The organism is Weeksella sp. HMSC059D05, assembly GCF_001809725.1.
In the GTDB taxonomy this organism is placed as follows: Bacteria; Bacteroidota; Bacteroidia; order Flavobacteriales; family Weeksellaceae; genus Weeksella; species Weeksella virosa.
The window spans coordinates 133,028-190,698 of the sequence record NZ_KV798524.1 but is presented as its reverse complement, the minus strand read 5'-3'; the positions used below and the strand labels follow the sequence as shown (position 1 = coordinate 190,698).

57 protein-coding genes and 1 tRNA gene (2 of these 58 running past the window's edge) are annotated in these 57,671 nt (G+C 35.2%); 21 read left to right on the top strand and 37 right to left on the bottom strand.

The window, feature by feature from the left end; genetic code table 11:
• On the bottom strand, positions 1-789 hold the 5' portion of the coding sequence (gene aspA / locus HMPREF2660_RS03520; protein WP_070485632.1) for an aspartate ammonia-lyase. The gene continues 609 nt to the left of window position 1, outside the view; only the first 789 of its 1,398 coding nucleotides appear in the window; its start codon is at positions 787-789; its stop codon lies beyond the left edge, outside the window.
• A 232-nt stretch (positions 790-1,021) separates the two neighbouring features.
• On the opposite strand from aspA, the gene HMPREF2660_RS03515 reads away from it, so the two are divergent.
• On the top strand, positions 1,022-2,230 hold the full coding sequence (locus HMPREF2660_RS03515; protein WP_013598149.1) for an acyltransferase family protein: 1,209 nt from the start codon (positions 1,022-1,024) through the stop codon (positions 2,228-2,230).
• 19 nt (positions 2,231-2,249) lie between these two features.
• On the opposite strand, the gene HMPREF2660_RS03510 is transcribed toward HMPREF2660_RS03515, so the two are convergent.
• Complete coding sequence (locus HMPREF2660_RS03510) at positions 2,250-2,645, bottom strand: group III truncated hemoglobin (RefSeq protein WP_041942097.1); 396 nt, start codon at positions 2,643-2,645, stop codon at positions 2,250-2,252.
• 22 nt (positions 2,646-2,667) lie between these two features.
• Positions 2,668-3,228, bottom strand: a complete 561-nt coding sequence (locus HMPREF2660_RS03505; RefSeq protein ID WP_013598147.1) for a hypothetical protein — start codon at positions 3,226-3,228, stop codon at positions 2,668-2,670.
• Between the two features lie 217 nt (positions 3,229-3,445).
• On the opposite strand from HMPREF2660_RS03505, the gene HMPREF2660_RS03495 reads away from it, so the two are divergent.
• The gene (locus HMPREF2660_RS03495) at positions 3,446-4,213 is read left to right on the top strand and encodes an alpha/beta fold hydrolase (protein ID WP_070485631.1); all 768 of its coding nucleotides are present in this window, start codon (positions 3,446-3,448) and stop codon (positions 4,211-4,213) included.
• Here HMPREF2660_RS03495 and HMPREF2660_RS03490 read toward each other — a convergent pair whose 3' ends face one another.
• Positions 4,214-5,344: a DNA polymerase III subunit gene (locus tag HMPREF2660_RS03490; RefSeq protein ID WP_013598145.1), complete on the bottom strand. Its 1,131-nt coding sequence runs from the start codon at positions 5,342-5,344 to the stop codon at positions 4,214-4,216.
• A 112-nt stretch (positions 5,345-5,456) separates the two neighbouring features.
• Between HMPREF2660_RS03490 and HMPREF2660_RS03485 the strand changes: the two genes are divergently transcribed.
• Genes HMPREF2660_RS03485 through HMPREF2660_RS03465 form a run of 5 tightly spaced genes read left to right on the top strand, consistent with a single transcriptional unit; the run spans position 5,457 to position 9,880 of the window.
• Positions 5,457-6,401, top strand: coding sequence for an ABC transporter permease (locus HMPREF2660_RS03485; RefSeq protein WP_013598144.1), 945 nt, complete (start codon positions 5,457-5,459; stop codon positions 6,399-6,401).
• The gene (locus HMPREF2660_RS03480; protein ID WP_013598143.1) at positions 6,401-7,357 is read left to right on the top strand and encodes an iron chelate uptake ABC transporter family permease subunit; all 957 of its coding nucleotides are present in this window, start codon (positions 6,401-6,403) and stop codon (positions 7,355-7,357) included. Before HMPREF2660_RS03485 ends, HMPREF2660_RS03480 begins: the two co-directional genes overlap by 1 nt.
• A complete protein-coding gene (locus HMPREF2660_RS03475) occupies positions 7,354-8,115 on the top strand; it encodes an iron ABC transporter ATP-binding protein (protein ID WP_013598142.1) in 762 nt (253 codons plus the stop codon). Before HMPREF2660_RS03480 ends, HMPREF2660_RS03475 begins: the two co-directional genes overlap by 4 nt.
• Before the next feature lie 10 nt (positions 8,116-8,125).
• On the top strand, positions 8,126-9,055 hold the full coding sequence (locus HMPREF2660_RS03470) for a siderophore ABC transporter substrate-binding protein (protein WP_070485630.1): 930 nt from the start codon (positions 8,126-8,128) through the stop codon (positions 9,053-9,055).
• A 6-nt stretch (positions 9,056-9,061) separates the two neighbouring features.
• Positions 9,062-9,880 (top strand): siderophore-interacting protein, encoded by an 819-nt coding sequence (locus HMPREF2660_RS03465; RefSeq protein ID WP_013598140.1) that lies wholly within the window; start codon positions 9,062-9,064, stop codon positions 9,878-9,880.
• Positions 9,881-9,911: 31 nt separating this feature from the next.
• On the opposite strand, the gene HMPREF2660_RS03460 is transcribed toward HMPREF2660_RS03465, so the two are convergent.
• On the bottom strand, positions 9,912-10,421 hold the full coding sequence (locus HMPREF2660_RS03460; RefSeq protein WP_141743539.1) for a hypothetical protein: 510 nt from the start codon (positions 10,419-10,421) through the stop codon (positions 9,912-9,914).
• A gap of 11 nt (positions 10,422-10,432) precedes the next feature.
• Positions 10,433-10,903, bottom strand: a complete 471-nt coding sequence (locus HMPREF2660_RS03455) for a pyrophosphohydrolase domain-containing protein (RefSeq protein ID WP_013598138.1) — start codon at positions 10,901-10,903, stop codon at positions 10,433-10,435.
• Positions 10,904-11,168: 265 nt separating this feature from the next.
• Between HMPREF2660_RS03455 and lepA the strand changes: the two genes are divergently transcribed.
• Complete coding sequence (lepA, locus tag HMPREF2660_RS03450; protein ID WP_070485628.1) at positions 11,169-12,965, top strand: translation elongation factor 4; 1,797 nt, start codon at positions 11,169-11,171, stop codon at positions 12,963-12,965.
• Between the two features lie 131 nt (positions 12,966-13,096).
• Positions 13,097-13,387 (top strand): thioredoxin, encoded by a 291-nt coding sequence (gene trxA / locus HMPREF2660_RS03445; protein WP_013598136.1) that lies wholly within the window; start codon positions 13,097-13,099, stop codon positions 13,385-13,387.
• On the opposite strand, the gene HMPREF2660_RS03440 is transcribed toward trxA, so the two are convergent.
• Entirely contained in the window at positions 13,384-14,808 is a 1,425-nt protein-coding gene (locus HMPREF2660_RS03440) for an amino acid permease (protein ID WP_013598135.1), read from the bottom strand. The genes trxA and HMPREF2660_RS03440 overlap by 4 nt on opposite strands.
• A 232-nt stretch (positions 14,809-15,040) precedes the next feature.
• Here HMPREF2660_RS03440 and HMPREF2660_RS03435 point away from each other — a divergent pair.
• Positions 15,041-15,115 (top strand) — tRNA-Pro (locus HMPREF2660_RS03435).
• Positions 15,116-15,437: 322 nt separating this feature from the next.
• Here the strand turns inward: HMPREF2660_RS03435 and HMPREF2660_RS03430 are convergent.
• The 7 genes from HMPREF2660_RS03430 to HMPREF2660_RS03405 form a co-directional block, all read right to left on the bottom strand.
• Entirely contained in the window at positions 15,438-17,048 is a 1,611-nt protein-coding gene (locus HMPREF2660_RS03430) for a S8 family serine peptidase (protein ID WP_070485627.1), read from the bottom strand.
• Positions 17,049-17,080: 32 nt separating this feature from the next.
• Positions 17,081-17,986 (bottom strand): hypothetical protein, encoded by a 906-nt coding sequence (locus tag HMPREF2660_RS03425; RefSeq protein WP_141743538.1) that lies wholly within the window; start codon positions 17,984-17,986, stop codon positions 17,081-17,083.
• A gap of 7 nt (positions 17,987-17,993) precedes the next feature.
• Positions 17,994-18,518 carry an RNA polymerase sigma factor gene (locus HMPREF2660_RS03420; protein ID WP_013598132.1) on the bottom strand — a complete coding sequence of 175 codons (525 nt, stop codon included), beginning with the start codon at positions 18,516-18,518 and terminating at the stop codon, positions 17,994-17,996.
• Between the two features lie 261 nt (positions 18,519-18,779).
• Positions 18,780-19,772, bottom strand: coding sequence for an aspartate-semialdehyde dehydrogenase (locus HMPREF2660_RS03415; RefSeq protein ID WP_070485624.1), 993 nt, complete (start codon positions 19,770-19,772; stop codon positions 18,780-18,782).
• Positions 19,773-19,866: 94 nt separating this feature from the next.
• Positions 19,867-20,049, bottom strand: a complete 183-nt coding sequence (locus HMPREF2660_RS11190) for a T9SS type A sorting domain-containing protein (RefSeq protein ID WP_369021503.1) — start codon at positions 20,047-20,049, stop codon at positions 19,867-19,869.
• Between the two features lie 248 nt (positions 20,050-20,297).
• Positions 20,298-20,783 carry a hypothetical protein gene (locus tag HMPREF2660_RS03410; RefSeq protein ID WP_070485623.1) on the bottom strand — a complete coding sequence of 162 codons (486 nt, stop codon included), beginning with the start codon at positions 20,781-20,783 and terminating at the stop codon, positions 20,298-20,300.
• 160 nt (positions 20,784-20,943) lie between these two features.
• Positions 20,944-21,354 carry a BrxA/BrxB family bacilliredoxin gene (locus tag HMPREF2660_RS03405; protein WP_070485622.1) on the bottom strand — a complete coding sequence of 137 codons (411 nt, stop codon included), beginning with the start codon at positions 21,352-21,354 and terminating at the stop codon, positions 20,944-20,946.
• Positions 21,355-21,475: 121 nt separating this feature from the next.
• On the opposite strand from HMPREF2660_RS03405, the gene rnpA reads away from it, so the two are divergent.
• Positions 21,476-21,841, top strand: a complete 366-nt coding sequence (gene rnpA / locus HMPREF2660_RS03400; RefSeq protein WP_070485621.1) for a ribonuclease P protein component — start codon at positions 21,476-21,478, stop codon at positions 21,839-21,841.
• Here rnpA and HMPREF2660_RS03395 read toward each other — a convergent pair.
• The 9 genes from HMPREF2660_RS03395 to HMPREF2660_RS03355 form a co-directional block, all read right to left on the bottom strand.
• Positions 21,801-22,022, bottom strand: a complete 222-nt coding sequence (locus tag HMPREF2660_RS03395) for a hypothetical protein (RefSeq protein ID WP_013598127.1) — start codon at positions 22,020-22,022, stop codon at positions 21,801-21,803. The genes rnpA and HMPREF2660_RS03395 overlap by 41 nt on opposite strands.
• On the bottom strand, positions 22,019-22,621 hold the full coding sequence (locus HMPREF2660_RS03390) for a MarC family protein (protein WP_013598126.1): 603 nt from the start codon (positions 22,619-22,621) through the stop codon (positions 22,019-22,021). Before HMPREF2660_RS03390 ends, HMPREF2660_RS03395 begins: the two co-directional genes overlap by 4 nt.
• 572 nt (positions 22,622-23,193) lie before the next feature.
• Positions 23,194-24,924, bottom strand: a complete 1,731-nt coding sequence (locus HMPREF2660_RS03385; RefSeq protein WP_070485620.1) for a BatD family protein — start codon at positions 24,922-24,924, stop codon at positions 23,194-23,196.
• 38 nt (positions 24,925-24,962) lie between these two features.
• Complete coding sequence (locus tag HMPREF2660_RS03380; protein WP_013598124.1) at positions 24,963-25,823, bottom strand: tetratricopeptide repeat protein; 861 nt, start codon at positions 25,821-25,823, stop codon at positions 24,963-24,965.
• Positions 25,824-25,837: 14 nt separating this feature from the next.
• A complete protein-coding gene (locus tag HMPREF2660_RS03375; protein WP_070485619.1) occupies positions 25,838-26,848 on the bottom strand; it encodes a VWA domain-containing protein in 1,011 nt (336 codons plus the stop codon).
• A complete protein-coding gene (locus tag HMPREF2660_RS03370; RefSeq protein ID WP_070485618.1) occupies positions 26,848-27,864 on the bottom strand; it encodes a vWA domain-containing protein in 1,017 nt (338 codons plus the stop codon). The genes HMPREF2660_RS03375 and HMPREF2660_RS03370 overlap by 1 nt, the downstream gene beginning before the upstream one ends.
• Complete coding sequence (locus tag HMPREF2660_RS03365; RefSeq protein ID WP_070485617.1) at positions 27,864-28,826, bottom strand: hypothetical protein; 963 nt, start codon at positions 28,824-28,826, stop codon at positions 27,864-27,866. The genes HMPREF2660_RS03370 and HMPREF2660_RS03365 overlap by 1 nt, the downstream gene beginning before the upstream one ends.
• The gene (locus HMPREF2660_RS03360; RefSeq protein ID WP_013598120.1) at positions 28,826-29,698 is read right to left on the bottom strand and encodes a DUF58 domain-containing protein; all 873 of its coding nucleotides are present in this window, start codon (positions 29,696-29,698) and stop codon (positions 28,826-28,828) included. The genes HMPREF2660_RS03365 and HMPREF2660_RS03360 overlap by 1 nt, the downstream gene beginning before the upstream one ends.
• 15 nt (positions 29,699-29,713) lie before the next feature.
• The gene (locus HMPREF2660_RS03355) at positions 29,714-30,697 is read right to left on the bottom strand and encodes an AAA family ATPase (protein WP_013598119.1); all 984 of its coding nucleotides are present in this window, start codon (positions 30,695-30,697) and stop codon (positions 29,714-29,716) included.
• A 267-nt stretch (positions 30,698-30,964) separates the two neighbouring features.
• Between HMPREF2660_RS03355 and HMPREF2660_RS03350 the strand changes: the two genes are divergently transcribed.
• Complete coding sequence (locus tag HMPREF2660_RS03350) at positions 30,965-31,333, top strand: hypothetical protein (protein ID WP_013598118.1); 369 nt, start codon at positions 30,965-30,967, stop codon at positions 31,331-31,333.
• Positions 31,334-31,418: 85 nt separating this feature from the next.
• Here HMPREF2660_RS03350 and pgk read toward each other — a convergent pair whose 3' ends face one another.
• A complete protein-coding gene (gene pgk / locus HMPREF2660_RS03345) occupies positions 31,419-32,609 on the bottom strand; it encodes a phosphoglycerate kinase (protein WP_070485616.1) in 1,191 nt (396 codons plus the stop codon).
• 556 nt (positions 32,610-33,165) lie between these two features.
• On the opposite strand from pgk, the gene rpiB reads away from it, so the two are divergent.
• The 3 genes from rpiB (at position 33,166) to HMPREF2660_RS03325 (ending at position 36,830) form a co-directional block, all read left to right on the top strand.
• Positions 33,166-33,597 (top strand): ribose 5-phosphate isomerase B, encoded by a 432-nt coding sequence (gene rpiB, locus HMPREF2660_RS03335; RefSeq protein WP_013598116.1) that lies wholly within the window; start codon positions 33,166-33,168, stop codon positions 33,595-33,597.
• Positions 33,598-33,958: 361 nt separating this feature from the next.
• Complete coding sequence (gene rnr, locus HMPREF2660_RS03330; protein ID WP_041942088.1) at positions 33,959-36,115, top strand: ribonuclease R; 2,157 nt, start codon at positions 33,959-33,961, stop codon at positions 36,113-36,115.
• Between the two features lie 34 nt (positions 36,116-36,149).
• Entirely contained in the window at positions 36,150-36,830 is a 681-nt protein-coding gene (locus tag HMPREF2660_RS03325) for a LysE family translocator (protein ID WP_013598113.1), read from the top strand.
• Positions 36,831-36,931: 101 nt separating this feature from the next.
• Here the strand turns inward: HMPREF2660_RS03325 and HMPREF2660_RS03320 are convergent, their stop codons facing one another.
• Together HMPREF2660_RS03320 and HMPREF2660_RS03315 are read right to left on the bottom strand one after the other, a co-directional pair.
• Complete coding sequence (locus HMPREF2660_RS03320; RefSeq protein WP_070485615.1) at positions 36,932-37,927, bottom strand: glycosyltransferase family 9 protein; 996 nt, start codon at positions 37,925-37,927, stop codon at positions 36,932-36,934.
• Between the two features lie 7 nt (positions 37,928-37,934).
• On the bottom strand, positions 37,935-38,354 hold the full coding sequence (locus tag HMPREF2660_RS03315; protein ID WP_013598111.1) for a SufE family protein: 420 nt from the start codon (positions 38,352-38,354) through the stop codon (positions 37,935-37,937).
• A gap of 95 nt (positions 38,355-38,449) precedes the next feature.
• Here HMPREF2660_RS03315 and HMPREF2660_RS03310 point away from each other — a divergent pair, with 95 nt between their 5' ends.
• The 4 genes from HMPREF2660_RS03310 (at position 38,450) to HMPREF2660_RS03295 (ending at position 42,659) form a co-directional block, all read left to right on the top strand.
• Positions 38,450-39,400 carry a 2-hydroxyacid dehydrogenase gene (locus tag HMPREF2660_RS03310; protein ID WP_070485614.1) on the top strand — a complete coding sequence of 317 codons (951 nt, stop codon included), beginning with the start codon at positions 38,450-38,452 and terminating at the stop codon, positions 39,398-39,400.
• Between the two features lie 62 nt (positions 39,401-39,462).
• A complete protein-coding gene (locus HMPREF2660_RS03305) occupies positions 39,463-40,176 on the top strand; it encodes a pirin family protein (protein WP_070485613.1) in 714 nt (237 codons plus the stop codon).
• 28 nt (positions 40,177-40,204) lie between these two features.
• Positions 40,205-41,587: a chloride channel protein gene (locus HMPREF2660_RS03300; RefSeq protein ID WP_070485612.1), complete on the top strand. Its 1,383-nt coding sequence runs from the start codon at positions 40,205-40,207 to the stop codon at positions 41,585-41,587.
• Positions 41,588-41,591: 4 nt separating this feature from the next.
• Positions 41,592-42,659: a hypothetical protein gene (locus HMPREF2660_RS03295; RefSeq protein ID WP_070485611.1), complete on the top strand. Its 1,068-nt coding sequence runs from the start codon at positions 41,592-41,594 to the stop codon at positions 42,657-42,659.
• 99 nt (positions 42,660-42,758) lie between these two features.
• On the opposite strand, the gene HMPREF2660_RS03290 is transcribed toward HMPREF2660_RS03295, so the two are convergent.
• From HMPREF2660_RS03290 to HMPREF2660_RS03255, 8 genes are all read right to left on the bottom strand, one after another.
• Positions 42,759-43,463, bottom strand: coding sequence for a YiaD family glycine zipper/OmpA-like lipoprotein (locus HMPREF2660_RS03290; protein ID WP_013598106.1), 705 nt, complete (start codon positions 43,461-43,463; stop codon positions 42,759-42,761).
• A gap of 13 nt (positions 43,464-43,476) precedes the next feature.
• On the bottom strand, positions 43,477-43,950 hold the full coding sequence (locus tag HMPREF2660_RS03285; RefSeq protein ID WP_013598105.1) for a hypothetical protein: 474 nt from the start codon (positions 43,948-43,950) through the stop codon (positions 43,477-43,479).
• 2 nt (positions 43,951-43,952) lie between these two features.
• The gene (locus tag HMPREF2660_RS03280) at positions 43,953-44,789 is read right to left on the bottom strand and encodes a class I SAM-dependent methyltransferase (RefSeq protein WP_013598104.1); all 837 of its coding nucleotides are present in this window, start codon (positions 44,787-44,789) and stop codon (positions 43,953-43,955) included.
• An 11-nt stretch (positions 44,790-44,800) separates the two neighbouring features.
• The gene (gene mnmG / locus HMPREF2660_RS03275) at positions 44,801-46,672 is read right to left on the bottom strand and encodes a tRNA uridine-5-carboxymethylaminomethyl(34) synthesis enzyme MnmG (protein ID WP_185097012.1); all 1,872 of its coding nucleotides are present in this window, start codon (positions 46,670-46,672) and stop codon (positions 44,801-44,803) included.
• A 69-nt stretch (positions 46,673-46,741) separates the two neighbouring features.
• Complete coding sequence (ybeY, locus tag HMPREF2660_RS03270; protein ID WP_013598102.1) at positions 46,742-47,161, bottom strand: rRNA maturation RNase YbeY; 420 nt, start codon at positions 47,159-47,161, stop codon at positions 46,742-46,744.
• Between the two features lie 4 nt (positions 47,162-47,165).
• Positions 47,166-49,361 carry a patatin-like phospholipase family protein gene (locus tag HMPREF2660_RS03265; RefSeq protein WP_070485610.1) on the bottom strand — a complete coding sequence of 732 codons (2,196 nt, stop codon included), beginning with the start codon at positions 49,359-49,361 and terminating at the stop codon, positions 47,166-47,168.
• 131 nt (positions 49,362-49,492) lie between these two features.
• A complete protein-coding gene (locus tag HMPREF2660_RS03260) occupies positions 49,493-51,967 on the bottom strand; it encodes a bifunctional UDP-N-acetylmuramoyl-tripeptide:D-alanyl-D-alanine ligase/alanine racemase (protein ID WP_070485609.1) in 2,475 nt (824 codons plus the stop codon).
• Positions 51,945-52,541 (bottom strand): thymidine kinase, encoded by a 597-nt coding sequence (locus tag HMPREF2660_RS03255; RefSeq protein WP_013598099.1) that lies wholly within the window; start codon positions 52,539-52,541, stop codon positions 51,945-51,947. The genes HMPREF2660_RS03260 and HMPREF2660_RS03255 overlap by 23 nt, the downstream gene beginning before the upstream one ends.
• Positions 52,542-52,746: 205 nt before the next feature.
• Here HMPREF2660_RS03255 and HMPREF2660_RS03250 point away from each other — a divergent pair, with 205 nt between their 5' ends.
• Both HMPREF2660_RS03250 and HMPREF2660_RS03245 read left to right on the top strand, forming a co-directional pair.
• Positions 52,747-54,177, top strand: a complete 1,431-nt coding sequence (locus HMPREF2660_RS03250) for an exopolysaccharide biosynthesis polyprenyl glycosylphosphotransferase (protein ID WP_070485608.1) — start codon at positions 52,747-52,749, stop codon at positions 54,175-54,177.
• Positions 54,177-55,265: a glycosyltransferase gene (locus HMPREF2660_RS03245; RefSeq protein ID WP_041942284.1), complete on the top strand. Its 1,089-nt coding sequence runs from the start codon at positions 54,177-54,179 to the stop codon at positions 55,263-55,265. Before HMPREF2660_RS03250 ends, HMPREF2660_RS03245 begins: the two co-directional genes overlap by 1 nt.
• Here the strand turns inward: HMPREF2660_RS03245 and HMPREF2660_RS03240 are convergent.
• From HMPREF2660_RS03240 to HMPREF2660_RS03230, 3 genes are all read right to left on the bottom strand, one after another.
• A complete protein-coding gene (locus HMPREF2660_RS03240) occupies positions 55,232-56,122 on the bottom strand; it encodes an O-antigen ligase family protein (protein ID WP_168160784.1) in 891 nt (296 codons plus the stop codon). The two genes, HMPREF2660_RS03245 and HMPREF2660_RS03240, sit on opposite strands and share 34 nt — an antisense overlap.
• 320 nt (positions 56,123-56,442) lie before the next feature.
• The gene (locus HMPREF2660_RS03235) at positions 56,443-57,246 is read right to left on the bottom strand and encodes a glycosyltransferase family 2 protein (RefSeq protein WP_070485606.1); all 804 of its coding nucleotides are present in this window, start codon (positions 57,244-57,246) and stop codon (positions 56,443-56,445) included.
• Positions 57,233-57,671, bottom strand: the 3' portion of a protein-coding gene (locus HMPREF2660_RS03230) for an O-antigen ligase family protein (protein WP_013598094.1). Its footprint extends 968 nt past the window's final position; the window shows 439 of its 1,407 coding nt (coding positions 969-1,407); the start codon falls outside the window, past its right edge; its stop codon occupies positions 57,233-57,235. The genes HMPREF2660_RS03235 and HMPREF2660_RS03230 overlap by 14 nt, the downstream gene beginning before the upstream one ends.

Here is a 57,671-nt window from a genome sequence, read left to right as displayed (position 1 = left end):
ATCGGCCAACTGTACAGGTTCTTTCAATAAGTCGGCTATTTTTTGAGTACAAAGAGTAGCATAACCTGGCACAGCATTTAGTCCTGTACCGATTGCTGTTGCCCCCATATTAATCTCTAAGAATTGTTGAGCAACACGATGCAAATGATCAACTTCTTTTTTTAGGGTGAAGGAGAACCCTTCGAATTCTTGGCCCAACGTCATCGGGACAGCATCTTGCAGTTGAGTCCTTCCCATTTTGATAACCGTGCTGAATTCTTTTGCTTTTTTATCCAATGCTAAAGAAAGTTGTTCCAAAGCTTCGGTCAAAGGTTTATTCATTTCGAATAGAGCAATTTTTAGGGCTGTAGGATACGCATCATTGGTTGATTGAGATAGATTCACCTGATCGTTGGGCGAACAGTACTGGTAATCTCCTTTTTTCTTTCCTAAGAATTCTAAGGCTATATTGGCAATAACTTCGTTGGCATTCATGTTTACTGACGTTCCTGCTCCACCCTGAATCATATCAACCGGAAACTGATCAGCATAATTCCCTTTCAGCAATTCTCGACAAGCATATTCTATTGCTTGGTAGTGTGTATCCGACAATACACCCAATTCGTTATTGGCTTGTGCAGCACCCAATTTTACGATAGCCAGAGCTTTGATAAATTCTGGGTAATGATTGAGTTTATGGTTAGAAATCTGAAAGTTATTAATCGCCCTTTGTGTCTGAATTCCGTAATATGCCATTTCGGGAACAGAGAGTTCTCCTAATAAATCCGATTCGATTCTCATTTTTTGCATGTCTTTTGTATTGCTTCATTATTTGGATAAAATTACAAAAATCACTTCTCACAACAATCAGAAAATCTCCAAAATATTAATCAATCGGTTTTTCTACTTTCTATTCTTTTTATCCTTCTCTTTTGGTAAAAGAACTCCCTAGTCTTATCATTTATTCTACCGAAATCTATACCCAAAAAAATAATCAATAATATTTCGGTAGAATAAGTATATTTAGCTTTTCCTTGATGACATGAAAACTACTCGATATTATTCCTTAGACGTGTTTCGTGGTGCAACCATCGCATTGATGATTTTGGTTAATAATCCAGGTTCTTGGTCGTATATGTTTTCGCCACTACAACATGCGTCATGGCACGGATGTACACCGACCGATTTGGTTTTTCCTTTCTTTCTTTTTGCAGTTGGGAATGCCATGTCTTTTGGGATGTCTCACCTGAAACTGCAAGCTAGCAATGTTTTTTGGAAAAAAATTATCAAACGAACGATTCTCATTTTTGCTATCGGATTATTTATCAACTGGTGGCCATTTCTCAAATGGGAAAACAATGAATTAGTATTCAGAGCATGGCGAGAATCAGAGGAAAACGGCGTTCGGATTATGGGTGTTTTACAACGAATTGCCATCGCTAATTTCTTTGCCTCTACCTTGGCTTATTATTATAGAGATAGAGTAGTTCTAAAAATTTCTATTTTAATTCTTTTATTCTATTGGGCTTTAACCTTTTTCTTAGGAGGTGTTGATCCTTACAGTTTAGAGGGATTTATCGGCACAAAAATCGATGTCCATCTAATTGGTTTGGCTCATATGTATAAAGGTGAAGGTGTTCCTTTTGATCCAGAGGGCTTGTATAGCACAATTCCTGCGATTTCTCAGATTCTATTAGGATATTTGGTTGGAGTATACATCCAGAAACAAGGCGATATCCGATGGTTTTCTCGTTCTTTACCTGCAAGTAATCTGCCTATATATCGTATGCTTAGCGGTTTATTTGTTCTAGGAGCTTTTGCTTTGATTATGGGGTATATTTGGCAGTTAGACTTTCCGTACAACAAAAAAATATGGAGTAGCTCATACGTTATTCATACCACAGCTTTGGCAATTTTCACCATTGGCTGTATGGTATGGTTCGCTGAAGTTTTGCAAATGCATCCTGCTTGGATGAGGTTTTTCGATGTTTTTGGGAAGAATCCTCTTTTCATTTTTGTCCTTAGTGGACTTTTACCAAGACTGTTACAACTCATTCGAATAAAAGACGGATTTACCGAAACTGGGGAAATTCGGTATCTTTCTCCTTTGAGCTGGTTCTATGAAAACATTTGTGCACAAATTCCAGGAACTCCAAAAATTGGCTCTTTTTTCTATTCGCTAGTTTTCTTAGCACTTTTTTGGGGTCTAGCCTTTCTTCTTGATCGAAAAAAAATCTATATCAAGGTTTAATAAATACCGGTAAGAGGTTTCACTGAATTGGTTTGCTTCCTTGCTCTCTGAAATAAGCTAATTTACTTTGAAATAAAGTTGCCATTGTATGGGCTTGTTTTAGAGCTTTTTCGGTGGTTTCGTCTGCTTCGAAGTTCTCTTTCAGTGTTTCTGTAAACAACGATAACCAACGTTCGAAATGTTCTTCGCTCAGACCCAAGGAAATATGTGGTGGGAAAGGACGACCTCTATACGTATATTGATCCTCGAACAAAATCGTTTCCCAAAATTGATACATTTTGTGCAAATGATGCGGCCAACGATCTTGGATTACACGATCGAAAATAGGACCAATCAAATCATCCTTCTGTACTTTTCCATAAAAAGTATCAACCAACAATTCAATTTCTTCTCGGCTCGTAATTTTCTTTTTCATCGTCATTCGTATTAAAAATTTATTACCACTTCAGCTTCATTTTCAAAACATATTCTCCCTCAAAACTTGGCTGATTGCTTGTTCTATCTCCTACTGTAATCTTGTAATTTCCGTTGCGAATTGGCAACGAAAATAATACCGATTTTCCTAATTGATTTCCTTGCGTTCCGTCTGGATTTAAAATTTGTATAATACCAATATTTGCAGTAGAATCAGCCGTCAATAGACTTATTTCTAATTTATTGGCTGTATCTGTATTGACCCAGAAAACATTGCGTTGATTTGCTTTTTTCGAAACTTTTTGTTCCGCTTTAGCATAGCTAAATTTCAGTGTATCTACCTCATCAGGCAACTGCGGTTTTATCGTAAGCTTACGAGTCGAAACTGGTTTTTGCTTTTTCACCGCTAATTTTTCAGGTTTTTCTTGCAAAACTTCTTCCTCTTCTTCTTTCGGTTGATTCCGTTGTAACAAATCGGCATATTCCTCCTTTACACCTATTGGACTAGGTTTGATTTCTGGAGTTCTTGGTCGATCACATCCTACAAAAAGGAGGAGAAAAAAGACGAATAAAAAAGTTCTCAAAACGGGAAAAATATTTGTACTAAATTACAAAAATATTTCGATTGACTGTCTTTCTGTTTGGATTGGAATATTCTTTTTTGGCTGATTTTCATCAGGAAATTTAGTAATTAATTTGATTGATAAAAGAAACATTTTTCGATGTTTTCGACAATTTCTGGTTAGATAAAAACCATTAAAATCTACGAATGTTGTAAATTGAACCAAAACTCTGCCAAAAATGTTAGCGTACACAAAATTGGGTAAGGGCATAAATACCCTTATTTTTTTACATGGTTTCTTAGAAAACAGAAAAATTTGGTTTGATTTAGCAGAAGATTTGGCCTCTGATTTTTCTATCCTTTTAATTGATTTTCCGGGTCATGGTTTATCAAAAAACATTGATGGAAATCCTTCCGTTGATCAAATAGCAAGAGAAGTTATTCGGTTAGCCGACCATGAAAATATAGAATCTTTCACGGTTTGGGGACACTCGATGGGTGGCTATGTAGCTTTGGCTATTGCAGATCTTTTCCCCCAGAGATTAGATGCTTTAGTCTTGATGAATTCGACTACGTTTGCCGATAATGTTGAAAAGAAGTTACAACGAATAAAAGCTAAGAAAACAGTAGAAAAAAACCTTAAAACCTTGATAAATCTTAGCATTCCTAATTTATTTTATCAACAAAAGAATGAAGAAAAACAAGCAGCTATCGAAGTTCTAAAAGAGATTGCGTACGAAACAAGTGTAGAAGGTGCACAGTATGCATTAGATGCAATGCGTTTGCGCCCTGATCGACATAAAACTTTGCTTCAATTCCCTAAACCTTCTTTGGTTATTGTCGGAAAGTATGACCAAACAGTAAATCCTAGAGAATTACTTGCATGCCTAGAGAATCATCCTACCGTAACCACAAAAACGCTCTCGACCGGGCATGTTTCTCATTACGAGAACTATAATGAAGTACTGAAAATCGCTTGGCAATTTCTGAGAGCTGTCTATTATTAATTATCGCTCGACTCGATGAATGAAACGAGTGAGTTTTACCGCCATATCAAAAAATATAATTTTTGCATTACCGTTTCTCTCGATATGATAAGCCGCTTCGTTGAGCTCGGTGAGAATATCTTCTATATTTCGGCTATTGATATAAGGAAAAAAACCTGCCCACTTGAAAGAGTCGGATTTTACTTGTAGGTAACTTATCTCATCGGCTTGATAATTTTTGAGCAATGCTTGACGATAAATTTCCGACGAATGAATTAGGAAATTTTTCTGCTCGTCCCTCGACCATAGAGATATTTCATTGGCCCAGAGAATTATCTCTCGCAAGGCAGATAGTTTCTTTTTGGCCAAAAATGCCAAACGTACCATCGATACAAAATAAGTATCATAGAGTGAATGATCTTCTGTTGCAAGTTGCTTAGCCACACGTAAATTTCCCTGAGCCATGAAAGCAAATTGTTTGGCAAGTTCTCTAGGGATATTTTCTTGTTCTACGAGATATTTTTCAACTGCAGCATCAGTCAGATGTGGAATATTTACAACCTGACAGCGCGACAAAATGGTGGGTAAAATCGCATCTTGTTTTTCGGCAATCAGAATAAAAATTGTTCTTTGGGGTGGCTCTTCTATAACTTTCAGGAGTTTATTCGCTGCATCTTCGTTCATCAAATCTGCATGCCAAATAATCATTACCTTGTATCCACCCTCGTAACTGTTCAGGGTTAAACGTTTGATGATATCATTGGCTTCGTGAACATTGATTATGCCTTGTTTTTTTTCTATGCCTAGGAATTTCATCCAATCAGAATAATTTCCGTACGGATTTTCTAAGACAAAATTTCTCCACAAACCGATGTATTTTGTAGCTACAGGGTGTTGGCCGTCGCTTGCCGAAACTTTGTTATAAGGATAAGAGAAATGTAAATCTGGATGTTGTAAATGAACAACTTTCTGTGTACAGCTCGCTGTAGAATCTGGACATAAAATATGCTGAGCATACGCAATAGCCAAGGGTAAAGCGCCTACACCTTCGGGTGCAATAAATAATTGTGCATGACTTATTCTGCCGTCTTTTATGGTAGCTTTTAATTGATCAATTAGTTCGGTTTGCCCGACAATATTATCCCATAACATACTCCAAAATTACAACATTTTCATTGAGTTTTTAGAAGTGATTTAACTCAGTTGGATTGATTAAATAGATAATAAAGTTTATTTTTGCTCTTATTAAGTCTAAATAAGAGAAATGAAATACTTTTATTTACTTGTTCTATTGGTCGTTCTCTGTTTACTTTCTCTTTTTATAGGAGTAAAGGAGATACCACTACGCTCTATTTTCTCCTTGTCTGATGATGAAATAATGATATTGGCAATTAGCCGAATTCCGAGAACGATTGCCTTGATTTTGACAGGGGTCGGGCTTAGCATTTCGGGATTTATCATGCAACAAATTGCCCAAAACAAATTTGTAGCACCTTCTACAGCTGGTACGCTTGATGCTGCAAAAATGGGAATACTGCTCAGTATCATTTCTTTTCAGCACATTTCGGTTTTCGGTAAAACCCTTATTGCATTGTCTTTTACTCTTTTAGCCACTTGTATTTTTATAATAATGATCAGAAGAATTCGTACAAAAAATACCATATTCATTCCGCTCATCGGTATTATGTACGGGAATATTCTCAATGCAATTTCTACTTTTTATGCCTACAAAAACAATATAGTACAGAGTGTCCAGGGATGGATGATGGGCGACTTTTCTTCGGTTTTACAAGGCAATTACGAGTCGATCTATTTCATCCTACCAGCCGTAGTCATTACTTATTTATATGCCAATGAATTTGTTGTAGTCGGGATGGGCGAAAACTTCTCTAAAAATCTTGGTCTCAATTACCATAGCGTCGTCTATATCGGATTGTTTTGTGTTGCGCTCACCGTAAGTATTACGGTGGTTACGATAGGAGCTATTCCTTTTTTGGGCCTAATAATCCCGAATGTTGTGAGCATGATTCATGGTGATAACCTAAAAAGAACTTTACCCTATACAGCAATTTATGGTGCTATTTTCTTGATAATTTGTGATTTAATCAGCCGAATAATTATTTTCCCGTATGAAGTGCCAATAGGTTTGACAATTGGTATCGTAGGCGGAATATTTTTCTCTTTTCTCATCCTAAAACGTAAAGCCTAATGACCAAAACTTTACGAAATAGAACCATTATCCTGAGCAGTGTCTTCGTTTTTGTTACTGCGATTTTTATGTTTTATAACATAGGAAACAATCTCGATTATGTTTTACCAAGAAGACTTATTCGTCTTTGTACAATTATTTTGGTAGGCATTTGTGTGGGGTATTCTTCTTTGATTTTCCAGACGATAACCAACAATAAAATTCTCACACCATCGATCATGGGATATGAAGCGGTCTTCATTCTCTTCCAAACATTTTTAGTGTTTTTGTATGGCGACAAAAGTTTTAAAGTAATCAATCAGAACGATAACTTTTTTATTTCGATTGCTTTTATGATGCTATTTTCCTTTATCATGTATTTTGTGTTATTTAAAAAAGGAAAAAACAATATCTATCATTTATTATTGATAGGATTAGTACTTGGTACTTTATTTAGCACGCTGAGTCAATTTTTACAAATCATCATCGATCCTAATGAGTTCTCTATGATAGAAGCTTTTATGTTTGTATCCTTTACCAAAATGAATACGACACTACTCTACACTGCTACAGGCATCATACTCGTTACTTTAGTTCTGGCACAACCTTATCTCAAATATCTAGATGTGATCGCACTTGGTCGAGAACATGCTATAAATCTTGGTTTGAACTATAATCGTCTTATCCAGCTTTACATGTTCATCATATCCATTTTTGTTTCCGTATCAACCGCTTTGGTTGGCCCGATAGCCTTTCTAGGCATTATGGTAACCAATTTATGTTACGAGCTTTTTATCACTAGACAGCACCGATACATGGTATGGCTTTGTAGTATTATTGCTTGTGTTTTTTTATTGATTGGCCAAACATTGGTCGAACATTTTTTCAATTTTTCAACCACAACAAGCATTGTCATCAACTTTATTGGTGGCGTTTATTTTATTTATCTCGTCCTTAAATCAACCCAAAAAAAATGATTAAAGTAGAAAATATATACAAACAATTTGGTAAGCGAGAGGTGCTTAAAGGCGTAGGATTTGACATACCGAAAAACCAAATCACCTCGCTAATTGGCCCTAATGGTGCCGGAAAAAGCACGTTATTATCAATCATTAGCCGTCTGATAGAAAAAGACAAAGGATCGGTTAGTTTAGATGGAGAAAATCTTTTCAAAATAAAAAATAAAGAGTTAGCCAAACATTTATCTTTCTTGAAACAAGCCAATCATCTCGATCTTAGATTAACGGTAGAAGAACTTGTAGCTTTTGGTCGATTCCCATACTCTAAAGGCAAATTAACACAGATTGATCACGAAAAAATACAAGAAGCAATTACCTTTTGCTCACTAGAAGATTTCAAAGATTGTTATTTGGATGAATTGAGTGGTGGACAGCGTCAACGTGCATTTCTTGCAATGGTGATTGCCCAAGATACCGAATACATTTTGCTCGATGAGCCGCTGAATAATCTAGATATGAAGCTTTCGGTACAAGTAATGAAAACCCTAAAACGCTTGGTCGAAGAGAAAGGAAAAACAGTGATAATTGTGATTCATGAAATCAATTTTGCTTCGAATTATTCAGACTATATCATTGCTTTGAAAAACGGTAAAGTGCTGAAAAAAGGCCCTACAGAAGAAGTTATTTCTGCCGAAAATCTAAAAGAAATTTTCGATCTCAATTTTGAAGTAATCGAACGAAACGGACAACGAATTTGTAACTATTTTAATTTATAAAACATTCAATATGAAAAAGTTAATACATTTATCTATTCTTACGACACTCTTATTGGTTGGTGCTTGTAAAGAAAATGAACAACACCACAATGCCAATATCGATACCATCGAAGTTGTACACGAATTAGGGACAACACAAGTAAAAGAAAATCCAGAGCGGGTAGTTGTTTTTGATATTGGATCGCTCGAAACTTTGGATCAATTGGGTGTGAAAATTGTCGGTATACCAAAAGATTTCTTACCCGAACATTTACAGCAATATGCACAAGACTCGAGCATAGAAAATGTAGGCTCTGTGAAAGAAGCAAACTACGAAAAAGTAAATGCTTTGAATCCTGATTTGATCATCATTTCTGATCGATTACAAGACGCTTATAAAGAACTTTCTTCTATTGCACCTACAATTTACATGCAAGTTGATTACAAAGATTACCTCAACTCTTTCGAAAAAAATACCCTTACTTTAGGAAAAATATTCGGGAAAGAAAAAGAAGCTGAAGAGAAGGTAAAACAGATAAAAGACAAAATCCAAACAGAAAAAGATATTCTTTCGAAAGATGATAAAAAAGCCCTAATTGTATTGTACAATAATGGGAAATTTAGTGCCTATGGAAAAGGTTCTCGGTTTGGCTTTATTCATGATGTTTTGGGAGTGCAACAAGCCACCGAAAACTTGGAGGTATCTACACACGGGCAACCAATCTCTAATGAATTTATCGAACACAAAAATCCAGATTACTTATTTATTGTCGATCGTTCTGCCATGATTAATCGTGTAGAAACCAATAAAAAAGAAATAGAAAACGCATTAATTCAGCGTACAAATGCTTATAAAAATGGTAAAATTATTTACCTAAATCCGCAGGTTTGGTACGTATCGGGAGGAGGATTAACTTCTACACAAATGATGGTGGATGAGGTGAAAAATGCCTTAAAATAATATATTATGAACAAGCCAAAAATTGCAAGAAAAGAATTCGAATTGGTTGGGAAAGAATATATTACACCGCACTATATCCGGGTTACTTTACAATGTGATGATATTTCCCCATATGCTAATTGCACCTTAGGAGTCAATAACAAAATAATGATTCCGCCCACAGGAGTTGATCGCGTTTATTTTCCTACACTTACTAAGAAGGGGTTCGATCATACTTCTGTAGAAGAACATTTACGCCCTATCATCCGGACATATACGCATCGATACATCGATCTAGAAAAAAATCAATTGCAGATAGATTTTGTACATCATGGCGAAAACGGACCTGCTTCGGCTTGGGCTATTCATGCCGAAAAAGGAGATAAAATCGGTGTGGTGATGAAAGCGCAAAAAACAGAATTATGCCCACCAGCAGATTGGTATTTCTTGATTGGCGATGCCACAGCCATTCCGGTAATTGCCTCTATATTAGAATCTTTACCACAAGATGCAAAAGGTATTGTACTGCTCGAAACTCCTACCAAAGAAGATGAGCAAAATTTACAAAAACCAGATGGTATAACTATAAAATGGTTGCACAATCTACATCCAGAAAAAGGAAGTGAATTAGCAAAAATCGCTCAACAACACACAATACCGAGCATCGAAAACAAATTTGCATATGTTGCTGCCGAATTCTCTACGGTAAAAGTACTGAGAAATTATTTTAGAAAAGAGTTAGGTTGGACCAGAGACGAACTCTATGCCTATTCGTATTGGAAAGCCGGATTCGCCGAAGACAAATCGGTTACTTCTCGAGAAGAAGAAAAAAATTCTTTCGAATAAAAACTTATATTCTAGTAAAAAAACAAAACCACTAACAAAGCAAATCCTCTTGGGTTTGCTTTTTCTTTTTTGCCCATCTTCTATACCCCAAAACGCTCGCAGCAATCACACCCATCGCATAAAAAACAACTAAAAAAATATCGCTGCTTTTATGATGATATCGACGAAAAATTTTTTCATTATTTTGGATTATTTGTACAATATCCACCACCGATTGTTTGTCATCCATCCCTTTATGATAAACCGTTAGAGGTTTATTTTCATCAATTGGTTGGAGCAGAAAACTATTATTTTTATAAGCATAAATTGTGTCGTTGTGCCAAAACTTTATGTACTTCACTGGATAACTCAACGATCTATTTTTATTGATTTTCTCTGCACGATATTCCCCTTGTTTCTCTATCATCCCACTGCTATGATAAAAGGATGAATACGGCGTTAGCAAGACGATGGATTGCTGAATAAACAACCCAGAAAAAACCACAAAAAGTACAAGGTAGACAACTTGTGGCAACCACGATTTTATCTCATTTATTTTCAATAGTATCTTTATTATTTATCTAATATTTCTTGTAGATTGGCAGGAGAATAGTTCACCGATTTCAACGTTTTATGATCATCTTTCCGATAGACCAAAAACAAACCATCTTTCTCTTTATAATAACTTTCTGTCTTGTCTTTATCGTAATAATATTGCTGAGTTTCTTTCGCTTCTTCTTCAGTTTTACAAGCTTTACTCATATTCGATCGTTGCACTTCTTCAAACAATTCATAAAACTTTCCTTGCAATCCAAACTCTAAAATAGCCCCAGAAAGTACATATTGCAAATCGCAAAAAGCATCAGCAATTTCCACTAAATCTTTTTTATCAATCGCTTGTTGCAACTCTGCCAACTCTTCAGTTAACAAAGCCAAACGCAATTGACAACGATCCGCTGACGGTATTTGAGGTTTCTCTAGAATTGGATGCTGAAAAGTAGTATGAAATGCTTTTACTGCCTGCAAAGGTTTTGGTTCGATCATCTTATAAATTATTTTGATTGGATAATGTGCTAAAAATACGGAACTATTCTTCGAGTTAGAAAATATCCAGAACAAAAACTTAGTCAACAGAGCAAAAAATCATAGATTATGGATAAAAAATTTTCTATTTCTAAGAATTATATCCTACCAAAAGCCAACAAATTAACTTATTTGATAAAATAAAAAATAAGTTTGTACGGAATTATCTTAAAAATCTTGTAGTCTGCTGAGAAAAGATTATTTTTGCCTATTCGAGAAATAGAACATGAAGAATATCCGTAATTTTTGTATTATCGCTCACATCGACCATGGAAAAAGTACCCTGGCCGACCGTTTATTACAAGTAACAAAAACCGTTACCGATCGTGAGTTGCAAAGTCAGACCCTAGACGATATGGATTTGGAACGAGAACGTGGGATTACCATCAAATCTCATGCGATCCAGATGGAGTATGAAAAAGATGGTGAAACCTATATTCTAAACCTTATTGATACGCCAGGACACGTGGACTTCTCATACGAAGTTTCTCGTTCTATTGCAGCTTGTGAAGGTGCTCTACTTATCGTAGATGCGGCACAAAGCATACAGGCACAAACCATTTCTAACCTATATTTGGCGTTGGAAAATGATCTAGAAATCATCCCGGTACTAAATAAAATAGATTTACCTTCTGCTAATCCAGAAGAAGTAACCGATGATATTGTCGATTTAATTGGTTGCGATCCTAGCGATGTTTTACGCGTAAGTGGAAAAACTGGTGAAGGAGTAGAAGAACTTCTACACACAATTATAGAACGCATTCCTGCTCCGCAAGGGGATCCAAACGCACCCTTACAAGCGTTGATTTTCGATTCTGTGTATAATCCTTTCCGTGGAATAGAAGCTTTCTACAAAGTAGTAAATGGAGAAATAAGAAAAGGTGATGAAGTAAAGTTTATGGCAACCGGCAGAAAATACCATGCCGATGAGATTGGAACTTTAAAGCTCACCCAGGTTGAGAAAAAAATCATCAAAACAGGAGATGTTGGATATATCATTTCGGGTATAAAAACGGCTTCTGAGGTAAAAGTTGGTGATACAATTACTTTGACAGAAAATCCTGCTGCCGAGCCAATTGATGGTTTCGAAGAGGTGAAGCCAATGGTTTTCGCAGGGATTTATCCTGTAGATACGGAGGATTACGAAGAACTACGTGCTTCTATCGAGAAACTCCGACTAAACGACGCTTCTCTTACTTATGAGGCAGAGTCTTCCGCAGCCTTGGGATTTGGTTTCCGCTGTGGATTCTTAGGAATGTTGCACCTAGAAATCATTCAAGAGCGCTTGGAACGAGAATTCAATATGACCGTAATTACTACCGTACCAAACGTATCGTATGAAGCATATTTAGAGAAAAATCCTACCGTAATGATACCGGTACATAACCCTTCTGAACTTCCAGATCCGGCAGGTCTCAATCGTGTAGAAGAACCATATATCAAAGCTTCGATTATTACAAAATCTGAGTTTGTTGGTCCAGTAATGAGTTTATGTATCGAGAAAAGAGGCGAATTAACTTCGCAAAATTACTTGACTCAGCATCGGGTAGAATTGGTTTTTGATATGCCTTTGGCAGAAGTTGTTTTTGATTTTTACGATCGTCTAAAATCGATTTCGAAAGGTTATGCATCATTCGATTATACTCCATCGGGTATGAAAGCCTCTAAATTGGTAAAAGTAGACGTGATGATTAACGGAGAAATTGTAGACGCACTTTCTGCACTCATTCACATAGACAATGCCTATACTATTGGTAAGAAGATGTGTGAAAAATTGAAAGAATTAATCCCTCGTCAGCAGTTTGATATTCCGATTCAGGCAGCAATTGGTGCGAAAATCATTGCTCGAGAAACGATCAAGGCCCTCCGAAAAGATGTTACTGCAAAGTGTTATGGTGGTGATATCTCTCGTAAGCGTAAGTTATTAGAAAAACAAAAAGCAGGAAAGAAAAGAATGCGTCAGATTGGACGAGTAGAAGTTCCACAATCAGCATTCTTGGCCGTATTGAAGTTAAACGACTAAAAAAGTTTTTCCCCCAATATATCAACCACTTTAATAATCAATTAGAGTGGTTTTTTGTACCTTATTATTATCAAAATCGGAATAAAAATTGTAATTTATCTAAAAAATAATCATTTAAAAAATACAAAATCATGACTTTTAATGAAATCATTAATAGTAATGAAAAAGTTTTGGTTGACTTTTTTGCTACTTGGTGTGGCCCTTGCCAAATGATGCACCCCATTCTAGAACAACTAAAAGAAGAAGTAAAAGACGGGGTAAAAATTATAAAAATAGACATTGATAAAAACCAGGCACTTGCCGCAAGATATCGTGTACAAGGCGTTCCCACGTTTATTCTTTTTAGAAATGGACAACAAGTCTGGAAAGAGAGTGGTGCACGAAACAAAGAAAGCTTACTCCAAGTAATTCAACAACATTAAGATTTTTTACCCTTATAAAATTTATAGAATACAAATAAAATTCCTATCCAAATTGGAATTAAAATTACTGGAACATGCATCCCAGTCAGGGTCATCAGTACTAAAATCGTTAGTAGAAATACAATAGAAATATAATTAGAGATTGGATAAAATATTGATGGAAATTTTGTTTCTATGTGATTGTTTACTTTATTTTTCCTAAATTTTAGATGGGTATAACTTATCATCAACCAATTGATAATCAACGCAGATACAACCAGAGACATAAGATATTCTAATGCTTTTTCTGGTATAACTTTATTGATGATAATGCAAATTGCCGCAAAACAAGATGAAACCAAAATTGCATTTATTGGCACATGATTCTTGTTTAGTTTTAGTAAAGCTTTAGGGGCATTTCCTTGTTCGGCCAACCCAAAAAGCATTCGACTATTACTATAAACACTACTGTTATAGACCGAAAGAGCTGCCGTTAAAACAATGATATTTAGTGCATTTGCGATCAGTTTGGTAAAACTAATAGTGTGCCCAAAAAGATCCAACTCGAAACCATCTAAATTCTTAAAAACCATCACAAATGGACTTGAATCTTTATCTATTTCTGCCCAAGGACTCAACGAAAATAATATAATTAGAGCTCCTACATAGAAAATTAATATCCTATAAATCACTTGGTTAGTTGCTTTTGGGATTGTTTTTTCTGGATTTTTTGCTTCAGCAGCAGTAATACCGATTAATTCGAGTCCTCCGAAAGAAAACATAATAAGTGCCATAGCAGCAAACAATCCTGTATAGTGATTTTCTGAATGATTAAAAAGACCTTTCGGGAAGAAACCTCCATTGTTCCATAAGTTTTCTATCGTTGCATTTTCTCCTCCAGTACCACTTAATAATAAATATGTGCCAAAAATTATCATCGCAATAATTGCAATGACTTTGATGATAGAAAACCAGAATTCAGTTTCACCATAGACTTTTACAGAAGCCAAATTGAGTACTGTAATGACCAAAAAGAAAAATAAGCTCGATACCCAAAGCGGAATTTCTGGCCACCAAAAATGTACATAATGACCGATAGCTGTAAGTTCTGCCATACTTACCAGAATGTAGAGAATCCAATAATTCCAACCAGATGCAAAGCCTGGGAAATTTCCCCAATATTTATAAGCGAAATAACTAAAGCTACCAGAGACAGGTTCTTGTACGACCATTTCGCCCAACTGACGCATAATAAAAAAAGCAATAACCCCAGCCATTGCATACCCCAAAATTACAGAAGGACCAGCTAAAACTGCAGCTTGCCCGATTCCCAAAAATAATCCTGTGCCAATTGCACCGCCCAAGGCAATGAGCTGAATATGCCGATTGGTCAGTCCACGAACTAAGCTTGATGTTTGATTGGATTCTTCTTTTCGACTCATGTGCTATAATTATAATTGCTAAAGGTAAGAAAACTTGTTTTTAGTATTTGAATTTGATGAATGATTTATCTAGACAAAAGGATACTGATAAAATACTGATTTGGTCACTATTTTTTTCGATAACAGTTTGTTTATCAGTTACATAAAAAAATAAATGTAATTTTATCTAAAATTTTCTTGATTTTATAAAAAACAGTCTTATATTTGCAAACTCAAACGCACTACAATCAATCGGGGTGTAGCGTAGCCCGGTCATCGCGCCTGGTTTGGGACCAGGAGGTCGCAGGTTCGAATCCTGCCACCCCGACAATTAAAACTCGTATTTCTTATAAAGATGTACGAGTTTTTGTTTTTTTCTAAGATCCCTTGTATTCTACTCTTTAAGAATAAATTAACTTCATCTATTACTATATATTTCTAGGATGAAATTAAGATTCTTTTGTTGAGGTTTATCCATCATCAAAACATTTTGTGTATTTTATTATTAGTCTCGGTATAATCCCCTTAGCAATGCTAACATTATTCTGATCTTTTAGTATAGTTTGATTAATCGATGAATAAAAAATCTTTGTTTCTTAGTAAAAAAAAACAGTACAAAAGTACTGTTTCATTTTCTGTGAGTATAAAATTTATTGTTTTATAATTTTTTGAGTAACTGCCTTACCATCTGAAAAATAAATCTTCACGAAATAAACTCCTTTCAAAAGACTTTTCAGAGAAATAGTATTCTTCTTAGAATATGCTCGTACAACGCGTCCATTCGTATCCAAAATCTCTAAACGATTGATCGATGTAGCCGACTTTACAGTTAACCAATCTTTGGTCGGATTTGGGTAAATTTCTAGATTTTGATTTGCAAAAACGCTTGTCGAAAGATTTTCATCTAAATAGTGCATTGCTTTTGCAAAATCTGGTATTCCATGTCCGTAATCGTTGTTCGGATTTTGAAAACGATTTCCTGCTTGGTGAACAGCTTCTATGATTTGTGCTACTGTAAATTTTTCATATTTCTGAATCAATGATGCTACTGCACCTGCCGTTATCGGAGAAGAAAAGGATGTCCCGTTATTCCGTACTATTTCCTCGCCCCACCATCCATAATTATAGACCGGCACCGAAACACCTAGAGCGACCACATCAGGTTTTATGCGATTATCGGCCGTGGGCCCATAGGATGAGAAATACGCAATATTCCCTTGCAAATCGACAGCACCAATTGATAAAACATTATGTGCATCTGCTGGAGCAGAAATTTTCCCCCAAGGAGAAGAGCGTTCATTCCCGGCAGAAATCACCAAAATCATACCTTTCTCTGCTGCGATATTTGCGCCTCGAGTGATGTAGGTTGTTTTGCCATCCAAATCGTCTTTAGAATAATTATAGCGGGCATCGTCGAACTCATAGTAACCCAAGGAAGTGTTGATGATATCTACTCCTAAACTATCGGCTTTTTCTGCTGCCATTACCCAATAAACCATTTCTAAGGGTGTTTCTGTTGCAGCATCGTCTGTGCGAAATAGATACAAATCGGCATCGTAACCTGTGCCCGTATATTCTGGAGTTTTTGCAGCAATATTACTCAAAACCATTGTTCCATGGTCATTAGAGTTTACATTATAAACATCGGTGCTTTTGGTAACAAAATCATACGTAAATTTTATTCTACCATTATTTCTACTATTTGCAAAAGCTTGCATGGTATTTACATAAGGAAAGCCCGCATCAATCACAGCTAGTTTTACATTTTTACCTGTAAATCCTTGATTATGCAATACTTGTAGATTCAATTGTTGAATAAACTCATCCGAAACATGCGCTTTGGTTCTGTCTAGATTTCTTGTAGAAACCGTAAATTTTGAAACTTTATTTTCGGTTCGTACTGCTTTGGGATTTTGAACAAAGGTCTCTACTTTATTCACAAAAGGTAATTGAGAAAGAGTAAGAATATCCTGCTCAGATTTCGCATTTACTACTACTCCATTGAGCCATTTAGAGTGACCTAAAATCGGAAAATTTTTTTTCACTTGTTGTACATAGGTAACCTCCAACGGTACATCTCGCTCATCGAGATTCACTCCTCTTTTGTTTCGTCTGTCCAACGCGTCTTGAGAAAGAATGCTTAGTGGTTGAGCAAGTGAAACAGTTGCTTGTGGTTTATCCTTGAACTCGACAAAAACCAATTCTTGTGCAGTTAAAAACGTACAAAAAAGCCCTAATCCTACTGTAAATATTTTTTGCATTGCGTTAATTTATAGCTAGAAAGGTAATTATTTTATTTTTCATATGTCTGGAAAATTTCTTTTTTTCGTCTTTCGATTTTTTCTTTTATTGTAGGATTGATTTGATCGGTTGATTCGATTGTTATCGAATCTTTTTCATCTTTACGAAAACGTAACTCCACTTCTTTGTTCTGAAATAACAGTTGATTAGGCTTTTTTTCTTTGATTCTGAAGTTGACTTTGAATATCGAATCTAAAACTAAAAACTGATCGGGTAGTAAAACAACTTCTTCTTTAGCTTGCTCTATTTTTTTTGTCTTATGCTCAATTTCTGTTTTTTCTGATTGATTATCATCTTTTGGTGCAACCATTTTCGTAATTTTTGTGTCTTTTAGTTGAGTAGCAGATGACATGGTTTTTAGTTGAGACTCATCTCCCTGATGGGATGTTTTGTTTTCGCCCAAATTAGTCGCCAAAATAAGTTGGCTTTTCTCGGAAATAGCTATTGCATCTTTCTCTATTTCTGTTCTTTCATCAAATGTTTGTTTTGTTGTTTTACCAAAAGCATTGTCTAGCGTATTTTTCGTCAGAGTTTCTTTTGATGGTTTTTTTATACGTTCTTCTTTCTTGGAGTTGGAAGAAATATTACTTCCTACGGGATCTTGCTCGATTGTTTGTAGTGATTTTTCTGGTTTAGATTCTACATTCGAGATCACTATAGGTTCTTTTTCTGATGAAGGATTGGCTTTCTTCATATAATACAATACAAAAACAGGAACAGCAATTAATGCATATACAGCTGCAGAAAACCATACTTTATCCTTGAAGCTTGTCCTAGGTACTTCTTTTTTCGGATACATGTGTTTTTCTATTCTTTGCCAAACTCGTTCTTCGGGTTTTTCTTCTAAATTTTTGGCTTGCTCCCTAAAAAGTTCTTCTAAATTAACCTTTTCCATCATTTTACATTTACTTAGTTTGTTTGCTCAATAGCTCTTTTAGCTTTGTTTTGGCTAGATTGAGCTGCGATTTAGAAGTTCCTTCTGATATTTCCAAGATTTGAGCAATTTCTTTGTGTTTATACCCTTCTAATACAAAAAGAGTAAAAACCAATCGGCAGCCTTCTGGCAAGAGAAACAAAGTTTGCATGATATCCTGTTCTTCGAGTGATGTATTTTCGGTTGCTATTAGTGTTTTGGCTTCGATAGATTGATCATAATCTACCATAATTGCCTTGTTTTTACGCAATTCCATCAGGCATTCATTTACAAAAATACGATGCATCCAACCTTCAAAACTTCCCTGAAATCGATAAGATTCTAAATTCTGAAAAACTCTTAAGAATCCTTTTACCAAAGCATCTTCGGCTTGATGAATATTAGAAAAATATCGTTTACAAACTCCAAAAAATCGTGCATCATATTTTTCATAAAGCATTTTTTGTGCTTTAGAATCATGATTGATGCAAGCCTTTATCATTTGTTTCTCGTTCAAAATATATTTCTTACTTATCATTTAGATGCGAAAAATACGCTCTTGGTTGTTTTAATTGCCTCAATTATTTGTTAAAGTTCTGAATACTTATTCAGTTATAATAAAAAAAATCGTTCTATTGGCAACTTTCTCGGGTTATTTATTGAGTTTTTTTGCTTTCGATAGTGTTGATTTTGAAAATTACTAGATACTGATCGACTGTTTAGCCAGTTGATTTATTTTCAATGGGTAGAAAGAAGAAAAGTTCTTTTTGTGTAGATTCTAGACTAAATTATTTTTCAATAAATATTCGGCTATCTGGACAGTGTTGGTCGCGGCTCCTTTGCGCAAGTTATCAGCAACAATCCAACAATTAAGAGTATTGGGCTGAGAGTAATCTCTACGAATTCTACCGACAAAAACCTCATCTTTCCCTTCAGAAAACAGTGCCATAGGATAGATATTAGTTTCTGGATTATCTTGTACCACTACTCCATCTTCTTGTGATAAAATTCGCCGTACATCGGCCAAATCAAAATCATTTTCAAACTCGATGTTCACCGACTCAGAATGTCCGCCTTGCACGGGAACTCGCACAGCAGTTGCAGTAATTTTGAGCTCTGGTATACGCATAATTTTCTTAGGTTCTCGAGTGAGTTTTAATTCTTCTTTGGTATAAGCTGTTTCTTCATCAAAAACATCGCAATGCGGTAATGCATTTTTGAAGATTTGGTAAGGATAAACCATGGCTGTTTTTTCTCCTTTTATTTCTCCTTCTAATTGATCTACTGCCTCTTTACCGGTTCCGGTAACCGATTGATAGGTGGAAACTATAACTCGCTTTATTCCGTATTTTTTATGAAGTGGATTGAGTACCATTACTAGTTGAATGGTAGAACAATTAGGGTTGGCGATGATTTTATCGTTCTTGGTCAGAATATCTGCATTGATTTCTGGTACAATCAAGGGAACTTTTTTATCCATTCGGAAAGCTGATGAGTTGTCTATTACGGTAGTTCCTTTTTCTGCGAAGAAAGGTGCCCATTTTAAAGAAACATCGCCTCCTGCAGAGAACAAAGCAATAGCAGCTCTTTTTTCTATAGCCTCTTCAATCGACACGATCGGAATTTCTTCTCCTTTGAAGTTTACAGTATTTCCTACCGAACGAGCAGAAGCAACAGGAATCAATTCGGTTATTGGGAAATTTCTTTCTTCTAGGACTGCTAACATTATTTGTCCGACCATTCCGGTAACACCGACAACCACTATTTTCATACAGCTTTATATTTTAACAAAAATAAGAATAAATGATATAAAATAAAAAAGGCCGATGTGAAACATCAGCCTTTCTTATGGTTATGTATAAAAATTATTTTACGAATTTAGAAATACGAGTTACACCGTTGTTGTCTTGTACACGTACAAAGTAAACTCCTTTTGATAAGTTAGAGATATTTACTTTTCCGTCTAAAGCAACTTTTACAGGGATAACACGACCTGAAACATCAGCAATTTCTACTTTAGCAATTTTTAAATTATTCTCTAATTCAATTTTTAATTCATTACCAGATACTCCTACTCGTAATTTAGAGCTTCCTAATTCTACAGTTCCTAAACTAGTTTCACCAGTTACGTGTAATAACCAAGAAACATCTGGGAAACCTAAAGAAGCAAGGCTTATTGCACCCTCGTCGGTAACACACTCAGACCCTGGCCATCCGATATAAGAATGTGCTGTTTGTGGTTTATCGTTGTTACCAAACCAAGCTCTTGAGTCACCACCATTAACGAATGAATACCCTACTGCAGCACCAAATTTAGAACCTGCTGGGATATGGTATATGGTTCAAAAAACTCAATCGTATGCCATGCTGTTTGTCCAGCTGGAACAGTAATACTACCGTATGCATCCTCTACAAGGTCATCCATTGACATCGGAATTTCATCAGCAGTTACATCAACACCTGAAGGTAATACAGCAACTGTAGCATCAAATGTTACTCCGTTATAAACAGAAGTAGCAAACTCTACTTTAGTAATTTTGAAGTCACCATCTATACCGGCAGTAGTTAAATCAAAGAAACGGCTATCGTGGTTTTTTACTGGCTCTCCTGGTGTGCTAGATTGACATAAAGGTGTAGAGTCTGAGAAAACCTGAGGATCAGAATACTGGATGATAGATTGCTCAGCTTTCGAACCATTGTCGCTATATACAGCATCTGGAGTTCCTGCCTCGTTATAAGAAGATTGCAATTGATCTTTGTTTACATTGATTTTTTTGTGCAAAAGCTACTGAAACAGCTGCAACTGATAAAAGAGTAAAGATTTTTTTCATAACTGTTATTTTTTATTTGTTATAGGCTAATGTAGAAAAAGATTATGAAATAAAAAAACCTTAGCGTATTTTTTCTAAGGTTTCTTTAAATTTTAACATTTTTGGTACGAATTAGACAAAATCGTTATAAGCAGATTTTAGATTTTCTGCGATAACTTCTGCTGAGTGTCCTTCTATATGGTGACGCTCTAACATATGTACCAATTCACCATCTTTGAAAAGTGCAATTGCCGGTGAACTTGGCGGGAATGGAGCAAAGTGCTCGCGTGCTTTGGCCACAGCATCTATATCATAACCAGCAAAAACAGTTGTAAGGTTAGTAGGCACTTTTTCGTTATCTAAGGATAATATAACTCCTGGTCTTGCTGCCCCTGCTGCACACCCACAAACGCTATTGACCATTACCAGAGTAGTTCCTGGTTGTTGTAATGCTTCTTCTACCGCTTGCGCAGATGTTAAATCTTTAAACCCATGAGAAATCAATTGCTCTTTCATGGGTAATACTATTTCTGATGGATACATCTTATCTTGTTTTTATATATTAATACCTAACAAATATACAATTTTCTTCATTAATAAGCTATTTTCTCATTTGATTAAAATTTCGCTTTGCTTACATTTGAAAAAAAAATTATCTCTTACCATGTCTGCAACTTTTGGCAAAGATGAAAAACTGAAAAGTCGTAAAGCAATCGAGCGTTTGTTTACCGATTCACGATCGTACTCGGTCTACCCTTTACTAATTGTTTATCGGGTAAGCGAACAAGAAAAAAATCAATTTGCAGTAAGTGTCAGTAAAAAAAGATTCAAATTAGCGGTGGATCGCAATAAGATGAAAAGAAGAATACGAGAGGCGTATCGTCTTAATAAAACCCTACTCGATAATAGTCCTTTACGGTATGAAATGATGGTTATCTATCTTAGTAAAGATAAAAATAGCTTTCTCGAGATTGAGAAAGCTATGCAAGTTATTTTGAAGAAGCTTGTTTCTGTTTCAAATGCTCATTAAGACGAATTGCTCGAAGATAGACAATCGCTAAAAGGATGCCTAAGATTCCTCCCAGAACACCTACGGCAAATGGAAAGTTTTCTTCGGCCATTAGACTTATTTTAAAATCGAATTTATAAATACTAAATCCTATTGCAGCAGCAAATAAAAGGATTAAACCATACATTAACTTTTTCATCATATATTAAATTCATTTATAAATAGGGCGCCAATATTGGTTGTAAATAATTTTATTGCGATGGATAATAAAATAACACCAAAAACTTTCTTCAGAATACTCAAAACGCCAGGGCCCAAAACTTTCTCTAATTTCCCAGCAAATTTTAGCACCAAATATACGACGAGCATATTTAATATAATACCTATCACGATATTAACATCTTCATATTGCGAACGTAAAGATAAAACCGTAGTCAATGATCCAGCTCCAGCAACTAACGGGAAAGCAATAGGTACGATAGAGGCAGAGCTCGCTTCGACCCCTTTTTGGATTTCGATACCCAAAATCATTTCTAAGGCAATCACAAAAATAACAAACGCACCGGCCACAGCAAAGGCTTGTACATCGACATTAAAAAGACTGAGAATCTTAGTCCCGAAAAACAAAAAAGAAATAAGGAGAATACCTGCAGCAATCGCTGCTTTTTCTGATTGTATATGACCTGCTTTCGAACGGATATCGACAATAATTGGTATGCTACCCAAAATATCGATAACCGCAAACAAAACGGCAAAAGTAGCACCGATCTGTTCTAATGATAATTCTTGGAAGATTTGCATTTTTTTATTGTGCTTTTTGAATCACAAAAATAAGAGATTTATTGAGCATAACAACTATTCGGACTCAAAAGAATTAGTTGATCGATTGTTCAGAATTTAGCCATTCGATTGTGGCTCACTGCAACGGGTTTCGTAAATGCTACATTACTATTATTTTCCACCCAATTTTTCCAACAATTTTCTTATAAATAGATTAGGCTGAAATATTGGGATATAAACCTACCAAATTGTTTTCATTGCTTATGAAGGAAAAAAACACCAACGGTAGAAATAATACGCGGAGATAATAGAGTAGTGGTGTCGTAAAAAAAGAACCACTAAAAAAAGAGGTTCTTTTCTATAAGTCTGTTTTACTGGTTGAAAAGAGAGCAATTTCCCTCCATAGTTCTATTGCTTTTTCGGGGTAAATATACACGAAACAATTAATTTTTTGCATGATTTTCAACATATTTGTACCCTACAGCTTTTTTAGGATTTTGTTCCTTTATATTCATAAGCAACTTTTTGAGTATTTAAGTAGTCGATAAATGTTGATTTACAAGAGATTGTGGTTTTCTATGAGTAATCTATTTCTATCCAATAGCTTGATACATACGGATCAATGACTCTGTATCCGATAAGGCTTGTAAACTATCAGAGGTGTTTTTCATGGCGCCATATTTTGCTCGTCGTGCATTGCTAAGTAATCGGTGCCATTCTACTATAAAATCTTCACTGATTTGTGCTTCTTTCATCAGCGTAATGGCTCGCTGATCGGTAAAATTAGCCACGTCTAAATGCGTTAGATTTTGTCCTATTTTCATCAACAATTCTTCTTGTTTAGTATAAAAAATAGGTTCATGTACGAGAGTTTTCAGTTCTTGTAGATCTTTTTTACAATTTAATTTTAGAACTGGTTTCGGATTATTTTTCTGTGATTGTATTTTCGATTTCTCTTCTAGAATATTCTCATTTTTTTCGGTAGTGTTTTTCTTTCTATACCAAACAATACCTCCGACCAAAACCATAATACCTCCTAACAACCAAATCCAAATATTACCCGATATTTCTTCTACTTTTTCGGGCAATTTTTCGGTGAGTGTTGGCAAAGTACTACTTTCTTTTCCAATATTAGCCAAATAATCATTCACCTGCCCAACCTTTGCAGTCGAATCTACTTTTACCGGTGCAGGATTCCCATTTACGGCAAGTTTTATGGTTTTAGAGGTTAAAGTGACGTACTTTTCAGTCGTAGGATTGAAGTACGAAAATTCTATCGGATCTAAGTGATATTCACCGCCATATTGCGGGATTACTACAAATTTTTCAGATATTTTTCCTTTGTAACCTTTCGAACTAATGCTTAGATTTTCATGCTTTTGTGGTGGATAAATTTCTAAATGTTCGTTTCCTCGTATACTAGGTAAAGCAATATTGTTTAGATTTCCTTCCCCCGAAATTTCTATCGCTATATTTGCACTTTCTTCTTGGTTGAGATTCGTTTTGTCGATGGTAGTTTGCATAGTAAAATTTCCTACTGCTCCACTAAAATTTTTGGGTTTACCGGCTGGCAAACTTTTCACTTTAAGATGAATAGGCTCGGATGATAATTTAACAGGGTCGGCACCATAATAGCCCGAAATATATAGATCTGCCGTAAATGATCCTATTTTTAGATTGCCTGCATCTTGCGGAAAAAGAAGATACCGCACCAATTCTTCTGAGATATAATATCGACCGTTGATCATTTCTTGTTTCATGCGTTCGCCCATTTCTTCATCGGGAATCGTTTTGGCATCGAAACCTGATAAATTTGCAGGTTTAAAATTTCGAACACGATTGAAAGCGTTGTAATTGGTTGCGTATAATTTTACCGAAAGATTGATTGCTTCATTGACGTAAGGATTTTTTTTGGTTACTTCCGACGATAAAAAAACACCCTGATTGTGTGCTGCTTGATTTGTCGCATTCGATCGTTCTATCACCGTAATATCCAAAGTGCGAGTACTATATGTTCTACCATCGATAACAACTTTTGCCGGACCAATTCTATAATTCCCTTCTTTTTCGGCCAACAAAACCAACTCCAAACCAGAAGAAGATTGCATCTGACCGTTTACAACCTGAAAATTGCGCACATTTGTTTCATCTAAAACACGAAAACTCTTCAGATTTGGATAATCGATTGGTGAATCTACTGAAATTGATCGGCTATCACTAATCAAATAAAAACCAAGTTTGAAATGTTCTCCTACTCGAACTTGTTGCGAACTCACCTGAGATTTGAATGTAACATTTTGTGCCCAAGTTATCGACCAGAGCATAGTTAATACTATAGTAAAATAGAAAAGTTTCATCTTCATTACCAATCCTTCGAGGCGTTATTTCTTGTTTTTTTTGCTTTTTGTTCTATGTATTTTCGTTGAGTATTCGCTTCTTGGTTTTGCAGTGCTTTTAGCAAACCATCTCCACGACTTGTATTGGGTGTATTTCGGTTTTCTTTTCCAGTACCGTCCTCCCCTTGATGTATCTGCTGTGATTCTTGGCCGTCTTCACCACGTTGATGACCTTTATCGCCACCACTCTGAGCTTGTTGCCCATTATTCTTTTCTTGTTTCGGATTTTTTCCTTGTTCTTGAGATAGTTGCTGAGGAGAATTTTGTTGTTTTTGTTCGTTTTGTTGTTTTTGGTTAGATGATGGATTAGACGAAGAATTTTGATTTTGATTGGAAGTATCTTGATCTTTCTTCTCGTTATTTTTCTCTTGTTTTGATTTTTCTTGTTCTTCTTCTAACATCTTTTTAGCCAAAGCATAATTATGCCGTGTATCCTCATCGCGTGGATTATTTTTTAATGCTTCTTTATAACTTTCTAAGGCTTTAGCAAATTCTTTTTCTTGCATATAGGCATTACCCATATTGTGATAAGCTTTCTGTTTGTCTATTTTGTTTTGGGCTAGTTGAGCCGACTTTTTATAGTGCGATATACTTTCTTTGTACCTTTTTTGTTCGAATAAAGTATTGCCCAAATTATAATTGGCTTTTACCGAGTTGGGCTCCTCTGTGGCTGCTTTCTTATATCTAAATTCAGCTTGTTCATAGTTTCCTTTTTCAAAAGCTTCGTTGCCCAAAATAATATCGTCCTTGGTTTGGTTTTGAGCCCAAGAAATCGAAAAAAACAATGCAAAGAATAGTCTGCTAATTTTTTTTATTGTGTAACTCATTTTGTTTTACAAACTTATTCTTTTTTTCCGTTAAATTTCTTATAGTCAGATGTTAATAATTCTATAAAAAGTAACAAAATCGCAAATCCTAAAAACCATTGAAAAAGGTGTTTCATATCGTGGGTGAATGATTGTGATATTTGGGTTTTATCCAAACGTTTTTTATACTCATTTATCTGATGTGTAACTTCATTTATCGTCCCATTACTGAGGTACATCCCGTTGGTTTGTTTAGCAATTTTATCAAGATTTTTTTCTTCTAATTTGGTAATGACAGTTCGCCCGTATTGATCGGTTTTATACTCATCTCCATACATGGATTGTACAGGAATTGGTGCGCCTTTATCTGTTCCTATCCCAATTGAAACCACATGAATCTGATTGTCATTCGCTAATTTAATCGATTGATTTTCATCACTTTCATGATCTTCTCCATCGGACAAAAGTACCACTAATTTACTGGTATTGGGTGCACCTTTGAGAACGGAAACAGCTTCTCGAAAGGCAGCCGAAAAATCGGTTCCTTGATTAGAAATCAAATTCGTAGATAGACTACCAAGATAACTATCGATTGCAGCATAATCATTGGTAAGCGGTGAAATGGTGTAACCGTCTGCTGCAAAAATTACCAAGGCTGCTCTATCACCTCCTAGCGAATTAAGGGATTGGCTGATAATGCGAGAAGCTTTCATTAAACGGCTAGGTGCAACATCTTGTGCATCCATACTGGTCGAAACATCTAAAAGATATACAATATCGATGCCTTCTCGGCTAACTTCTCTTTCTTCTACACCACCCAATGGATCCATAAGTGCCAAGATAAGTAAGAATAATCCAAGACAAGAAAGCAAAAGTTTCAGACCAAATTTTGATGGTGAATGACCTGGAAAAATCAACCTTTGCAAATGAGAATCGGCAAAAGAAGCTTTTACTTTTTTTCGCCAACGATACACATTGATCGAAAGATAAACCAAAACAATTAGTGCCAAAAACCACCAAGCTTGTTGTATATCACCCCACTGCATTAGATTAACTGTTTAAAAAGTGTTCGACGTAAAAATAGTTCTATCAGTAACAATACAAGGGCAGGAATCAGAAAGCGTGCAAATAATTCGGTATAATTATAATATTTTACTTCATTGATTTCTGATTTTTCTAATCGATCTATTTCTTGATAGATTTTTTGTAGAGATTGATTATCCGTAGCTCTAAAATATAGACCACCGGTGAGATCGGCAATATTTTGCAATAATTTTTCGTCAATATCGACCGGCATCATATCAAAAATATAATTTCCGTACATATCGTAGGCTGTAGGAAAAGGAGCTAAACCACGTGTTCCTATCCCGATTGTATAGACTTTTATTCCTCGAGATGTAGCCATTTCTGCAGCAGTTTGTGGAAAAATATACATCAAATCGTTGGTCGGATTGATACTTTCTACACCATCGGTCATTAGAATAATAACCTTACTTTTTGCTTTACTATCTTTGATATGATTGATAGCAGTTGCCAAGCCAATCCCGATGGCGGTACCGTCTTCTAATTCACCCGATTCTAGAGCATTAATCTCACGGATAAGAACTTCTCGGTCGGTGGTTAATGGGACACGTGTAAGCGCTTCGCCAGAATAGGAGACAAGACCCAAACGATCGGCTTGTCTTTCTTTTGCAAATTTCACCGCTACGGCTTTTAGAGCTGTCAAGCGATCGGGCTCTAAGTCTCGGGCCAACATACTCAATGATGTGTCGACAGTGAGCATTATATCAACTCCTTTATCGGATTTTATTTTGGTAGAAACATCAACAATTCTTGGTCGAGCAAGTGCTACAATGCACAAAGCCAAAGCCAAATACCGCAGAATAGGCAACAAAGGGCGCAATTGTGTCAAAGCACTTTTTGCTCCTCCGAAAGCACGCAATGTGCTGATTATCATGGCTTGTTTCTGTTTTTTTTGTCGAAATACTTGCCACAGTATAGCACAAGGAATAAGCAACAAGAGTAAAAGAAACCAGGGATGTTGAAACTCGAAATTACTCATTATTCCTTAATTTTTCTATAATTTTCACCCGTCACTTCGTCCACATTCAGATCTTTATTTTCTGGTATTTCCATGGGTTTCAGTTGTTGTACAAATTTTTCTATCCATTCTCTATAACTTAAACCAACAGAAACATCAAATGTTTGTTTGGCAAATTTCACCAAGTCTGCATCCGATAAAAAACGATTCAGCTGTTGTACCTCTTTTTCATCAATTTCTTCTTTTTTAGCTACTTTATCGACCAATTCATCAGTTAATAGTTCGGTACCATGAAAATGGTACAAACGACCGATATAGTTTTTCAGGGCAAAACTCAAGTGACTGTAAAACTCTTTTTGTTCGTTCCTTTCTAGATATTTTTTCTTATCAATCGAGTTCAATTCGTCCATCATTTCATCAAAAGGTGTTTTCTTAACGATGGATTTCAAACCTTTACTTTTCGAACGAATATAGAGAACTACAAGTATAATGGCGATGATGAATAAAATTAAGGTTACGATACCGTATATCCAATAACGATTCCAATAATCTTTCCAAGTATAATATTCCTCCATGATCGGTTTATTGGGTGCAAGCTGTGGATTTTCTGTATCTACATTGACATCCAACACATAAATCTGAAACGATTGGGTACGAAGCGTATCATTATTTTTTATAATTTTAATCGGTTTGATAAGAAATTGACCAGGCTCGAAACTTGTAATTTCTAGCGTTTGTTGCAAGGTTTTCTTTCCGGCCGAATTTGTTAACGTATCCAGTTGATGTTGCAAAATTTCGATATGATAAGAAAGTGTATCGCTAAAAGTTGGCAAAACTACTTGATCATTCGTCTGTATAGGTAACTGAAACTGCAATTTGATCGGTTCACCTATTTTTATACGTGCCGTATCGATCCTACTTTGCAACTGTGCAAAAACCATATAAAAACTAAAAAAGAAATAAAAGGCGGCTAATTTTTTCATTATCTTTTTTGGGTTTTGAAATAGTTTAACAAGGGTTTTACATAATCTTCATCGGATCTAATTTTGAGAAAACCTGCATTATTTTTCTTGAAAATTGCCTCGAATCGACGTTCTAAATCTAGATAATATTGATGATATGTTTTTCGTACTTCGGCAGAAGAGGTATTAATTAAGCGAATTTCACCCGTTTCACTATCTTGGATATTGACCAAACCAATATCGGGAAAAACTGTTTCCTTTTCGTCAAAAATGCGAAGACCGGTGACTTGATGTTTTTTGGCCAGAATCCGAATTTGTTTTTCGTATTCCGATGCATCAATAAAATCTGAAAAAATAAAAACATTATTTCTTCTTTTTATCTTTTGCATAAACTCTTCTAACGATTGTTGTAAATTGGTTTGTTTACTTTTGGGTTGGATGGTTATCAATTCTCGGATAATTCGCAAAACATGTTGTTTGCCTTTTTTGGGTGGAATCATTTTTTCTATATGATCAGAATACAGCACCAAACCCACACGATCGTTGTAAGTAATTGCCGAAAATGCCAAAGTAGCACAAATCTCGGCAATGGTTTCTATTTTTATTTGTTTTCGAGTCCCGTAATAATCAGATCCCGAAACATCGACCATAAGGTAGAGGGTTTGCTCGCGTTCTTCTTCGAAAACTTTTACATAAACTTCATCATATCGTGCAGTTTTATTCCAATCTATACTGCGTACATCATCACCGTATTGATAAGGCCGAATCTCAGAAAAAATCATACCTCTTCCTTTAAACGAACTATTGTATTCGCCCATAAAAAGATCAGAAGCTTTCCGACGACTTTTTATTTCAATACGTTTTACACGTTTGATTATTTCATTTACATCCATCCCAAAAATAATTTATTATGGAACAGGAATTACGTTCAGAATATTATCGATAATTTCTTCTGGAGTAATATTTTCTGCTTCTGCCTCGTAAGTAAGTCCGATTCGATGACGTAAAACATCTTTAGAAACCGCTCGAACATCATCCGGAATCACATAAGCTCTTTTGTGTAAGAAAGCGTATACTTTTGCTGCTTGAGCCAAATTTATCGATCCACGCGGAGATGAACCAAATGATATCATCGGGATCAATTTATTTAATCCGACTTCTTCGGGTTTACGAGTTGCAAAAACAATATCGAGGATATATTTCTCTATTTTTTCGTCCATATAAACTTTCTTCACGATTTCTCGTGCTTCGAGAATTTCTTGTAGAGAAATTACCTTTTCTATCTTCGGAAAAGTTTGCTGAATCGCATGCCGCAAAATCATTTGTTCTGCTTTTTTGCTCGGATACGTAATCACTGTTTTTAGCATAAAACGATCGACTTGTGCCTCGGGAAGAGGATAAGTACCTTCTTGTTCTACTGGGTTTTGCGTCGCCATTACCAAAAAAGGATTGTCTAGTAAATAGGTTTCTTCGCCAATTGTTACTTGTTTCTCTTGCATGGCTTCTAGCAAAGCTGATTGTACTTTTGCGGGCGATCGATTAATCTCGTCTGCAAGAATAAAGTTGGCGAAAATTGGTCCTTTTTTTATGCTAAAATCATTTTCTTTTACATTGTAAATCAAAGTACCAACAACATCTGCTGGTAACAAATCTGGCGTAAACTGAATACGAGAAAAACTGCCATCTACTGCTTGTGATAGAGTTTTGATCGCTAATGTCTTGGCTAATCCCGGAACGCCTTCTAGCAAAATATGCCCATTGCCTAATAAACCAATTAGTAAACTTTCGACCATTTTTTCTTGCCCAATAATGGTTTTATTGATTTCATTCGAAAGACGGGTAATAACTTCGCTTTTGGCTTCGATTAGCTGATTGAGTTCTTGTATTTCCAAGGTTGATTATGATTTGATTTTAACATCCAAATTTTGAACTAAATATTTACAATATCAAGTCTTAAGGTAAGAAATCTATCCTAGTATTGTGTTAAACTTTGTTAATAATTTATATTTATCTCCTTTCTTTTACCCTATAGAACATATAATCAACATTTTCTTTTGTTGGTAAAATAATTTTTTGGATAGAAAAGGTTTTAAAAAGTTGAATTTTAGTTTGGTACAAGAATTGAATTATTTAATATCAAATAAAAAAATTAGAACAACATGAAAAATATAATAATACTTTTGAGTTTTGGATGTATGTTGAGCGTTTCTGCGCAGACCCAGAGAAACCATTCTGATTATAACCCAAGAATGACACAGGAACAGTTTATGCAACAATTCAGTGATTTACAATTAACAAAAGAACAAGAAATTGCTCTACAAAATTGGTATATCAACGATCAACAGACCAAAAAATCTATGCGTAGAGGAAGCCGTGGAACACTACAATATTCAAAAGCAGAACAATATGACCCTAAGGCAGCGAAAAGGCGTTCTTCTTATAATTTTAGTCAGACAAACTCGATAGGAATCGAGCAAATTCTGACACCGAAACAATATGAATTGTACAAAAATAAACAGGCAAGATAATTAATTGATAGCAACAAAAAGTGCCGATAAAAAAGATTATTATCGGCACTTTTTTTCATATTAATTTATTTGTACTTTCTTCTAGCTATCGTAAAATGGCTGCTACGCCAGGTAACTCTTTCCCCTCTAAGCTCTCTAGCATTGCACCTCCTCCGGTAGAGACATAGCTTACTTTATCATCGTACCCAAAAGCTTTTACAAAAGCTACTGAATCTCCTCCTCCGACTAAAGAAAAAGCTCCTTTTTGGGTTGCTTCGGCGATTGCATCTCCTAAAGCGATTGTTCCTTTTGCGAAATTTTCCATCTCGAAAACTCCCAAAGGACCATTCCATAAAATTGTTTTCGAATCGAGAATTACTTGTGCAAAGTGGGCCGAAGTTTCGGGACCAACATCCATACCCATCCAATTATCTGGGATATTATTTACGCTAACCAATTGGGTTTCTGCATCGTTCGAAAATTTATTGGCAATAACATTGTCAATTGGTAAATAAAGTTTTACGTTGTTCTTCTTACAATCTTCTATAATTTCTTTTGCTAACTCTAGTTTATCATCCTCGACCAACGAAGCACCAATTTTACCCCCTTGTGCTTTGATAAATGTATACGTCATTCCGCCTCCAATAATAAGGTTATCGATTACCGGTAGAATGTTATTGATTATGGTAATTTTTGATGAAACTTTCGCACCACCTAAAATTGCAGTGATAGGATGTTCGCCAGATTTCAGAACTTTTTCTATTGCTTCTAATTCTTGCTGCATCAAATAACCAAATGCTTTTTTATCCGGAAAAAATTCGGCAACAATAGCGGTCGAAGCATGTGCTCTGTGTGCTGTACCGAATGCATCATTGACATATATGTCTCCAAATTTGCTCAGTTTTTCGGCAAATTCTCGATCTCCTTTTTCCTCTTCTGCCTGGAAGCGGACATTTTCTAACAAAAGAATCTCTCCATTTTGCAAAGCTGCAACTTTTTGTTGTGCATCTTCTCCTACTGTATCTTTTGAGAAAATAACTTTTTTTCCAAAAACTTCTTCAATTTTCGGTACGATATTTTTCAAAGAAAATTGTTCATTTACTTGTCCTTTCGGACGTCCCAAGTGACTCATCAGAACAACCGAACCACCGTCATCGAGGATTTTTTCTATCGTAGGTTTCACTGCAACAATTCTCGTTGCATCGGTTACCTGTAAATTGGCATCTTGTGGTACATTGAAATCCACCCGAATGAGAGCTTTTTGATTTGCGAAATTAAAATCGTCTATTATTTTCATTGTTATTTGTCTTTTTTGTTAGTGTAGTTTTTTCTTAGCACAAAAATAAAGAAAGATTTTTAGTCGTCCTGTTTTTTATTTTGTTCACCTATCAACATTTCCTAAATAATGATAAAGTATTTAATTTTTAAATTTTTAAAAAAAGAAAAACTACTAAACTTTATTAGGCCTGTTAATATGTTGATAAATTGTTATCCTGAAAAGTTATCGTTAACTATCAACAAGTTGTTAGTCGATAAATATATTGATTATAAGTATATTAGTTTCTTTATTAACAAATTGTCAATATTATTGAAATAGATTTTTTGTTGATATATCCTTGCCGTAAATTTGTGCATACAGATGTGTAAAGAAATTATTTGAAAATGAAAACTTGCTCTTGTAGAATTTAATTTTTTGTTTACCTAAAAAATTGTTTCAGATATCCAAAAAATGCTCTGTAAAAGTTATTAATTTTCATTTCACGTTTATCAACAATTTCATCATACACTAAAACATTGATTATCATTAGAGTATAATTTCATGCTTAAAAAGCATGTTAAAAACTATTAAAATTATGAAAATTGCCTTAGGATCTGATCATGCAGGATACGAATTAAAAGAGAAAATCAAACAATTATTAACAACGGAAGGGTTTGAATATGAAGATTTTGGAGCTTTATCAACAGAAAGTGTTGATTATCCAGATTTTGCCCATCCTACGGCCGAAGCTGTCGAGAATAAAAGCTGTGATTTTGGTATTGTAATATGTGGTAGTGGACAAGGTGTTAACATGACAGCGAACAAGCATGCTGGTATTCGATCTGCCTTATGCTGGATGACTGATATTGCCGAATTATCGCGTAAACATAACGATGCAAATATATTGGCTTTGCCGGCGAGATTTATTGCAACCGAATATGCATTCGAGATTGTAAAAGTATTCTTAAATACACCTTTCGAGGGTGATCGTCATCAGAAAAGAATTAATAAAATTGCTTGTTCGTAGTAATGATTCCGAAAGAAAGTGTACTTTTATCGCCGAAAAAAATAATGTCGATTATATTTTCAAAAAAACAGTAGACGAATAGTTCTGATCAACATCAATACCCATCCCATACATTTGCGAATATAAGCATCCAAATCACTATCTTTTTTTTCTAGAATATAGAATAAGGATGGTACTATAGTTTTTGTATGTTTCAAATCCATTAGATAAAAATAAACGATCCAAATCATCACATCTCTGTTATCATTCTTTAAAATATTCTACATCATATTTTTTTGGTACAATCCATGCTATACTATAAAAAAATAAGTAAATTTATTGCATGAGATGTTTTCTAGATAAACATCCTTTAATCAACGCTATGTCGAAAAAAAAGAAAAAATTTTATACCAATAAAAAACATCAACAAAAACTTCAGAAATATAGTAAGAAAATAATAGAAGTTTTATTCAAAAATCAAAATAAACCTCTCAATTACAAGCAAATAGCTGCTGCATTGCATATAGAAAGTAGGATAGATAAAGAAATTCTGATCAAGAATTTACATATCTTGTGTGGAGAGAAAAAAATTACCGAGACCGATAGAGGCAAATTTAAGTTAGCCAATATCGATCGAGATTATTTAGTAGGAAAAATAGATATAACACAAAATGGGAGTGCTTATGTAATTATCGAAGGTTCTGAAAAAGATATTTTTATACCAAAAGGAAAAACAAAGCACGCCATGCAAGGCGACACCGTTCGGATATATCTCTATCCACCAAAACCCTATAGTAGGAGAGAGGCAGAGGTTGTAGAAATTGTACAACGCCTAAAAACTCGCTTTACCGGCATTTATGAAGAGCATAAATCGGGCAAATATGGTTTTGTAAGTATGCAAGGATCCGGTGCTTATGACTTCTATATTCCGAAAGGAAAAGCAAACCAGGCCAAAAACGGAGAAAAAGTAGTAGTCGAACTCCTAGAATGGCCAGATGGATTTGATTCGCCTATAGGCTCAATTACAGAAGTTCTAGGAAATCCGGAAAACTCAGATGTAGAGATGCACTCTATTTTGCTCGAATTTGGTTTACCCGAAGCATTTCCTGAAGAAGTAGAAGCAGAAGCCCAGCAACTCGATACCAAAATTGATGAAAATGAAGTAAAGAAACGCCGAGACATGCGTGATATACTCACCTTTACAATCGACCCGAAAGATGCCAAAGATTTTGATGATGCTTTGTCGATTCAACCATTGGAAAATGGTAATTGGGAGATAGGTGTTCATATTGCTGATGTCACACATTATGTACAACCTGGCACGTTAATCGATCAAGAAGCTTATAAACGAGCAACATCGGTATATTTGGTTGACCGAGTAGTCCCAATGTTACCAGAAATTTTGAGTAATAACGTTTGTTCTTTGCGGCCAAACGAAGATAAATATACTTTTTCGGGCGTGTTCGAACTAACGAATGAAGGCGATGTAGTGAAATCTTGGTTCGGACGAACTGCAATACATTCTAATCACCGTTTTAGTTATGAGGAGGCACAAGAACTAATCGAAGGTAAAACAGGCGATTACCAAGAAGAGATAAGAACATTGGATCGATTAGCTAAAAAATTACGTGCTCAACGTATGAAAGAAGGAGCGATAAACTTTGATAAAATAGAAGTAAAATTTCAGTTGGATCAAGACAATAATCCGACCGGCGTATTCTTCAAAATTAGCAAAGACTCTAATCATCTGATAGAAGAATTTATGTTACTTTGTAACCGAAAAGTATCCGAATTTGTTAGTCTAGAGAAAGGCAAAGAAAATGGTAGAACTTATATTTATCGCATCCATGATGAACCCGACCCAGATAAATTATTAGATCTAAAAAAATTCGTTATCCAGTTTGGGTACGAATTAGAAATCGGTGAGCGTAAAAAAACTATCCGTTCGATGAATCGATTATTGGCCGATGTAAAAGGAAAACCCGAAGAGAATATGATAGAAACCTTGGCAATGCGAAGCATGAGCAAAGCGAAATATTCTACAGAAAATATCGGTCACTATGGTTTGGCTTTCGATTATTATACCCATTTTACATCACCTATTCGGCGATATCCAGACATGATAGCACACCGTTTATTACAAGACTTCTTGGATAAAAAAAGCTCTCCACCGCAAGCCACTTACGAAGATAAATGTTTGCATTGTTCTAGCCGAGAAAAATTAGCCTCAGAAGCTGAAAGAGAGTCAATAAAATTTATGCAAGTGAAATATATGCAAGAGTTTGTAGGCGAAAATTTCGAAGGTTTTATATCTGGAATACAAGAATATGGAATTTTTGTCGAGTTACCTCTTACACGAAGCGAAGGGCTAATCCGTACCCGAAATATACCAGATGATCAGTATTCCTTTGATGAAAAAAATCATGCTTTGATAGGACGAAATACAGGAAAAAAGTATCAATTAGGAGATCGAGTTTCGGTGAAATTGATCAATGCTGATCTTTTGAAGAAACAATTGGATTTTGAACTGATAGATTAAGATAGTTTTACTACCTTGCAACTCTTTTCTAATTATGGAATTAATTGTATCGGCGTTTATAGTAGGTTGTATTTTGAGTATTTTTCTCATCGGACCTGTATTTTTTCTGCTTATTGATACTAGTTTGAACAAAGGTTGGCGGTCGGCAATTGTTCTCGATTTGGGTGTAATTGCTGCAGATGTTCTTTGTATTGCTGCAGCATATTATGGCTCTAAAGATTTTGCAAATTACGTAAACACACACCCAAAATATTATCAGATTTACATAATTGCTGGTTTTTTTATCATTGTCTATGGTTTTTTTATGTATTTCTCCAAACCCAGTTTACACCTTGGTGAAGAAACAGGAATTGTAGGCAAAAATTATCTCAAAACTTTCTTCAACGGGTTTGTACTCAACTTGTTAAATGTAGGTGTTATAGTTTTTTGGTTTGTTATTGTTTCTTCAATTATTATCAAATATCCAGATCCTACACATTTTGTATGGTATATGTCGGTGGTGTTGAGTACTTATTTTAGTATAGATGTCATCAAAATTTTTTTAGCCGACAAGGTAAAATCAAAAATCACAGATGATAAAGTTTTTATGATTAGAAAAGTGGTAGGAATTTGTCTATTAATATTCGGAATTATTATTGGTCTGAAAGGTTTTGGTTTCTTCCAAGAAATTGATCAACGTATAGAAAATAAGTTGAAATTAGAAGAAAGGATTTAGATCTTTAACCCCAAAAAATATGTTTATTTCTAGATAATTTCTATTTCTACCAATGACTTTCTTATCTAGCAAAAATCAATACAATAAAAAGAAATAGATGCTCAAATTCGAGTAAGAATTTTTTTTATCACATCATCAGTCGAAAGATTAACGAAATAGTTATATCCTTTGTATTTTCTCGGATCTTTCCCAAAAATGCTCGTAGGGCGGATGGCTAAACTCTCATCTTGAACAACATCGTCCATCGATTGTCCGTAACCTAAGAAACCTGCAAAAGGATGAGTTCCACCCCAAAAAGAAATCACACGAGTGCCCATTAGTGAGGCCAAATGCATATTTGCACTATCCATAGACAACATCAAAGGTAATTGCGCAATGAGCGATAATTCTTCATAAAAAGACATTTTAGACGCTTTAGATTCGATATTATCATGCAACTTTTCCCACTGATGCAATAATTGAGTTTCTTTTTTCCCCCCGCCAAATAAATAGACTTTATAGCCTTTTGCTGCTAAAGCAACTACAATTTTTTTCATTTCTTTGAGCGGAAAAGTTTTACTTTCGTATTTTGCAAAAGGCGCAATCCCAATTGTATTCGATAATTTGGGTAAACGTTTTGATAAGGTATTCGATAAAATCAAAGAATAACCCAATTGACGAAACACATCGGCATAACGTTCGGTCATTGGTCGCAAGGGTTGTAAGATTTTATTTTTTTGTGAAATCAATGCTTTTTTCTCTTTTCTACCTTTATTTAATGCAGAAACTTCAACTCCCGAAATACGGAATAACATCCCTAAAACTTGGGTACGAAGCACCTGATGGCAGTCAGCGTATTCGGTAAAATGAAAGGTTTTTAAATAACGATATAACCGAAGTATACCCCATAAACCTTTATATTGATGATCCAAATCAATCGAAAGAAAATGAATGCCTTCAACTTGATCAAAAATTGCTTTCATCTTGGGACGCGATGCAACATAAACTTCTACATTTGGATTCTGTTCGATGAATTCTTGCAAAACAGGTGCTAACATCGCTACATCGCCCAAAGCAGAAAAACGCGTGACCAATAAGCGTTTTTTCTTTTTCGACATAGATTTTTTAGCTTTTCGCTTGAAAGGCAAGGGCATAAAATTTAAATTGTTTTACCATTGCCAATAAGCCATTTGCCCGCGTTGGAGATAGAAACTCTTGTAAACCAATATTTTGTATAAAATCTGTGTCAGACTCTAGTATGGCTCTCGGACTTTGATTGTTATACATTCTTAATAATAATGCTATAATTCCTTTCGGTAAAATGGCATTACTATCGGCCGTAAAATGTATGGTATCACCTTCCATTTTGGCATCTAACCAAACAGTCGATTGGCAACCTTTTATTACTTTGTCTTCTGTTTTTTGTTCTTCGGGCATCTCAACCAAGTCTTTCCCGAGCTCGATCAGATACTCATATCGTTGTTCCCAATTGTCGAAAAAAGAAAATTCATCAACAATTTCATTTTGTATTTCTGCTATTGTCATGCTACAAATTTATGAGTTTTTTAGGAGATTATTTTCTTCTGTAGAAAAGCTTTCTTAAAGATATTCTAAACCCGTAACTTTGATAAAAAAGTAGCATGAAAATTCTGGTTATTGATACCAATCACACTGTCTTAGTAGATAGTTTACGTGAGGCTGGCTTTATAGTTGATGAAGATTATCATTCATCTAAAGAAAAAATAGAAGAAAAAATTGATCAGTACGATGGTTTGATTTTGCGTTCTCGTTTTCCGATTGATCGTTCTTTCATAGAAAAAGCAACCAAGCTCAAATGGATCGGTCGAGTAGGAGCAGGATTAGAAAATATCGATGAATCTTTTGCAGCGGAAAAAGGAATCGTTTTGTTCAATTCACCCGAAGGCAATCGTACTTCTGTTGGCGAACATGCAATAGGAATGTTATTGATGTTGATGCATCATTTGCGCCGTGCAGATCTTGAAGTCCGTAACGGAATTTGGCGACGAGAACAAAACCGTGGCGATGAACTTGCCGGAAAAACAGTCGGAATTATCGGTTATGGAAACATGGGAAATGCTTTCGCGAAACGTTTACAAGGGTTTGATGTTGAGGTTATTTGTTATGATATTCTACCCAATAAAGGCAACGAATTTGCTCAACAAGTCTCGCTAGAAGAACTATTTCTTCGGACAGATATTTTGAGTTTACACACACCACAAACTCCTCTGACATTGGGTATGATCAATACAAATTTTATCAATCAATTCCGACGCCCTTTTTACTTTATCAATACCGCAAGAGGAAAATCAGTAGTCAGCAAAGATTTGATCGAAGCATTGGAAAATGGAAAAGTTTTGGGTGCAGCTTTGGATGTTTTTGATTTTGAAAAGTCTTCTTTCGAAGGTATCCAAAACAATGATTTTAATGAAGATTATCAATACTTCATCAAATCGGATAAAGTAGTTTTGGCACCTCATATTGCTGGCTGGACCCATCAATCAAAATATAAATTAGCGGCGAAAATTGTCGATAAGATTCTACAATGGAATGTAGAACACTCGAAAGACTAATTATCTTATATCAAGGAAAATAAGGCTTATAATATCGAAATTTGAAAGAAACATTTAATCGTATGAAATATCAAATTTATAAAGCAGAAACTCGTGGTGGGGCAAATCATGGCTGGCTTATTACGCATCATTCTTACAGTTTTGCAAATTATTACCAAGATGATCGAATACATTTTGGTGCGCTTCGAGTTTTAAATGACGATGTTATTGCGGCAGGCACGGGATTTGGTCGTCATCCGCACGAGAATATGGAAATTATCACTTTACCCCAAAAAGGGGCTTTGCGCCATGAAGATAGTATGGGAAATGGTTCGGTGATTTATCCGAACGATATTCAGGTGATGTCTGCTGGGACTGGTATTTTTCATGCCGAGATGAATGCAAGCGAAACCGAAGCGTGTGAAATTTTTCAGATTTGGATTTTCCCGAATAAACAAAATGTTGCTCCTCGGTACGAACAAAAATCTATCAATGACTGGCGAAAAGATAATCAGCTTTATCAAATTCTTTCACCTAATCAAAACGAAATTGGTGTTTGGATTCATCAAGACGCTTGGATGTATCAAGGTGAATATTCGCAAAAAACACACGAAACATATTCTGTTTATAAAGAAAATCAAGGAGTTATGCTTTTTGTGATTGAAGGAAAAGTAGAGTTTGACGGAATTATGTTAAATAGAAGAGATGCTATAGAAATTACCGATGCAGAACAGATTGTATTTGATGTAGAAAAAGATTCGAAAATTCTTTTGATTGAAGTACCTTTGATTTTTTAGAGCGCGTACACACTCGAAACCAATCAAAATGCTAAAAAAACTTATTCAATATTTTGTAGAAAAATCAAAAGATAATAATCCAAAAGCAAAAGATTTTCTTTTACAATCTATTCCTTTGTGGATTTCTTCTATCTTGATTGGTCTTATTTCGGTAGGATATGCCGAATTGTTGCATTTTGGTGAAGCGACATTTTTGTATTTTTATCATCAAGACCGTCGTTGGACTTTTGTTTTGGTTCCGTTCTTTTTTTTGCTTTCGTATCTTACGGTTTTCCGATTCGGTAAATTTGCCAATGCAAGTGGAATTCCGCAAGTAATGGCGGTTCTGAATATGAATAGCAAGCAGTTCAAGAAATACAACGAACAATTATTGAGCATTCGGATTATTATCGTAAAAATAATTTCGAGTTTTTTTATGTCTCTCGGCGGTGGAGTAGTGGGGAGGGAAGGTCCGACAATACAGATTGCTGCATCTGTTTTGCATGTGACCAATAAAATATTGCCTTCTTCGTGGCCCAAAATAAGTCAGAAACTAATGATTATTACTGGAGCTGCTGCTGGTTTAGCAGCTGCGTTTAATACACCATTGGGCGGTATTGTTTTTGCGATTGAAGAATTGACCAAAAATCATCTGAAATATCTGCGAACAACGGTTTTTTCTGCAGTAATTATTGCAGGTTTCACTGCACAAACTATTTTAGGCCCCTACTTAGTTTTTGGTTATCCGAAAGTAAATCCTGATGGCATTTCGTTCTTTTTCTTGATTATTCTTACTTCTATTATTTGCGGTATAGTAGGAGCATATTTTGGTGTCATCGCTTTTAACCTCAATCGTTTTCGAAAAAAATTAAAAAAAATTCCTCAATTTATCTTTGGTTTTATCATGGTTATTATCGCTTGCTTATTGGTTTTTTTTACCAATGAAGATAGCGTTGGAGCAGGAAATTTATTATTGGACCGCTTGCTTTTCGATTCTGATAAAACCGTCGAATGGTATACTTTACCTACAAGATTAATCAACGGATTGATATCGTTTACCAACGGAGGTGCAGGAGGAATTTTTGCCCCTGCGTTGAGTTTTGGGGGGACGATTGGATCGGTTATTGGCGAACTTTTCCAATTAAAACCACGACAAGTAAATATGTTGGTCTTAATTGGGATGGTAGGTTTTTTAACGGCTTTTACTCGTTCTCCTTTTACTTCGGCCGTTTTGGTACTCGAAATGACCGATAGACATTCTGTGATTTTTTATTTTATGTTTGCTGCATTAATCGCTTCTCTCATTGCCAATACAATCGATAAACAATCTTTCTACGAGCGTACTGCTAAATCGATTGGGGATAGTTTACCGGATATAAAACCCATAAAAAACAAAAAATCTTCGGATATTAGTATCAATCAAGAATCATAATGCTATGAAAAAAATTATTCTACTTTTATCGATAGGATTAAGTTTACAACAATGTAAGAAAGACTTACCTATTATTGATAGCAAAACCGAAATAACTTTTAATTCTTCCTTTGATGAAATCGCAAAAAAGCTACCTTCTTTACAACAAGAAAAACTAAAAGAAGCTTTGTACATTATTTACGAGTACAATACAAAAGCGAAAACAACAGAGGCACGTTGGGCAATTGTTCGTCAGTTATTAGATGGCAAAAACTCTGATGAAATCTTTACATTAGCCGAAACATTAGCCAAAGAAAATGGTTTTTCTTGGAATCGAAATCAAGCTCCTTATCCTGGAGGTATTCCGGTTATGGAACAAGAAACTATTACAGAAAATGCTCCTGATATGGATTTACAAATGCATGCCGAGGTGAGTAATGCAGGCAACGGAATCCATATTTATCCATCAATCAGTGAAAAAAATGGTTCGAAACTAAACAATGACCAAGCTCTATCCGTTACTACCGATGTTTTGAGTAATCATCAAATTATTTATACTCAGAAAAATACTATTCAGTCACAAGCATATGATTTGATGAGTTCTTTTGATGGTTTTACGATTCATTATGCACATTTAGATCCTACCAAGATATATACTAATACGTTGGATTTGGTAATTCGAGTTCCGCATCCATCCAGGTATTTAAGTCTGAAGAAACAAGTACGAATTCCTGATCAATATGTAAAGGGTGTAAAAATAGTGTCGGATAGTATTATGGCAGAAGCACCAGCAGAAATCGGAAAAACCAATCCTTTGGCTACACGTTTTCTGCAAAATATAGTAAAAGGTAATCGTTCGGGAGCGTATGCAATTTCTAAGATATCGGATTATTCATCGTTTAATGATTTTGCCAATGATGTTACTTTGGGTAAGTTAGAGAATGCTAAAATAACATCAAATGAAATTATCAATGCCAATGAAAAAAGGGTAGAGGTGAGGGCAACTTTGGTTGATGAGAAAGGCACGAGCAAAGATTATTCTGTGATTGTAGAAAAGATCGATAACCGTTGGTTTGTTACTTCATTTCAATAGTAATAAATGTATTAGATGTTTTTGTTAGAGAGAAGTACTTGGTGATAAAAAAAAGGAGCTCGTAATGGGCTCCTTTTAGTTTTTATAAATAGTTTACTATTATTCTCCTGCTTGTTTTTTAGCTTCAGCTTTCATTTTTTCATTAGCAGTAATCGCAATTTCTACTCGTCTATTTTGTGCTCTACCGGCTGCTGTAGAGTTGTCTGCAATCGGCTCAGAGAGCCCAACACCTTTAGACGTTAAACGAGAAGAACTGATACCTTTAGAAACTAAATAATTAACCACTGATTTTGCTCTTTTTTCTGATAATGGTAAATTGAAATTTTGTGAGCCTACGTTGTCTGTATGTCCAACGATTAATAGGTTGGTGTCTGGATATTCTTTGAAAACTTGTATCAATTTATCCAAACTGTTTTTTGCTTTTGACGTAAGATTCTCTGAATTATAATCGAAAGTGACCGAAGAATTTTCATTCAAAATAAGATTAATACCTTCATCTGTACGAACTACTTCTGCACCTGGTAATACTTGTTCTATTTTCTCTGCTTGTTTATCCATATGCTGCCCAATCAGTATACCGGCTCCGCCACCTACGGCAGCACCAATTACTGATCCAAGAGCAGTATTACCTCCTTTTCCGACATTGTTTCCTAAAATTCCACCAATAACACCACCAGCTACTGTACCAATTGCAGCACCTCGTTGTGTATTATTTGTATTTTGAACCGCTTCACACGAAGAGAATATAAATGATCCTCCTAGTAAAATGGCCAATCCTGTTGTTTTTAATTGTATGTTTTTCATTGTTTTTATTTTCTTATTTGCTTAGGTAATAAACGATATTAATTAGCTTTCCTTCGAAAGATACATCTTGTACTAATGTCATTTGGGTATCAGAAACATTTTGGATTCTCATTCGATATCCAGATACAACATTTTTAGCTTTTTCGTTATTTACACGCTTAAAATTGAAGTATTTATTTGCTCCGTCGTCAGTAATCGTCCATTTTATAGCGTTGGTTCCCGATGGGCAATTGGCACCGCCTGTCAATGTATAGGTTCCAGAATTATTATTTTGGATTAAATGCCATTGACTACCACGATAACATTGATAAGGGGCTTCATCAAATACGGTAGCGGCAACCGTACCGGTTGCTCCTTGTAATTGTACATCTGTTACCGTCCAATCACCACGCACTTGTGTTTCGGTAGCTATAATCGCTTTCGTAGTACTGCAAGAAGATAAAATACCTAGAGCAGCAATGCTTGTTAATATTATTCCCTTTTTCATAGTTAATTTTTTTTGTCTTTTCGTGAAATTATATAAATTAGAGATGAATAGTTTTTTGTTTTTCTTGCTTTCAAATTCGATAGAATTCCTCTAAAAATTCCTCTGATAAATGGTATGCTTTTACCTTTATACTTCTCTGATAAAATACTTACATAAAAACTATCCAAGTGTTGTGGTAATATGTTTTCAATTTTCATACCAAACCCATCAAAATACGTTTTCATACTGTTTGGTGAAAAGTGCCACAGATGACGAGGAACATCATATGCAGCCCAAAATCTACCATAATATTGTGCGTCGTAACTTGTATGATTTGGTACGGCAATGATTAGTTTACCTTTTGGTTCAAGGTGATCGATGAGAGATTGTACAATTTCATCACGGTTACGGATATGTTCTAACACATGCCACAAAGTAATGATATCATAAGTTTCTTTTCTTTTTAGAATACTTTTCTCGGAAACGAGATCTCCAAGTTTATTTTGTGCCTGTTTTAGTGCTATAGGATTTGGCTCGAAACCTTCGACCGAAAATCCATAGTTTTTCATTGTAACTAGAAAATCGCCTACACCACAGCCATAATCTAAGATTTTTTTTCCATTTGTATATGTTTGGACGATTTTAGATTTTGATCGTAAATTATATTCTTTCGCTAATTGATATATTTTTTCGAAGATTGTCTTTTTTCCATTCGAATGCGATATATAATTTGGACTATCATAATACTTATCTAAATTATTCGGAGTAGGGTAGGTGTAAAGAATTCCTGTTTCTTCTTCTACTTTTAATTGAAATTCTTCCTGACTCAAAAAATAATCTTTTACCACAAAGTTTTTCATTCTATCTAAGACTATCGGCCCATATGAATTAACAATACACTAATATCGGCTGGCGAAATACCAGAAATTCTCGAGGCTTGTGCAACCGTTTCTGGACGTATTTTCGATAGCTTTTGTCGTGCTTCTATCGTCATCGAATTTAGTTGGTGATAATCGATATTCGCTGGTATTTTTATATTTTCTAAGCGGGTTAACTTATCTGCATTGTTTTTCTCTTTTTTGATATATCCACGATATTTTATTTGTATTTCGGCTTCTTCTAATTCTTCATCTCCTAATTGGTTTTTTTCTACATACGATGCTATTTTCTCGATTGTAAGAAAATCATTCAGTTTTAGTTCTGGGCGCGCAATAACTGCAGCCATTTTATTGGCTTGTTTTAGCGGTGTACCTTTGCGTTCTTCTATGGTCGGATTTATCTGTTTGGGTGTTACCGATTCATTTTCTAAATAATTGATAAATGCATGTGCTTTAGAATATTTTTCCTCTACACGTTTCATTCTTCTTTCCGAAGCCAATCCAAGTTGATATCCTATTGGAGTTAGTCGCTCATCTGCATTATCCTGACGTAAAAGTATGCGGTATTCTGCACGAGATGTAAACATTCTATACGGTTCATCGACACCTTTAGTAATCAAATCATCTATTAAAACACCAATATACGCTTCGTTTCTCTTCAATATAAAAGGATCCTTTTCTTGTAGTTTCAATGCTGCATTGATTCCGGCTATTAATCCTTGTGATGCGGCTTCTTCGTACCCTGTTGTTCCGTTTATTTGTCCTGCAAAGTATAAGTTGTCTACTAATTTAGTTTCCAGCGTATGTTTCAATTGAGTTGGTGGGAAATAGTCATATTCAATGGCATATCCAGGCCTAAAAAATTTTGCTTTTTCAAAGCCAGGTATAGAACGAATAGCTTTTCCTTGTACCTCCATTGGTAAAGAAGTAGAGAATCCATTGATATAATATTCTATGGTATTCCAGCCTTCTGGTTCGGCAAATATTTGGTGACGATCTTTGTCTGCAAAACGATTTATTTTATCTTCGATTGATGGGCAATACCGAGGACCAATACTTTTGATTGTCCCGTTAAACATTGGTGATCGGTCGAAGCCTTCTCTAAGTAAATCATGAACTTCTTGATTGGTGTAGGAAATATAACAGCTTCGTTGTTTTGTTAACTTTGGAGTTTCTGTATAAGAAAATTTACCAGGATTTTCGTCTCCGGGTTGTTCCATCATTTTACTAAAGTCTAGTGATCGACCATCTATTCTGGGAGGTGTTCCCGTTTTCATCCGGCCAGCATCAAATCCTAATTCTATTAATTGTTCGGTAATACCAAAAGCTGCTCCTTCGCCCATACGGCCTCCACCAAATTGTTTTTCACCCACATGAATTAATCCATTAAGAAAAGTTCCGTTGGTGAGTATAACGGCCTTACTTCTAATTTCAAGTCCCATATTCGTAATAACACCCTCGACTTTTCCGTTTTTTACGACTAGGTTTTTAACCATGTCTTGAAAAAAATCTATATTTTCTGTTTTTTCTAATGCTAGTCTCCATTCTTCTGCAAATCTCATTCGGTCTGATTGTGCTCTTGGCGACCACATAGCAGGCCCTTTAGAGAGGTTTAGCATTTTAAACTGTATCATTGTTTTATCAGTAATTATCCCAGTATAGCCACCCAAGGCATCAATTTCTCTAATAATTTGACCTTTGGCAATCCCGCCCATTGCAGGGTTACAAGACATTTGTGCAATGTTTTGTAGGTTCATTGTAATTAATAAGGTTTTACAGCCCATATTTGCGGCTGCGGCTGAGGCTTCTGCACCTGCATGTCCGCCACCAACGACGATAACGTCATAAGATGATTGAAATATCATGTTGTGTTTTCTTCTTAATGAATTGAATAATAAGCTAATCTTGTAAGTGTTCCACGTGGAACAATTCGATTATTGTGCCAAAGAGAACTTGTTGAGATAAAAGTTTTCTTTGGCGGTCATTTCTGCTTTGTCTTCTTTTTCGTAATCTAAATATCCAGCGAAATGTAGAATGCCATGAATCATTACTCTTGCCAATTCGTTTTGGAAGCTTACGGCATTGTTTTGGGCATTTTCTGCAATACGGGTAACGCTGATGAATATATCTCCATGCAACACATCGTTTTCTGAGTTATCAAAACCGATGACATCGGTGTAATAATCATGATCGAGATATTGTTGATTAATGGCTAGTAAGTATTCATCGTCGCAAAAAATATAATTCAATTCGCCAATGCTTTTGCCTTCTTCTAGCATGCTGTTTGTTATCCAATCTATCCATTCTTGCGAAGGAGAGATTTCGAAATCTGTTTCGTAAAAGAACTCTATCATAGTTTTAAAACCAAAAACCTAAACTTACATTAAATAGTCCTTTTTTTGTTTGAGGTGAATAAGTCCAAAATCCGTTAATAGGTCCGAAAGGACTGTCGTATCCATACGATATCCCGTATCCGATATAGCGGTATTTGGTGAAACGAATGTCGTCTAATTCGTCTTCTAGATTGCCTATATTGGCAAATAGATTGACGTAATGATTTTTTAATAATTTGGCTTGAATGTTCGAGCCAATTGTTAAGACATTTTCACCAATTGCAGAACCAAAACGTAACCCATGAAACTTTGTATAGTTGAGGAAGTTTTGTTCTATATAACCACCTAAAATAAATTTTTGGAGATTGGAAATGTTCTCATTAAAAAAGGTTCCAAAGTTAGCAGTAAATCTGTAACTGAGAAAATTATTGATTGGTAAATTTGTTTCTACTTGAGCTTTGAGTAGAGTGTATTTTTCAAAATCAACTGCATTCGAATCAAAATGCAAAGAGAAACTTGTCAGTATATTAGAGCCTATACGAGCATAGTTGGGGTTGTCTCGATTGTCAACTTTAAGGTAAGCAAACCCCTTTAAGAAATAAGCTTCTTCTTTGGGTTTGAAAAATCGAGTGCTATCTGAAATATAATTGTTGGTCGAAATATTCGCAAACTGATGTTCTAGACCAACTCCCACGGCATATTTTTCTCGTAAAGTAGATTGTATATAAAGACGATTGACGAAGTTTCTGAAGCGATAATTTAGTTCATTCTTATTTTCGTTCGGTATTTGAATGCCATAATCGAAATAATGCATATTAGAGCTTGCTCCAAAACTAGGGAAGTACCCATTGTCTATGTAAAAATTAATATTGTAACGAAAGTAATCACCAACTACAAAATCGGCAGAAAGATTAGTGTTTTTGAGTAATATGTTTTTTGATGTAAAGTTTAGCAACAATCCTGTCTTGAATACATCATCGTAATGTAAACCAAATTTCAGAAATTGTTTGTTTTGATTTTCGGTAAAATTTAAATGTAGAATATTGTTGTCAGCACTGTCTTTATCGATTATATAAGTGACATTCGAAAAGTTATCTGTTGCATAAAGTCGATTAATCCCGTCGGTGATGCTTTGATAATTGAGCAATTCGGGAGCTTTTATCCCAAAACGTCCTTCAACATAATTGTCATTAAATATTTTTAGACCAGAAGTTTTCACGTCCCGAATCAAAACAAAATCATTTCTATTTTCGATAGGTCGAGTAGGAGAGGGGTGATTTTGTCGGGCAGCAATTTCTTTGAGCTGTGACATCAAACTATCACCGGCTTCTAAACCTTTGGCAATGATTTCTTTTGCATTTTCAAAACTCGTTACGGTATAATTATCAATATCCGGTCGGATAATTAGGTCTGCTAATTTTTTCTGCTTGGCAGAATTTTCTACAATATTGAACGAAATAATCTGAGAAATAACATCTATTGCCGAACCAATTTCTTCTTTTGGTTTCAATTTTCCTTCCTCAACATCTACGCCTATAATGATATCGGCACCCATTTTTTTCATCTCATCAGCGGGGAAATTATTGAGAACACCGCCATCTATATAGAGATGATTGTCTATTTCTACAGGCTTAATCATCGATGGATACGCAGCACTTGCCAGCATGACTTTGGGTAGAAATCCTTCGTGAAAAACTTTGGGTTGGCCAGTTTCTATATCGGTTGCTACACAAAAAAAAGGAGTAGGGAGTTTTTTAAAATCAGTTGTCGCGTGTACATTCCTCAACATGTATGTTAGCAAATCTTGTGTTCCTTGGCCTGTAGAAATTGCTTGCGGGATTCTAATTTTAAAATTGTTGAAAGGCAACTCCAAGATATATTTTTCTTGATATGTTTTATTGAAAAACGGAATGTCTTGACGATTTTTTTCATTCACGATAATGTTCGTTAAATCGAGTTGTTGGGTAATTTCAGAAAGTTCATCGGGCGTATATCCTGCTGCATATAAACCGCCAACGATTGCACCCATGCTTGTTCCACCAATATAATCGATATGGATCCCCGCCTCTTCTATTTTTTTTAATGCTCCGATATGGGCATATCCTTTCGCACCGCCACCACTTAGTACCACGCCAACCTTTGGGCGCTGAGTATTTTTTTGGGGGGGTTGGGCATATAGCAAACTCGAAACCACAAAAACGAATGCAAATAATTTCTTCATAAAGATTGAAAATAGTGGCTTAAAGGTAAGAAAAATCAATGAGTTGAGTAGAAAATCTTAGATTTGCCTTTGTGTAGAAAACGTTAAATTATCGATCAATTGAATTTTATCCTACCGAAATATAACGATCACTATTCTTGATAATAAACGCGCTGAACACGTGATGAAATCGACGTGAGAACTTCATAAGGTATGGTTTGCATCCATTCGGCAAATTTACTAAGAGATGGGTTTTCGCCAAAGATAATGACTTCATCGCCTGCTTTGCAATCAATCTCCGTTACATCAACCATCATCATATCCATACAAATCGTCCCGACAGTTGCAGCTAATTGTCCATTGATATTAACTTTTGCATTTCCATAACCCAAACTACGACGAATTCCGTCTGCGTAACCAACCGGTAAAGTAGCGATTCTGGAATGTCTTTCTGCCGTAAAACGACGTCCGTAACTCACGGTTTCACCTTCTTCGATTTCATTGATCTGAGAAATAACGGATTTGAATTGTACAACGGTTTTTAACTTTTGCATAAAATCGCTGTATTCGCTGTAACCATACATCCCAATTCCGAGGCGAACCATATCGTATTGATGTTCTGGATAGGCAACAATTCCGGGTGAATTGAGGATATGTTTTATCGGTTGATAACCTATTTTATCGGTAATATATTGGTAGGATGAATTGAAAACCGCAAACTGTTGTTGCACATAATCTTTTTCAGAAGGCATATCGGCGGTAGCTAAATGACTGAAAATAGAACGAACAAAAACAAGATTTGTCGATTGTAAGATCTTAATTAATTCATCTAACTGATTTGGTTTAAAACCTAAACGATTCATCCCTGTTTCTAATTTTATATGAATAGGAAAAGGTTGCGAAATTTGTTTTTCTTGTAGTTTCTGCAAGAAAAGTTGCAATACCCTTGCGGTATATATTTCGGGTTCTAATTGGTAATCGATTACTGTTGCATACGAATGTTGTTCGGGATTCATCACAATAATCGGAGTAGAAATACCGGCTTTGCGTAACTCTTTACCCTCGTCGGCAATGGCAACTCCCAAAAAATTTACTTTCATTTGTTGTAGAACATTTGCAATCTCGAAACTTCCTATACCGTAACTATTTGCTTTTACCATAGCCATTATTTTGGTTTCAGGTTTTAACAATGATCGATATGTTTGTATGTTATGTTCGAGATGTTCTAAATTTATTTCCAGAACCGTATCATGTGATTTTTTTTCGATATAATCTGATATTTTTTCTAACTGAAAAATTCTAGATCCTTTCAGTAAAATAACTTCATTGTGTATATTTTCATGTTGGATATGTCGAAGAAAATCATCGGTAGAAGAGAATGCTCTTACATAAGATTTGAATAATTTTTTATAGGCAGATATTTTTTCGCCAATCAAAACGATTTCTGTAAAATGGTACGGATTAACTAATTCGGCTGTCTTTTGGTATAATTCTTTGTCTGCTAATTTTGATTGCAATATATCGGTTAACACCAAAACTTTTCTTTCTCTCGATTGTTGAGCCAACGTATCCAATGCATTTTTTAGGGATATCAGATCCGAGTTGAATGCATCGTTGATTAAGATACTGTTGTTAATCGCCTCTTTTATTTCCAAACGCATTTCTATCGGTAAAAGTTTCTCAAACTTACTTTTGTAATCGTTTAGATTTTTATTGAGTGAATATATTGATGCACAGCAAATTAGAGCGTTTTGTATCGAGGCTTGATCTGTGAAAGGTATAATTATGTTAAATAAAACTCCTGAAATTTCAATATCTATAGAACTTTGCCCATTAATAGTCTGGTATTGTTTGAGTTGAACGGTTGCTTTGTCTGATTTACCAAACGTAATTCTTCGTTTCGAATCAAAAACAGGGTTAGACGAAATAAGTTCTTCAATCAATTCATCATCTGCAGGATAAATAATTTCTTGGGCCGCCTCTAGAAGTTGTATTTTTTCGAGTGCAAGAGATCGTCTATCGAGAAAGTTTTCTAAATGTGCAGAACCAATATTGGTTAAAATCGCTGTAGTAGGTTGCAGAATGCAACGTAAAGCTTGCATTTCATTGGGTTGAGATACGCCTGCTTCGAAAATTCCTAAATCGTTATGTTCGTCTATCAATAAAACCGAAAAAGGAACTCCTAGTTGCGAATTGTAACTTTTCGGACTTCGGGCAATATTGTATTCGTTCCAGAGGAGTTGGTACAGCCATTCTTTTACCACCGTTTTTCCGTTAGAACCTGTAATACCAAAGAGAGGTAAAGTAAAACGTTGCCGGTGATGTTTGGCTAACATTTGTAAAGCAACAAGGACGTCCTGTACCAAAAGATAATTGGCACCGTCTTTGGGTTGGGCTGGAATAGAGGAAACCAAAAAACTTCTGATTCCTTTCTGATAAGCTTCATCCAAATAATAAGCACCACTTTTTTGCAAGCCTTTTAACGTTATAAATAAACCATTGGTTGGGCAAACGATGGTCCTTGTATCGAAATAATATTCTTCGATAGTTTGCTCTTTGTCTCCGATTAGCTTTGCATTAAGTATCTGTGCTAATTCTCCTAAATTATAATTTGTTTTGGTTTTCATGGGCTATTTCTTCCCAAAAAGCACTTCTGCTTAATGGTTCATATTCGGATGTTTCACCAAGTTCTACCAACTTATCGCTTGCAATTTTTCTGTGAGAATAGTTGGCTAAATTGCCTGTTTTCACGCAGATGGCATGTACTTTTGTTACATATTCTGCAGTCGCCATTAGATTAGGCATCGGCCCAAAAGGGCGACCTTTAAAATCCATATCGAGTCCGGCAATGATTACGCGTTTCCCTTGGTTGGCAAGCTGATTAGCGACATCTACAATACCATCATCAAAAAACTGCGCTTCGTCTATCCCAACAACATCGCAATCATTGGCTAAAAGAAGAATGCTACTCGAGAAGTCTACCGGCGTACTATCGATAGAGTTTTGGTTATGAGAAACTACCTCGGTATCATCGTACCGAACATCAACTGCAGGCTTGAATATTTCTACTCGCTGCTTTGCAAATTCTGCTCTACGCAAACGGCGGATAAGTTCTTCGGTTTTGCCCGAAAACATAGAGCCGCAAATGACTTCTATCCAACCGGATTTTTGGTTGGGATTGATGGTATTTTCTAAAAACATGAATGTTTATAAAAAGATTTTGATACGAAAAACAAAGTTAACGAATATATACAAGTGAAGATAGGATCGAGATTGAATTATTTTTTATCGTGTAAACGTCCGAATCTATTATATTTGTACAAAACCGAAATAATAGACGTATGTAAGAAAATAGATTCGATCAGATTCTAAAAACCATACCATACGAAAGATTAACACTATACAGATGAAGGACCGCTATCAATCGAAAATTTTAAAGTTCATCTTTGCCTTCGATATTGTTTTTTTGATTGGCTATTTGATTTATTTTTTACGAATAAAATATATTTTTATAAGCAATGTTACCCACCAAGCAGAAACATGGCAATCGGTAGATACTTTCCGAACTCATTACAAAGCAGTAATTATCTTGGTTTTGGTTTGGATATTAGCAGCAAGCTTCATAAAATTATATTCTAAAAAATACTTTGATCAATTTCTAGTCCAATTCAGAAATTTATTCTTTCAATTCGTTTTTTTCGGTATTGTTTTGTTGGCTATTTCTGGCCTGAAAGAAGAAGATCTCCTAGAGCCTTTTTCTTCGTGTTTATATTTGTTGTTATTTTTTATTTCTTCACTTATTGTGAGATTTATTGCCATCCAAATTATGGCATACTTTATCAGAAAAGGATATGTTTCTCAGAATATTGCTGTGTTGGGTTATAATTCTAATACAATGAAATTCATACAGCATTTTCTTAATGATAATCAGTGTGGGATAATTTTTAAGGGTTTGATAACGGATAAAGTTTTTCCGAGAGAACAAGTTTTTCCTGTTTTTAGAAGTCATAATTTTGACATCGAAAACTTTATCCAAAAGGAAGATATCTCTCAGCTTTTTATCGCTCAAATGTCGAATATCCCAAGCGAAATTCTCGATAAAATTATTCTTTATTGTTCGCGAAATCATATCGAAATATTGTACATTCCCTACTCACAGTCGAGTGATTTTACTCGATTAGAGGTAGAATATTTTGATACTTTACCCATCCTAAAAATCAAAAACTTTCCGCTCGATATACCGGTTAATCAAATCATAAAGGAATTGTTCGATAAAATATTTGCACTTTTTGTTTGCTTGTTTTTGTTGAGTTGGCTTTTCCCGATCATCGCGTTTATTATCTATGTAGATTCTGGACGACCGATTTTCTTTACACAAAAAAGAACGGGACTCAACGGACGAAAATTCAATTGTATAAAATTCCGAACAATGATCCAAACCAACACCAATTCGATTATAGAAACCAAACGCAATGATAAAAGAATCACGCGTGTTGGTCATTTTTTACGAAAATCGAGCTTAGACGAATTACCGCAATTTTTCAACGTCCTAAAAGGAGACATGTCGATAGTTGGGCCGCGACCGCATATGATCGTACAAGATGTGTATTACGATGAGGTAATTGAAAAGTATTTTCTGAGACACTATGTGAAACCAGGCATTACAGGTTTGGCGCAGGTCAAAGGTTTTCGGGGTGCAATTGATTGCGATGCCGATATGGAAAAAAGAATCAATGCCGATTTGTATTATGTGCGGAATTGGTCTTTTTTACTTGATGTGAAAATTGTTGTACAAACAATTTGGTTAACAATTCGTGGAGATGAAAATGCAATATGATGAAGAAGTTTTTTGTAATCGATTGGCTCGATAAATATGGTGGAGCAGAAAGAGTAATTGCATCGTTGGAGTCTATTTTCGATTTTGATGCATATTACACTTTGGTCAATGTAATGAATGAGAATGATTGGAAGAAAATTACCACCCAAAAGAAACCCGTTACAACTACTGCAATCCAAAAATTAGGCACCTCTTTTCGTTATTTTTTCCCTTTCTTTCATCGTGCGATAGAAAACATTCATTTACCTGATGAAAAAGCTTTGGTAATTTCGTCTTCTCATGCGGTAGCAAAAGGAATCAAAACAAAATCGAATCAGTTGCATATTTCGTATTTTCAGGCAAGAAACTTCAAATATATTTGGGACGAGCAAGCCTTATACTTCGGGAAATTGAGAGGGGTTCTACAGCCGTTAATATCCTATTTGCAAAAAAAAGATTATGCACAAGCACAGCGACCAGATTATATTATTTCTAATTCTTTCTATGTGCAAAACTGGGTGAAAGAAGTATACCATCGCGACTCTGAAGTGATTTATCCTCCGGTAGATTTAGATAATTTCCAGTTAGAAGTCAACGCTAATCGAGAAGATTATTATGTTACGGTAGGACGCTTGGTTCCCTATAAACGTTTTGATATCATTGTCGAAGCTTTTAATGCATCGGGCAAAAAATTGATTATAATAGGCGATGGAGTAGAACTGAAAAAATTGCAAAAATTAGCGAAGAAAAACATTCATTTTACGGGTTATTTACAAAGTGAAGAAATTAATCAATATATCTGTCGTGCAAAAGGTTTTATCCATGTTGGGATAGAAGATTTTGGTATAGCTCCGGTAGAAGCTCAGGCATGTGGAACACCTGTTGTGGCGTATGCGGTAGGGGGGGCAAAGGAAACAGTATTGGATGGAATTACCGGGAAATTGTTCGATGAGCAGAATAAAAATTCTCTGAATCTTTGTATAGCCGAATTCGAGAAATTAACCTTTGACCCTGAAGTGATACGTCAACATGCATTGAAATTTTCTCGAGAAAATTTCGAACAAAAAATGAAAGCTTATGTAGCCGATAAACTTTCTCGTTTCGGATAAATATTACTCAAAACAAAGACAAAAACAATAACCAATGCAAATAAATATATACCCATTTGGCGAGCAAGAATATTCTCTACAAACATGAAAAATAATAAAGCCAAAGAGAGGTATATTGCCGTATTTTCAGAAGTTTTTAAGACGTAATACAGCATGATCAGAAATAAAATTAACCCGACAAAACCATTTAGCAACAAAAGATCTATAAATTGATTATGCGTATTGAATTTTTCCGACACAAAATAATCTCTTCGATCTAAATTTGTTTTATCCTGCTTATAGCAGTCTACCAATTGATCTTCTAATTTTTGTTTCGAGTTGATTCCTATCCAAAGATTGTACGCATCACTCGTAAAAATAGAATAAGAACACGACCAAATGATTACCCTAGGGTCAGCATTTTTCACTGTTTCTATATCATTTACATTGATAGAATCTACCTTTAATCGACTTTTTAGGGTAGGATTTAGGGCAAATAACAAGATGATTATGGTAGCACTTCCTACAGTGGTTATTGCTTTGGTACGGAAAGAGATTTTATTATTAAAAAACAAATAAATAATCAGTATCAAAATCAAGCTGAGAATCGACATTCTTGCCGAAATTACAAACGGATAAATAACAAATAAAGCGGTTGTAAACAAGTAGAATTTAGTTTTCGTTTTTTGATAAAGATGGAACGACAGGAGAATTCCGATTACACATAAAAAGCCCAAATAAGGTCGCTCTAGGATCAGAATATCGTTGACGCGACTTCCGGTAGCCATGTTGTAATTATCGCTCGTCAGGAAATATGAAACTTGGTTATACGTACCAAAAACAATAATCCCAATTAGAGAAAAAATAAACGTGTTCATAACCCAACGCCAATTTTGTACGGCCGAACCCAAGATCCATACTATGGGGATAATGAAATACATGCCGTTTCGTTTGTCTGAAAAGGTTTGGTAGAACAAACTGTTGATTAGTACAAAGAATAAAAAAATACAAAACGAGATGAAAATAGGTGATTTTATTGTCGATTTAGCCAAAGAAAAAGAGAGTCTATGAGCTATTAAAAAAAATAAGATTAACCCACCCAAAACAAGATTCGCAATTTTGAAATCAAAAACGATAAAAGCCGTTAAAAGTGAAAAAAGGCTATCGTATATTATTGGCTTTTGAATAGACTTTAGCATTACAGACGAAGTTTAGTGAGAAGATATCTTCTGAAAAATTTCAGCAAAGAAAAACAACAAATAAAAAGATAGAAAACCGTGGAAATATATTTTTTATGATGTAGATACCGAAAGTTTTGCAATTCTCCTTTTTCTATTGCGACAATGTCCTTAGATAATCCACTTTCACCAAAAGCTTTCTTTTTAATAACCTGATTTGCAAGATTTTGATTGATGTACATCGCATCATAATTCGCACAAACTTCTAACCATAACTTGTAATCTTCGGAATATTTCTTCTTTTCATCGAATTTATATCTCGTTGCAACTTCTCGTTTCAATAAAACGGTCGAGGTCTTGAAATAATTCTTAAAACAACATCTCACCAAATTTATTTTTGTGTATTTTATTGTAGGAGAGGGGTTTGCATTGTCCATCATCCCACCAATCAACGAGATATTGCTATGCTTGTCAATACATCTTGCATGAAGTTCGAGTGCATTTGCTGACCAATAATCATCCGAATCTAGAAATGCGACCCATTCAGCTTCTGCTATTTCTATCCCTGCATTTCTGGCTCTAGAAGGACCTGAGTTTTTTTGTTGTAGAAGAACCAAGTGTTCAATATTTTTTTGGGTTTTTAGAGCTTCTATTTTAGAGACTGTATCATCTGTAGATCCATCGTCGATAACGATTATCTTATTAACTTTTTTGCGCTGTTCGAGTACCGATAAAAGGCATTTTTCTATGGTTCTACTCGAATTGTATGTCGGTATGATGACATCCACTTCTAAAGCTTTTTGTATAGTGCTATACTTTTTCATTTTTGTACTTAATAGGTAGCAAAAGAGAGAATTTTATCAAGATTGCAAGATTTATCCAGAAAATATATACGCGGTAAGTATCCAGTTGTAACCAGTTGATAATTAGACCAATAAAACTAATGAACAAGGCCAATGCAACAGCGTAATAGACTTTATCGATACTTTTGGTAATTTTGGTAAACTTGTACGAATAAAACAAAACACTAGCATTGAAAAACGTGAAAAGAATTAAACCGATCAACCCTAATTCGGCGGCAATTCGGGTAAAAATATTGAAGGCAGGCGGAAAAGAACTGTCTTTCTTGTTCTGATAAATACCACTAAACTCCCAGTTTTTTTTCGTTGCCCAAATAGGGTAAAAATCTCGGCTATGAAAGGCTTGTTGACCATAGCCAACACCTATTATGGGATGCTCTAGAAAGACT

Coding starts and splice junctions, on each gene's coding strand:
- HMPREF2660_RS03515 (WP_013598149.1), top strand. CDS start 1,022: ATGAAAACTACTCGATATTATTCCTTAGACGTGTTTCGTGGTGCAACC.
- HMPREF2660_RS03510 (WP_041942097.1), bottom strand. CDS start 2,645: ATGAAAAAGAAAATTACGAGCCGAGAAGAAATTGAATTGTTGGTTGAT.
- HMPREF2660_RS03495 (WP_070485631.1), top strand. CDS start 3,446: ATGTTAGCGTACACAAAATTGGGTAAGGGCATAAATACCCTTATTTTT.
- HMPREF2660_RS03490 (WP_013598145.1), bottom strand. CDS start 5,344: ATGTTATGGGATAATATTGTCGGGCAAACCGAACTAATTGATCAATTA.
- HMPREF2660_RS03485 (WP_013598144.1), top strand. CDS start 5,457: ATGAAATACTTTTATTTACTTGTTCTATTGGTCGTTCTCTGTTTACTT.
- HMPREF2660_RS03480 (WP_013598143.1), top strand. CDS start 6,401: ATGACCAAAACTTTACGAAATAGAACCATTATCCTGAGCAGTGTCTTC.
- HMPREF2660_RS03475 (WP_013598142.1), top strand. CDS start 7,354: ATGATTAAAGTAGAAAATATATACAAACAATTTGGTAAGCGAGAGGTG.
- HMPREF2660_RS03470 (WP_070485630.1), top strand. CDS start 8,126: ATGAAAAAGTTAATACATTTATCTATTCTTACGACACTCTTATTGGTT.
- HMPREF2660_RS03465 (WP_013598140.1), top strand. CDS start 9,062: ATGAACAAGCCAAAAATTGCAAGAAAAGAATTCGAATTGGTTGGGAAA.
- HMPREF2660_RS03455 (WP_013598138.1), bottom strand. CDS start 10,903: ATGATCGAACCAAAACCTTTGCAGGCAGTAAAAGCATTTCATACTACT.
- lepA (WP_070485628.1), top strand. CDS start 11,169: ATGAAGAATATCCGTAATTTTTGTATTATCGCTCACATCGACCATGGA.
- trxA (WP_013598136.1), top strand. CDS start 13,097: ATGACTTTTAATGAAATCATTAATAGTAATGAAAAAGTTTTGGTTGAC.
- HMPREF2660_RS03440 (WP_013598135.1), bottom strand. CDS start 14,808: ATGAGTCGAAAAGAAGAATCCAATCAAACATCAAGCTTAGTTCGTGGA.
- HMPREF2660_RS03430 (WP_070485627.1), bottom strand. CDS start 17,048: ATGCAAAAAATATTTACAGTAGGATTAGGGCTTTTTTGTACGTTTTTA.
- HMPREF2660_RS03425 (WP_141743538.1), bottom strand. CDS start 17,986: ATGATGGAAAAGGTTAATTTAGAAGAACTTTTTAGGGAGCAAGCCAAA.
- HMPREF2660_RS03415 (WP_070485624.1), bottom strand. CDS start 19,772: ATGAAAATAGTGGTTGTCGGTGTTACCGGAATGGTCGGACAAATAATG.
- HMPREF2660_RS03405 (WP_070485622.1), bottom strand. CDS start 21,354: ATGTATCCATCAGAAATAGTATTACCCATGAAAGAGCAATTGATTTCT.
- rnpA (WP_070485621.1), top strand. CDS start 21,476: ATGTCTGCAACTTTTGGCAAAGATGAAAAACTGAAAAGTCGTAAAGCA.
- HMPREF2660_RS03395 (WP_013598127.1), bottom strand. CDS start 22,022: ATGATGAAAAAGTTAATGTATGGTTTAATCCTTTTATTTGCTGCTGCA.
- HMPREF2660_RS03390 (WP_013598126.1), bottom strand. CDS start 22,621: ATGCAAATCTTCCAAGAATTATCATTAGAACAGATCGGTGCTACTTTT.
- HMPREF2660_RS03385 (WP_070485620.1), bottom strand. CDS start 24,924: ATGCTCTGGTCGATAACTTGGGCACAAAATGTTACATTCAAATCTCAG.
- HMPREF2660_RS03380 (WP_013598124.1), bottom strand. CDS start 25,823: ATGAGTTACACAATAAAAAAAATTAGCAGACTATTCTTTGCATTGTTT.
- HMPREF2660_RS03375 (WP_070485619.1), bottom strand. CDS start 26,848: ATGCAGTGGGGTGATATACAACAAGCTTGGTGGTTTTTGGCACTAATT.
- HMPREF2660_RS03370 (WP_070485618.1), bottom strand. CDS start 27,864: ATGAGTAATTTCGAGTTTCAACATCCCTGGTTTCTTTTACTCTTGTTG.
- HMPREF2660_RS03365 (WP_070485617.1), bottom strand. CDS start 28,826: ATGAAAAAATTAGCCGCCTTTTATTTCTTTTTTAGTTTTTATATGGTT.
- HMPREF2660_RS03360 (WP_013598120.1), bottom strand. CDS start 29,698: ATGGATGTAAATGAAATAATCAAACGTGTAAAACGTATTGAAATAAAA.
- HMPREF2660_RS03350 (WP_013598118.1), top strand. CDS start 30,965: ATGAAAAATATAATAATACTTTTGAGTTTTGGATGTATGTTGAGCGTT.
- pgk (WP_070485616.1), bottom strand. CDS start 32,609: ATGAAAATAATAGACGATTTTAATTTCGCAAATCAAAAAGCTCTCATT.
- rpiB (WP_013598116.1), top strand. CDS start 33,166: ATGAAAATTGCCTTAGGATCTGATCATGCAGGATACGAATTAAAAGAG.
- rnr (WP_041942088.1), top strand. CDS start 33,959: ATGTCGAAAAAAAAGAAAAAATTTTATACCAATAAAAAACATCAACAA.
- HMPREF2660_RS03325 (WP_013598113.1), top strand. CDS start 36,150: ATGGAATTAATTGTATCGGCGTTTATAGTAGGTTGTATTTTGAGTATT.
- HMPREF2660_RS03320 (WP_070485615.1), bottom strand. CDS start 37,927: ATGTCGAAAAAGAAAAAACGCTTATTGGTCACGCGTTTTTCTGCTTTG.
- HMPREF2660_RS03315 (WP_013598111.1), bottom strand. CDS start 38,354: ATGACAATAGCAGAAATACAAAATGAAATTGTTGATGAATTTTCTTTT.
- HMPREF2660_RS03310 (WP_070485614.1), top strand. CDS start 38,450: ATGAAAATTCTGGTTATTGATACCAATCACACTGTCTTAGTAGATAGT.
- HMPREF2660_RS03305 (WP_070485613.1), top strand. CDS start 39,463: ATGAAATATCAAATTTATAAAGCAGAAACTCGTGGTGGGGCAAATCAT.
- HMPREF2660_RS03300 (WP_070485612.1), top strand. CDS start 40,205: ATGCTAAAAAAACTTATTCAATATTTTGTAGAAAAATCAAAAGATAAT.
- HMPREF2660_RS03295 (WP_070485611.1), top strand. CDS start 41,592: ATGAAAAAAATTATTCTACTTTTATCGATAGGATTAAGTTTACAACAA.
- HMPREF2660_RS03290 (WP_013598106.1), bottom strand. CDS start 43,463: ATGAAAAACATACAATTAAAAACAACAGGATTGGCCATTTTACTAGGA.
- HMPREF2660_RS03285 (WP_013598105.1), bottom strand. CDS start 43,950: ATGAAAAAGGGAATAATATTAACAAGCATTGCTGCTCTAGGTATTTTA.
- HMPREF2660_RS03280 (WP_013598104.1), bottom strand. CDS start 44,789: ATGAAAAACTTTGTGGTAAAAGATTATTTTTTGAGTCAGGAAGAATTT.
- mnmG (WP_185097012.1), bottom strand. CDS start 46,672: ATGATATTTCAATCATCTTATGACGTTATCGTCGTTGGTGGCGGACAT.
- ybeY (WP_013598102.1), bottom strand. CDS start 47,161: ATGATAGAGTTCTTTTACGAAACAGATTTCGAAATCTCTCCTTCGCAA.
- HMPREF2660_RS03265 (WP_070485610.1), bottom strand. CDS start 49,361: ATGAAGAAATTATTTGCATTCGTTTTTGTGGTTTCGAGTTTGCTATAT.
- HMPREF2660_RS03260 (WP_070485609.1), bottom strand. CDS start 51,967: ATGAAAACCAAAACAAATTATAATTTAGGAGAATTAGCACAGATACTT.
- HMPREF2660_RS03255 (WP_013598099.1), bottom strand. CDS start 52,541: ATGTTTTTAGAAAATACCATCAATCCCAACCAAAAATCCGGTTGGATA.
- HMPREF2660_RS03250 (WP_070485608.1), top strand. CDS start 52,747: ATGAAGGACCGCTATCAATCGAAAATTTTAAAGTTCATCTTTGCCTTC.
- HMPREF2660_RS03245 (WP_041942284.1), top strand. CDS start 54,177: ATGAAGAAGTTTTTTGTAATCGATTGGCTCGATAAATATGGTGGAGCA.
- HMPREF2660_RS03240 (WP_168160784.1), bottom strand. CDS start 56,122: ATGAACACGTTTATTTTTTCTCTAATTGGGATTATTGTTTTTGGTACG.
- HMPREF2660_RS03235 (WP_070485606.1), bottom strand. CDS start 57,246: ATGAAAAAGTATAGCACTATACAAAAAGCTTTAGAAGTGGATGTCATC.